This is a genomic window from Acinetobacter sp. 22301, from assembly GCF_052045285.1.
Classification (GTDB): Bacteria; Pseudomonadota; Gammaproteobacteria; order Pseudomonadales; family Moraxellaceae; genus Acinetobacter; species Acinetobacter pittii.
Window position 1 is genome coordinate 1 of record NZ_JBQEOR010000002.1, and the last position, 56,301, is coordinate 56,301.

Below are 56,301 nucleotides of genomic sequence, written 5' to 3' on the forward strand. Positions count from 1 at the left end.
ATCACTTAAAGCAACCAACTCAATTCCAAGTAACTGTTTTTCAACAAGTTTCTATCTGCATCACCGCCGATGGATGTGCATTATAGACCATTAACTTACCTTTGCAACCCCTTTTTTAATATTAGTGCAACAACAGTTCGCTTTTTAATCAAAAATGATAAAAATAGTCATTTTTTATATAAACATGGTTGTAAAAGCATCAATTTATCTAAAATTTTCTCGTCTTGATTCTTTTCTTGCCATCTAAGTGGACGACAATCAATATATTCACAGTATCCACCCTCTCCTTGCAAACACTGTTCATTCCAGCTTAATTGATATTGAAAGCTTCCCACATATCCAGCCGCCAAACCAAACTTATAGTCACCACGGCTTTGTGCATAAAGCTCAAAAATTATTTTCCCATTTTTCTCACATTGCCAAGAAAACTCCCTTGGCAAGTACATCTCTTTACCATTCGGTGTTTTAACCTTTGGATAAACTCGGTGGATATGTAAATTTACGTCTTCTGTAAAACTTTCAACAGGCTTCCCAAATTCTTGAATATCTAATCTTGAACATAGGATGATATTCCACTGATTTCTTATTTGTAAGAATGTAAGCTGCGTCGTTTCATTTAAGTTAATAATTTGGCATGTATAGAAACATAAAGATAAGAACGGCAAGTGCAAAGCCCGTGCGTGTTTAAATCGTCCCAACCCTTCAATTTCATATTTCTGTCCTTTATAAAAAATTTCACCTTCACATACACATAGTGTTGACCAATAGTCAGAAACACCCCACTGCAAAGCAGAGGCATTAGATATATTTTCTGGAATCTGAATCGTAAGATCACAGCCCATTTCTGGGTCTAATCGCTGAAGGCGAATCATGGGAATTTGCCATTGAATCAGGTCGGTTTTATCAAATTGATATAGCGCCGAATCAAACTGGCATTGGCGTCGAATAGAATATGTTTTTAAATGTCCCACACTATGTTGGCTATTACTTACAAGCACTGTTGCAGTGTCGATAGCTGAAGTTGTAATGCTGTGGGTGTTATAACATAGAGGAATACGTGGCTGTCCCACTAAACTAATATAATTAAAATAACGAAGTGGGGTTGGTAAATTAGGAAGGATCAAGCCTTGATAAACAATTTTAAAAAAGCCACGAGAAGGTTGATAAACAACCCCCTCTTTAACATTAGGGCCCAGCTGCTGTAATTGATTAATTTCACTTATCAACTTAGGCATACTGAACCTCTTCTATTTTATGTTTTTAGTGTTTCATTACTCTTGCGTGCAAATAAAGTCGTAACAAAACCAGATAGAGCATAGATAATTGAAACTGTCAAAATGCCCATTGGAATATTATAAGTGATTGCCGCAAAAATCAGTACTACTGGCAACATAACTACAAAAGGAACGCGTTTACGATCCATCTGTTTGAAAGAATAATATTTAATATTGGAAATCATGAGTAATCCCACAATTACCATAAGAACAGCATTAATAGTTTGAATCGCAATATCACGTAAATCAAAAATGAAAGGATAATCGCGAGCAACCCAAACGAGTGAAATAATGATAATAGCAGCGAGTGGACTTGCAATGCCGATAAAATAACGCTTATCAACAACGCCAATTTGCACATTAAAACGCGCTAGTCGGAAGGCTGCGCAGGCTGTATAAACAAAACAACAAGCTAAACCAATACGGCCTAAATCATGCAAACTCCAGCTATACATCAGCATTGCTGGAGCCACACCAAAAGCTAACAAGTCCGAGAGAGAATCATATTGTTCGCCAAAAGCGCTTTGTGCGCCAATTGCTCGAGCAACTCGACCATCTAAGCCATCTAATAGTGCTGCAATAAAAATGGCATAGATCGCTTGATTAAAATCCCCATTCATACTTGCAATGATGGAATAGAAACCGGACAACAGAGCAGCGGTTGTAATTAAGTTAGGCCAAAGATAAATACCTCGGCGCTTCACTTTTTGTCCTTCCGGATTATCTTCTTCTTCAACCACTTCAAATGTAATCCCATCAAATGAATGTTCATTATGAGTTAAATCTTGCTCTGGTTTAGGCGCATTTGTCATTATTTTCTATTCCAAACATGTGCATTGATTTAAGTTAACTGTTACTCACCTACCAACCAGCGAACAGCAGCATGACCACCAGTTTCTTGCATGCGAAGATGCGGGAATAACCACTGTAGTGCTTGGTCTGCTTGTTCAGAGAACTGCCAAGGTGGGTTAATCACCAATAGACCACAACCATTTAGACCTACAGGCGTGTCATCTGGCCACACACAAATTTCACAAACTAACTGACGGCGAATACCCGTTTTAAACATTTTCTTTTCAAAACGCTCAATCATCGCTCGATCTTTGATTGGATACCAAACTGCAAAAACGCCTGTTGGCCATTTTTTATGAGCTTGTTGTAAAAGTTCAACTAATTGCGGAAAGTCTTTACGTTCTAATTCGTAAGGAGGGTCGATCATAACCAGACCGCGCTTTTCTTTTGGCGGAATTACGCCAAGCAAGCCTTCATATGCATCGCGCTCATGTAAACCTGCACGTTTATCACGAATGTTATGACGTAATTGCTGAAATACGTCGCGCTGCATTTCAAATATAGTCGCCTTGTCGATTTCACGCATGCCTTGCAGAGCGAACCAAGGAGAACCTGGATAGCTTCCCTTACCTTCTTCAGAACGCAATTGTTCGACTAACTTCAAATATTGTTGGATTGCTTCAGGTGCCTGACGCTTTTCCATTTCAGATAGTTGAACTAGACGATGAATGCCTGTGAGAAATTCTCCAGACTTTTGTGCAGGTGCCAGAGATAAATCATATTTGCCGGCCCCTCCATGCGTATCGATATAACGATAAGGTTTATCTTTAGCATTTAAACGGTTGAGAAGCTGTAGCAAAAGCACATGCTTCATAACATCTGCAAAGTTGCCCGCATGGAAATGGTGACGGTAATTCATGTTGACTTTAATTCCTCAATTCAACAAATAGTTTAACATGAAAAAAATATTCTTTCGTAAGGTTGTGATCATCTAAAATAGAGCTGCTTGATATTTTTACGATCTACTCGAGGTTATATGCACTCTCATTCACTTCCTGATTCATGGAATTTGGATCAAATTTTAGATGATTTAAATGCGCATGGCTTTGCCATTATAAATCAAGCATATCCAGATCAATATCGCGCACAGGTTTCTCAAGAATGCAGCCATCATATGGATGAGTTTAGAGAAGCAGGCATTCAAAACGGCGTTGTAAGTAATATTCGTAGTGACCATATTCTCTGGATTAACGATCAACTTCCTATTGCTCAGCAACATATTGAAACCTTAACTTTATTCTCACAAAGTCTAAATCAAGCATTCTATTTAGGGATTAAAGAGGTTGAAGCTCATTTTGCTCGTTATAATTTGGGTGAATTTTATGCTTTACATCGAGACAATCCTCAACAAAAAAATGATCGTATTATCTCAACTGTCTATTATCTACATCCAGAATGGCAAGAAGATTGGGGTGGACAACTACGACTGCAAGATAAAAATGAGAAATGGCATATTGTTAATCCCGAACCCAATCGACTGGTAATATTCCAAAGCGATTTACTACATGAAGTATTAATTTCAAAACAACAAAGACTTTCTATTACAGCTTGGCTTCGTAGTGGAAATTCTATTTGGGTTTAAAGGTTACTCTTTAAATTTGGTAAATGAACCCGATATAAAAGCTATTGATTAAAAAAGGTGATGGCGTATGTCTATTGAAAGTAAAACAATTGTGAACCGAATTGGTGAAACAGACCAACTTTATTTGACTGAAAATACGCCTGAGCTTGCTTTAGAGCGTGCTGAGTTACGCATGCAACTTGTAATATTAAGTCGTGTTCGCCAAGAACAACTTCATTTTTTACAAGAAGCTATTGTTCTGCTTGAACAAGCTCGCATGGAATATGAAGAAATGCCATTGAGCTTATACCTTAATTTGTCTTTACACTTAGCCAAAGCGTATATGCTTTATTTTGAACTAAACAAAGAAAAACGTTTTGCGCTGATTACTCAACAAATTTTGAAGCCATTAGCACATCATGAACATGCTGATATCTATTTCTTCTTGGCATATGCGTCAGCAGCACGACAAGAGTCAGCATTAACACGACATTGGTTAACTAAATATTTATCAACGTCTACATGTGATCTTGAATTGCTTCATGGCCAACCTGTATTTGACCTTGTACGTCATGAGCCATGGTATAAAGATAAATTAAAAGTAAAAACACATTAAACTCTTCATGTAATAAAGCCTGTTTTACATATTACTTGTAAAATAGGCTTTATTTTTTTGAAATTATTTTTTCACACTGTCTTCATGTAGTTGTTCATTAAGTTCATCAATAACCACAATCCACTCATCATCTTTTTCCCAATGACTCTTCAAAAAATCGCTTTGACCTTTTGACCAAAAAGATGCTTCATGTAATTTTTGCTCGGCTGGCAATTGATGTGTTTTGATAAAGTTTTCAATACTTGCTTCATCAGAATCTAAACCCAACTGATCAAATAAAAGCTCTAAAGTCGGTTGCTGTTCAAACATTGTTATTCTCCTATAACTTCTTTTAAATCATCTATTAACTAATCTAACAATAAAACGTTTTTACTTGCATGATAGTGTCTATATTTTCTTGTTGCTTTTTGTGTTTGCTTTTTCAGGATTCAATAAAAAAGCACTCTAAAGAGTGCTTTTTTTAACTCATCAAGCTGATGAATTATTTTACCATGTCAGCAATTGCTGCACGTTCTTCTTCAAGCTCGTTTAGAGTGAAGTTGATACGCTCACGGCTGAATTCATCGATTTCTAAACCTTGAACGATTTTGTATTCACCGTTTTCAGTTGTAACAGGGAAACCGAACATAACGCCTTCAGGAATACCATAAGAACCATCAGATGGAATACCCATAGTTACCCATTTGCCGTTTGTACCAAGCGCCCAGTCACGCATATGGTCAATTGCAGCGTTAGCAGCAGAAGCAGCAGAAGACAAACCACGCGCTTCGATGATCGCAGCACCACGTTTACCAACAGTTGGAAGGAATACGTCTTTGTTCCAAGCTGGATCGTTGATTTTGTCTTTTAAGCTTTCGCCATTTGCAGTTGCAAAACGGTAGTCAGCATACATTGTTGGAGAGTGGTTGCCCCAAACTGTTAAGTTTTCGATGTCAGCAACTGCAACACCAGCTTTTTGAGCAACTTGAGTCAACGCGCGGTTGTGGTCAAGACGCAACATAGCTGTGAAGTTTTTCGCTGGAAGATCTGGAGCAGATTTCATTGCGATGTAAGCGTTAGTGTTTGCAGGGTTACCTACAACTAATACTTTAACGTTACGGCTAGCAACTTCGTTTAATGCTTGACCTTGGCCGATGAAAATTTCACCGTTAACTTTTAACAAGTCAGCACGTTCCATACCAGGACCACGTGGACGAGAACCTACCAACAATGCGTAGTCAGCATCTTTAAATGCAACTTTCGGATCATCAGTCCCGATCATGCCAGCCAATAAAGGGAAAGCACAGTCATCAAGTTCCATCATTACGCCTTTAAGCGCTTGTTGTGCTTTTTCAACTGGAACTTCAAGCAATTGTAAAATAACAGGTTGATCTTTACCTAACATTTCACCGCTTGCGATACGGAATAATAAGCTGTAACCAATTTGACCTGCAGCGCCAGTCACGGCAACACGAACGGGTTGCTTCATGTAATTGTCTCCAATGAGTGTCCTTAATCGGGCTAAATAGGAATTCCATCTAACCAAATCATCATAAACGGCAAAGATTGTACTCTAAAGATTTGGCAGATGCATGTAAAAGCGACTCGTTTTCACCAAAAGTCTGATAGAAAATACAAATTAATCTTTACAAATAGATTCAATGTATGGTCAGCATTTCCTTACGAAATGTTCGTAAATTTTAATAACTACCTTTAATCATGATTTCACCAGGGCAATTCGATACCACATGATTTGCACACTGTTTATATTGGCCCTTTACCGTGTAACAAACTTTCACTTCCGTTAAGACCACATCCGAACGTGATAATTGACAACTAAAACGGATACCATTTTGAGGTAAGCTCGGATTAAGACGTACAAACTGCTGTCTTAACGCGGATTGCTGCATTTCAACATTTGTTGAACTTGTGAGACTAGCCGGAATTTTTAAACGTTCAGCAAAATTAATAACCGTACGGAAATATTGGCTTGCATTCATAGGAACGCATCCGCCTACACTTTTCCATAGCTGTACACGAGCATTATTATCAGGCATAACCCGAGCCACGACTTTGGCTTGCAATGGAGACAAGGTTGCAGAACTTTCTGTTGAGCAGTTACTTTGGTTTGTTTCCGGCATGAGGCCTGTAATTGTCAGTGAATATCCTTCAAGACATTTACGTTGTTTTTGTTTAGAGGGATCTAATGCACATGCGGCAGGTGTCATTTGCACATGCATAACATACCCTTGTAAATTAACAGGTTCGGCATGTAAAACGGAACTCATCAACCCTACTCCCGCACAGATGAGCCACCATGCAAGTTGCAAAATTGAACGAAGTTCCAAATATCTATATTTCATTTAATTAAAACTTGAATATGCCAATTAAAAGAAGATCCATCATCAACCACCTTAAAGTTAAGGCGACGTACGCATTGGAATGACTTTCATACGCTGCGATAACGACTGGGCGCCTTGACCCAATATTACGCCGTAATGTGTTGCATTCGTCATAACGTGCTTGACATAGTCTCTGGTTTCTAACAATGGAATTGTCTCAGTATATTGGTCAGCCGAAATTGATTGATAGTCCGGCTGCCAACGTCTAGCCCGATTAGGCCCTGCATTATAACCTGCTGTCGCCAAAACAGGGTTATTGCTTAATTGTCCCTGAATCATCGACAAATAAAATGTTCCATATCGAATATTGGTATTCATTTCATTTAATGCAGCCGGATTATAAGTTTCACCCATTTGACGTGCAATCAACTTCGCTGTATCAGGCATAATTTGCATAAGACCACCCGCCCCAACGTGAGAACGCGCAGAAGTTACAAACCGACTTTCTTGACGCATTAAACCATAAGCCCATGCAGGATCAATTCCTGCATTGTAACTATGACTTACGACATTAGTCTTATGAGGAGTCACGTAGCGATAAGTATCATTATGCTTATTTGTTGTACGATCTGCTGCATAAATTGCACGGTCATACCACCCCATGTCATGAGCACGCTTTGCCGCAGCTAAAAGTAAACCGTCATCATGCTGAAGATACGCTTGACGAACTGCCCAATTCCACTCTCGATTCGTATAAGTTGGATTTGCATTAATACGTCTTAAAGTAAAAGCACGATTAAAGTGAATGTTCTGATCTAAACGTCTTAAATCACTTGCCGTTGGCTGATCATCATAAGGTTGGTGGTTATAACGCTCACCTAAACGATCTTTTGCTAAAAGGTTATGATAGTCATCACCAGCCTGAGCTAGTTTTCTATAAATTTGTTGTGCTGTTGCTTTAGAAGCACTATCACCACGCTGTTCTGACGCACGAGCAAGCCAATATTGCCAACGGTCTTCTTGTTTTTGGGTTACCGTCATACTATCAATAGCGCGAATTAAACTTTCCCACGCCCCAAAACGAATCGCCTGACGCGCATAAATTTCGGCTTCTTCTGGACTTAATGGATAACCATAACTTGCATCAAAGTATTGAAGAACTTCACGATTAAAATTATTTTTCATTACCGTGGTGCCACCAATATAGGCTACCGTACGATATAAATATTTTTGTACATTTTGTGGCGTACCTTGGGCAACACGCTGCACATTTGAAAAAGCATTACTTAAGTCATTATTAGCTAAACGCCCTAACGCAAAAATCAAATACGCATAATCTGCATCATTTGTCTTAGGCGCACTCCATAAATAATTAAGCGGGTTGGCCTGAATTTGGTTAAGCTGAGCCAAAGACAAATTCAAACCCAGAGTCTGTGCTGTCGCGAGCGCCTGTCCCGACAAACCTGCACGGAATTGTACCCATAGACGCTGTTGTTTATCTTGTGCGCTCATTAAAGGGCTAGATAACATCATGCGCCCTAAACCTAAACAAGATTCTGGTTGTGACTCAGTTGCTAACCAAACATCTTTATATTCAGCAAAAACTAATGCATCACCGCTTTTCGCCCGCACCTGTGCCAAAGCACAATTTTCGGCTTGGTCAGGGTTGGTAACATAAGATAAGACGGGTTGAGCAGATGCAAAGTCAGCTTGTTTAACTTTTTCTTCAACATAATCGGCTGCTAATTTTTCAGCCATTGCTGATTGTGGATAGCGTTGAGCAAAGCTTACGATAGAGGCAGTAGGTTGAAAGCCAAGGTTTGTATTAAGTTTCCAATATTCTGGATAGTATCCCAACACATCATTTTGCATAGCAAGCTGATATTGGTCTAATAACGCGGTATTACCACTATTTGCAGCATTTAGTGCATCGTTAAACTGCTCTTCGGCAGCATAGGTAAATGAACAACCAAGTAAACACATAGCTCCTAACCAGCTACGATGCATATATTTATTTTTCATTACACGACTATGGATTGATGAGCTCTTTCTACTTGGTCTCATATATATGCTAAACCCTGACTATTCACCTTCAATGCATAGTTTAATTATTCTTCGTGCTTTCTTTTGTTGTGTTATGTAACTCTATGATTCAACATCATTAAAATTCACCTAATTTACTTCACAAAAACTGTGTCATGTTCTGAAAGTTTACTGTTATCGGTTCAGCTCAAATACTGCTATAATAGATGGTTTGACCCATTTTGGGCCAATTTATTCTTTTTTAGATCGATCTGTTAGGAGCCTGCATGACGGTTCAAACCTTCATTCCCAATGGTGCCAAAGCTGCCTCAGAAAACACTGTTACCCAGCCAACGCACACCACTGATGTTTCAATAAAAAAACTTTATATTGAAACTCAAGGGTGTCAGATGAATGAGTATGACAGTCACCGTATGGCAGACCTTTTAGGGGATTCTCACGGCTACGTTTTAACGACCAACCCTAATGAAGCAGACATTCTGCTCATGAATACGTGTTCTATTCGTGAAAAAGCGCAGGAAAAAGTATTTAGTGAGTTAGGTCGCTGGCGCAAACTAAAAGACAAAAACCCTGATCTTGTGATTGGTGTGGGTGGGTGTGTTGCGTCTCAAGAAGGTGACAACATTCAAAAACGTGCGCCTTATGTAGACATGATTTTTGGTCCACAAACATTACACCGTTTACCGCAAATGCTTGATCAACATAATGCTCAAGTAGAAAAACCTAAAAAAGATAAAATCAAACTGGTTGATATTTCTTTCCCAGATATTGAAAAATTCGACTTCTTGCCCGAACCACGTGTAGAAGGCTTTAAAGCATTCGTTTCTATTATGGAAGGCTGCTCTAAATACTGTTCTTTCTGTGTAGTTCCCTACACACGCGGTGAAGAAGTTTCTCGTCCATTAGATGATGTACTTGCAGAAATTGCAGGTCTTGCGGAAAAAGGTGTCCGTGAAATTTCACTTCTGGGTCAGAATGTAAATGGATATCGCGGAGAAACCTTTGAAGGTGGTATCTGTACCTTCCCTGAATTGTTACGACTCGTTGCAGAAATTCCGGGTATCGGCCGTTTACGTTATACAACATCGCATCCACTTGAGTTCTCTGACGAGCTAATTCAGTGTTACGAAGATTTGCCTCAAATGGTGTCACATTTACACTTGCCTGTTCAAAGTGGATCTAATGATGTTTTACAGGCAATGAAACGAAATCATACGATTGATGTTTATATCGACAAGATTACCAAATTAAGAAAAATACGTCCTGATATGCACTTATCGAGTGACTTTATTATTGGTTTTCCTGGTGAAACTGATGAAAACTTCGCCGAAACACTTCAATTTATCAAAGACTTAGATTTTGATCACTCATATAGTTTTGTGTATTCAAAACGTCCGGGTACACCTGCATCAGACTTACCTGATACTACGCCTGAGCACGTTAAGAAAGAGCGTTTAGCTCAAGTTCAAAAAGTGATTAAACAGTCTAGCATTGAAAAAACTGATGCAATGCTTGGCAAAATTGAACGTGTTCTTATTGAAAAAGTTTCGGACCAAGACCCTAATATTTTACTAGGTACAGCCGATAATACACGTCTAGTCACTTTTGTCGGTGATGCTTCTTGGGTAGGTCGTTTTGCAGAGATCGAGATTACTGAAATTAAAACTTTAAATTTAGTTTACGGTGAGCTCTTGAATCTTGAGCCTGACGTGGCGTAATGTAGAGGTATTCTAAAGTCTACTGAAAGGTTTTCTCTTGACTGCAGCGATTCGACGTACCGTAACATTTCCTGAAATTTCAATGGAACGTTTAAAGAGCATCTTGGGTGCCTATAATGGGCACCTTAAGCAAATTGAACAGCGTTTAGATGTCAAAATTACTCATCGTGGAGATGTTTTTCATATCGATGGTGAGATAGATGCTGTTGGGAGAGCCGAAGCATTATTGCAACGACTCTACGAAGAGTCTGAGGTATCCCAACAAATCAGTGCGGATTTGTTGCATCTGTTAATTCAATCTTCTCAAACTGAACGTAATTTCGAGTTAGTTGGAGAAGAAATGGATGAACATGATGCACCAATGGATGTCTATTTCCAGACTAGAAAAGGTCGTATTAACCCACGTGGTGCTAATCAAAAACGCTACGTACAGCGTATTTTGCAAAGCGATATTTCTTTTGGTGTTGGCCCTGCGGGTACAGGTAAAACCTATTTAGCAGTTGCCGCCGCAGTAGATATGCTCGAACGTAACGAAATTCAGCGTATTTTACTTGTACGTCCTGCTGTAGAAGCTGGAGAAAAGCTAGGTTTCTTACCGGGTGATTTAACTCAGAAAATCGACCCATACCTACGCCCTCTTTACGACGCTCTTTACGAAATGCTTGGCTTTGAAAAAGTTGCCAAGTTAATCGAGCGTCAAGTGATTGAAGTTGCACCTCTTGCCTATATGCGTGGCCGCACACTTAACCATTCATTTGTAATTTTGGATGAAGCTCAAAACACAACGCCTGAACAAATGAAAATGTTCTTGACCCGTTTAGGTTTTGGTTCTCGTGCAGTGATTACAGGTGATATTACCCAAGTAGATTTACCTCGAGGCCAACAATCTGGTTTGGCACATGCACTACGTGTACTCGAGAACATTAAAGAAATTCATATTACCCGTTTCCATTCCCGTGACGTTGTACGTCATCAACTTGTTCAAAAAATTGTTGAAGCGTATGAAGGTTGGGATGGTGAACAACAGCGTCTTAATGCTGAAGCACGTGCTGAACGCAAAGCACGTCAAGAAGCATTAGTTGCTGAAAACGATACAGCAGCAGACTTGCAACACCAGGATGCTTAAGGATTCATTTTGAAAATCAGTTTAAGTTTACAACAAGACTTTCAATCACCTGAGTTAGAGCTCAAACGAGCTCAACTCAAAAAAATTATTGAGACCACTTTACGCCACATTGGTTATAAGGAAGATTGTGAAATTGGGGTTGCTTGCGTTGATCTGGACGAAAGTCAGCAACTCAATTTGCAATACCGAGAAAAAGATAAACCAACTAATGTTTTATCTTTTCCAAGTGATATTCCCGAAGAAGTTCTACCAATGCTAGATGCCTTACCATTGGGTGATTTAGTTATTTGTATTCCAGTAGTATTACAAGAAGCATTAGAACAGAAAAAAACTGCCCAAAATCATTTTGCACATCTGTTAGTACATGGTGTTTTACATTTGCTTGGTTATGACCATGAAACCAGTGATGAAGATGCAGAAGAAATGGAAGGCTTAGAAATTGAAATTTTAGCAAAACTCAATATTTCAAATCCTTATCAGGAATAATGCGATGATTCTTAAAATGTGGATATCCTAAAAGTTATCCACATTTTTTTAATTAGTGAACCTCAAATTCAGCTTCCGCTGGATCAAAACGCCAAGTACGTACAATACGCAACTCTGAAATATCTTTCATATTCGCATCAAAATGCCCGAATGGTGCGCCGCGACGTACTGAAGACTTAGCTGCTTCATCTAGTATTGAATGCCCTGAGCTTTCAAGCAGTCGGATTGCACGAATTCCGCCTTGAGCATTCAAAATAACCATTAAACGCACTTCACCTCTTAGCTGTTGCTGTTTGGCTTCTTCAGGGTAATAGCGGTTGCCATAAAGCTCTACTTTTTCACGAAATTTATCTAAATAAATAGCTGAAGCATCTTTCTTCGCTTGAATTCCATCGATTGTTTTGATTTTTTGCTGACGGCTGAAATCTTGTTGGCGTTGCAAATATTGTGCTTCAAGGCTTGCAACCATCGCAGCTTTTGCTTGAAATTGACTTTGTAGTTGTTCTAATTCTTTTTTTCTTTGACTTGCATCCGCTTGTTTCTGCCAACTCAAAACCGTCATTAAAACTTTTTCTTCAAATTTAAGCTCTCTTTGCTGCTGAATCTTTTGCAAACTTTCTAACTCTGCATTTCCAGTTGAAGCATCATTAGGCATCGGATTTGGAGTATCACTAGAAGTCCGATGAGCTTCACGAAATGCGCCCGAGCCTTGCTGATCTGCTTGCGCTAAAAAATCTGCTTGGTGAACTGGTTCATTGCTTGGCCGAATTGAAATTGCAATTTCTTTAGTAGATTGCTCTGATGGGCTAGGCATGGCAAAGTGAATGAGCAATACAAAAATATGTAGTAAGATTGCCAATATTGTTGCAGCAATAAAGACTCGGTCTTGCCACCAATAATGAAAAGGCTCTATGGATAAACTTTTTTTGTTCAACATAATCTTAAAAGCATATAAATGCCTTTTCCCCACGGTTTAATACCGAATAAAATACAAACTGATATTCAAATATGGATAAAAGTGTGATTCACTTCAAATATAGGGTTTTATCCATTTTCATTTTGTCAAAATGTATCAATTAAATTTGTTACACTGCAATATCAAAACCCGTTTTTTATCATAATAAAGATTGTGTGGACTCTTTAGTAAATTATCTTTTGGAAGTTCTTTTATGCAAACGCTATTTTCCTCATTAGTCAAACGCCTTCAAAAAGTCTATAAAAAAGCAGAAGCATTCATTGAGGAAGAAAGAGATTTTACATTATCGCAAACCTTTCTGAATGCCACTTTGCAACGTTATGTCACCAATAATGTTGAGTTTTTAGATGACTTACATGCAGATCTTTATCATGACTGGTTAAGGTTATATGCAACCATGCATGTAAAAGGTTTAGAAACCACACTATCGGTTGATTTAAAACTGATCCAGATGGAATTTAATAAAGAACAACAACTTTTAGTTTTTGAACAAATTAGCAATACACAAATTATTGAAGCGAAATATAAAAACTTTTGGCAAAAAATCGCCGTAAAAGCCGCAGTTTTTTATTACCATAAAATTTTGAAAAAAGACCCTTTGGGGATGATTCTTGAACGTTTTAATGTAGCAGAAGAACGCGATGAACTTATATTTCTTGATCTCAACCGTTGGTTTGGCAAAAAAGCCAGCATCATCGAAACATTAGGCAAAGTACATATAAATTACGCACGAGTTCGTGAAGCTGAGTTAGTTGTATTTGGAAATGTGAATTTAGCAGCCTTACTTTCTCGTGATCAGGACGACGATTTTGAAGAGGAATTCGCAGATTCTGAAATAACGCCAATTCAGCAAAAAGATGAATAAACGGTTTATAAATGAAGATGAATTAACTGCCAAAAAACACAAATAGATTACACATTTAGCATAAATCCTGATTTTTTCTCCATGATCAACAGGCATAATATGTTTAAGTTACAGATGCATCAGCACTGACTTTTTAGTCTGTACAAGGATATTTACTTATGGCAACAAAATTTCTGAAATCGTTTGGCATCGCAACAGGTATTTCAACAACTTTGCTTTTTGCAGGCTTCTCAAGCCATGCACTTGCCATGAGCCCATTTCAGGCAAATTATCAGTTTACTTACAATAATAAAGGCATGGGGTCGGCTACACGTGCCTTAAGCCAACAAGGTAATAACTGGACTTATAAATTCACTGCAAAAGCAGGCGGAATTGCGTCCGCAAGTGAAACAAGTAAATTTAGTTTCACCAATGGTAAAATTGGATCTCAAAGTTTTAGCCGTACCAGCAAAATTTTGATTCATAACAACACCATGAGTATTAACTTTAATCCAAATAGCAAAACTATCTCTACCAAGAAAGATGATAAAGCTCGTTCATTTGCTTGGCAGGCAGGCGTTCTTGATGAGTTAAACGCAGAGTTACAACTGCGTGAAGACTTAAAAAATGGTTCACTGAAGTCCTCTTATCCACTTGCAGATGCAAAAGAAGTTGAAAATCGTCGATTTGTAAAACAAGGTAATGAGAAAATTAAAACCTCTTATGGAACATTCGATACCATTAAAGTGGTTTTACAACACAACAAACCTGAACGCAGTACAATCTTTTGGTTAGCGCCGAAATTAGATTATTTACCAGTTAAAGTAAGTCATATTGATGGTAAAACTTCTTATGGATTGTTATTAACAAGTTATACAGGTAAGACGAATTAAAGCTTGCATTTTTTTGGATGCTTTTTAAAATACGCATTTGCTTTAAAAAGCATCCGTCTAGAGGATTCTCCCGTGCACGCACTAGAACAGAAAATCTTAACAGAAGGTATCGTTCTATCTGATCAAGTCTTGAAAGTCGACGCTTTCTTAAACCACCAAATTGATCCTGTATTAATGCAGCAGATTGGTAAAGAATTTGCCGCTCGCTTTAAAGATGCAGGGATTACCAAGATTATTACCATTGAAGCATCAGGTATTGCACCTGCAATCATGGCAGGTTTAGAACTTGGTGTACCTGTAATTTTTGCTCGCAAATATCAGTCATTGACTTTAAAAGATGACTTATATCGCTCTAAAGTATTTAGTTTTACTAAACAAACTGAAAGCACGATTGCGATTTCAAATAAACATCTTCATTCAACTGATAAAGCATTAGTTATTGATGACTTCTTGGCAAATGGTCAAGCAGCATTAGGCCTGATTGATTTAATTCACCAAGCAAATGCAGAAGTTGTAGGTGTGGGTATTGTGATTGAAAAATCATTCCAGCCAGGTCGTGATTTATTGCTTGAAAAAGGCTACCGCGTTGAATCATTAGCACGTGTTCACTCTCTTACAGATGGCAAAGTTACTTTTGTAAAAGAATAAAATGTATATCTAAAAAAAGAGCGGATATCCGCTCTTTTTATTTGCTCAAAATTAATCTAAAAGCTTTTTAGCAATCTCTCCTAAACGTTTGCCTTGAGCTTCACACAAAATCTTTTCGTCCTGACTTAAGTTCTGGTCATGACGCGCTCCACTTACATGGCTTGCGCCATAAGGTGTTCCACCTGTTTTAGTATTAGATAACGCTGGAATTGCATTAGGTAATCCCAAAATCATCATGCCATGATGAAATAACGGCGGCAGCATAGTCAGTAAAGTACTTTCCTGCCCACCATGCATTGAACCAGAAGAAGTAAAAACGCAAGCAGGTTTATTATGTAATGCCCCGTTGAGCCAAAGACTGGTTGTTTGATCCCAAAAATATTTCATTTCACTTGCCATATTGCCAAAGCGAGTTGGAGAACCTAACGCTAAACCTGAACAATTCGCTAGATCATCTAACGTACAATAGATATCACCTTCTTCCGGAATGCTTGGCTCGGCTATTGTGACAGCTGGAGCAATATTTGGTACTGTCCGAATTTTCACTGACATACCCGCAGACTCAACACCGTTGGCGATTAAATGAGCCATTTCTTTAGTAGAACCATATTTGCTGTAATAGAGTACAAGAATGTAAGGTTGCATCGGTTTCATAAATTTTGTTAAAAAGACACTATACGGGATTTTTTATTTTTTTGGCGCAACCAATTTTATGAAATTCTAGAGGTGATTGATGAGGTAGCACAAAAGATAATGCGAGCAAATTTCTCGGACTCATCGAGTAAAAAGTTTATCTACTTTTGGTAAACCCTTGCTTAGACAACAGAAAGCCTACTTTGTTGAAAAAAGTTTATGGCTACAATTCTTTCTATAGCACATAGTAAACTTACAGAACGACTTTAATTCTATAAGTTATTATTTTGCTTTAATCTACGATTTGAGTACTTAAGCTCATACTTTGATAAGCTATCAATCGCCCAACATGATGATTAAAAAAATCGGGATAGACGACGCATGTTACAACGTTTTTTAAGTAAGCTTCCTTTTTATAATAAAACCTGGTTTCAGTTCGTTTTATATGTATTTAAGCGTTTTGAAGCTGATCGGTGCCGTGAACAAGCTGGCTCTCTCACCTATACAACGCTATTCGCAGTTGTGCCGATGTTAACAGTTTTTTTAGTAATTATTTCTTCAATCAAGGCATTAGAACCCGCAAGACAACAGCTGCAACATTTAATTTATAGTAATTTTTTACCGAAGAGCACGATCGCATTTGATAAAGCGCTAAATGCTTTTACAGAAAAATCTAGCAACTTAACCGTTATTGGTGTGCTGTTTTTATTCGTGACCACTGTCTTAATGCTGACCTCAATTGAAACCGTCTTTAACCGTATTTGGCGTGTAAAAGAAACTCGTAGTGGCATTATGGGCTTTATGCGCTATTGGACAATCATCTCTTTAGGTCCCATTATTTTAGGAAGCGCATTTGTTATTTCATCAACAGTTGCATCGATGAACTTATTAAGCAATAACTTCACAGGTTATCAACTTGATGGCGCATTTCTACTCTGGCTAATTTCTTTTGCCCTCACTATTTTGGGTTTCTTCATTTTATATTGGACCATTCCCAATCGCACAGTCCCAGTTTATGCAGCAGGAATTGCTGCTTGTCTAAGCGCAGTACTGTTTGAAATACTTAAAAATTTCTTTAGCTTTGTGATGTCAAATTTCACTAGTTATGAAATTATTTATGGTGCATTTGCAGCAGTGCCAATTTTCCTTCTATGGATCTTCCTGTCATGGAACATTATTTTACTTGGCGTAGAAGTAAGTTTTGCTCTAACTGCTTTTCACTCGGGTAAAGAGCAGAAACGTCATCCTGTTTTAATGCTATTAGATATTCTCGAGCTGTTTTATAAAAAACAGAAACTCGGTGAAAGTGTAAGTGACAAAGAAGCTTTAGAAATTTTAGGTCGCGGAGAAATTGGCCGCTGGCCAGCTTATGTACTTTTGCTTGAAGAGCAAAATTTGGTTAAACGTACCGATAAAGATGAATATGTGCTTGCGCGCAATTTATCCCAAGTTGATTTTTGGAGTTTTTTCACTGCTCTCCCATACCCTCTCCCATTACGTGAAGATGTTTTGAATGTACATGATGACGATGAATGGATGGAAAAAATAGGACCCGCCTTGGTCGAATCTAATGATTATTTAGCAGCAAAACTTTCTATTCCACTCTCAACAATTTTTGAAGAGAAATAAGAAAGTAGAACTCTTCAATAGTATAGGTACTCTTTCTTACCCAATAAAAAACCCTATTATTAAAAAATAATAGGGTTTTTTATTGGCAATTTTAGGAATGGGTTATGCTTTTACAAAAGTTTCCCATGCAAAATCTTGCGTTGCACCTTTTAATGTCATTTTCAACTGATCGCCTGCATGTAATGGTCCAACCCCAGCAGGTGAACCTGTCATAATCACATCACCTGGTTCTAGTGTAAAAACCTGATTAATATCAGTTAAAAGTTCGCCAATAGTAAACATTAACAGTGCAGTATTACCATCTTGACGCAATTCATCATTAATATGGAAAGTGAATTTGGTCTCTTGCCAATTGGTAATTTCTTTTGTATCAACCCAGTCTGCCAAAACACAAGCACCATCAAAAGCTTTAGCTCGCTCCCATGGGTGGCCTTTACTTTTCAGATCATTCTGTAAGTCACGCATTGTTAAATCAAGACCTAAAGTTACTGCTCCAATCGCTTTTAAAGCTTTTTCAGGGTCAGTTTCACCTTTCAAAGGTTGATCAATACGTAACACTAACTCACACTCAAAATGGCAACTGCCCCACGCTGGATTCCAAGAAATACCGTCATTTAAACCAATCAAACTACTCGGTGGTTTAATAAATAATATAGGGCTGTCAGGCATAGCATTATTTAATTCTTTGACATGATCGGCGTAACTTCTGCCCACGCAAACGATTTTTGAAGGACGTGTATTCATGAGGCTTCCTTTGTTGTTGCGGCTAATAATTCCAATAATTTATTTCTTAAATGTATTTTCAAATATGGTTTGATCTGAAACCTGTGCAAATGCGCGCTTTGGTACAATAATTACAGTTTTATTCTTTAGCTCAAGCATGTAGGTCAATTTACCTTTAGCAAAAGTTTGCACATCCGTATATTGCATCACCTGCTTACGACCATTGGCATAAAGCTCAAAGTAATCTTGATATAAGTCGATTCCCTGCTCACTCTTTCCAAACTGGTAACGAACAAATTGACGCTTAAATAACATAGGTAAAAGCCAGTAACGCATCAAGCCTTGCATCACCAGAAAAAATACGCCTAACCCGACATAATATCGTCCAACCCCAGAGAGACCTAAATAAAATCCCCAAATAATAATTGCGATACTAATTGCAGGTGTAAGAAAACGGGTAAATTGCTTTTTCCCAAATGTCACTAATGAAAATCCATCTTGTGACTCTTCTAAATTCAAATAGTAACGTAAAGATAAAGCTGTTTTTTGCTCAGTCATTGCACTGCATCAATACTCAATAAATCGAAACTATTAGAGCATATTCATTTCAGCTTTAAAATGAATCAAAGGCTATTTTTTATTTTGTTTAAAAGTAGAGCTTATTATGAGATTCGAAGATCAACTACGTTGCATATATAGAACGTAGATTCATATTTTTTGAGCTTATTTCAGTTTTTAAAATTTCTACAATAAGAGCATTACCTTCTTAGTGGAATGTCTCATGTCTTTCTTTGCAAAATTATTTGGCTTAAATCAAAAAGCAACAGTCTCAAAAGATGTGGTTACTCAAGCCACTCAAGAGTCCCCTCTTTTCAATCAGCCAAGCTTTTTAGAATTAATTAAAAAACGTCGTTCTATTTATTCGATCGGGAAAAACTTACAACATACTCCTTCGGAGATTGAAGGGTTAATTCAAGAAGCGGTCAAACATAGCCCTTCAGCATTTAACTCTCAGTCATCTCGCATTGTAATTTTATTTAATGAGTCTCATCAAAATTTCTGGAATATTGTTTTAGATGTATTAAAAACGATTGTTCCTGCCGAAGCACTGGCTGGAACTGAACAAAAAATTCAAAGTTTTGCAGCGGGTGCTGGTACAGTTTTATTTTTTGAAGACCAAGATGTGATTAAAGGTCTACAAGAGCAATTTGAATTATATGCTGATAATTTCCCAGTTTGGTCTGAACACTCAACAGCAATTGCACAATTTGCAGTGTGGAATGTATTGGCTGAACAAGGTATTGGAGCTTCTTTACAACATTACAATCCAATTATCGATGAGAAAATTAATGCTGCTTTTGAAATTCCTGCTCAATGGAAACTAAGAGCCCAATTAGTATTTGGTTCAATTGAAGGCGAAGCAGGTGAAAAAGCTTTTATTGAAGACGAAAGCCGCTTTAAAACATTTGGCTAATTTTTTTCAACTACAAATCATTTAAGAGCTGGTTGCCATGAGCACTAGCTTTTAAATCGAACTAATAAAAAATAGGTACAAAAAAACCGCTATATATAGCGGTTAATTCTTCAAGTGGTGCGCTCAGAGAGATTCGAACTCCCGACCCCTTAGTTCGTAGCCAAGTGCTCTATCCAGCTGAGCTATGAGCGCGTACTTGATGTTGCGCATTATACGCATTTTTTAAGGCTTAGGAAGCCTTTTTTCATCTTTCTGTCATCAAACGTCTAGTTCTTAGCCATCACTCTAGTTTACACAGCTTTGTAGCTAAAATTATTGAAACTTTGCTCACCAAAGATGTATCTGAAATATTTTTTTTCAAATAAGTTTTATAGAGTTTTTGAAGCTTTTTGCCATCTATCTAGAAGATAAAGGCTACTGTTTTAGTCAACATTATATAAATAATATATTTCTGGTTGAACCTAACTATTATAAGACTGTTTGAAATTTAACTATGATAATGCTTCAAATAAGTGAAAATATGATTAAAAAAATAATTAGTTAAAATTATATAATATAAAAATTATTATTATTTTTATGTCTAAATTAAATAAATTATTATTTCTTTAAATATTATTTAATAACAAAAAATGTGACTAAAAATACACATTGACAGCTTTTGAGATCTAACCAATACTAAATCGCAATTATTGAGATACACATCTCATTAATTATAAAGCGCAATAAATAATACTTACTTAAAAATACAAAATTATATAGGAAATAGACCAACATGTTCTTACTAACAAACCTCGTATCTTCGATATCAAAAATTACTCAAGATTTGGGTAATATTGTATCGGTGAACACTACTGTAACTGGTAGCTCTTCAATTGAAGGCCAGATATCAACTTCTGGTTTACTTTCAGATACTCTATCTACAGTAACAAATACCCTTACAACAACCACAACAGGCCTTGTTTCTGATGCCGTTGGTACTGTTACTGGCAGTATCGGTTCTACAAGTCCTGTAGACACAGTAACTAATATTATTGGCGGAGTAACTGGCGGTATTGATCTTGGAACCTCTCCAATTGCTCCAGTTATTGACGTTGTTCAAGGTGGTATCGACATTCTTCAGGGTGTTGAAAGCCTAAAAACTGAAATCATCAACACAGGTATCGACACTGTTGCTGATACTATCATTGGTGTTCTTCCTCAAACTGAACACCCTGTTTCTGAAATTGCTGATCTTGGCACTCTAACTTTCGAAACTTCTCGTGACACAGTAAATGGCACGCTTGAAGTCATTTCCGATCTAGTGGGTGGAGACATCCAAGGCGCAACTGAGTCTGCTACTGGTGTCGTTGAAACATTAATCACTAATGGTACAACTGCAACAGGTATTGTTACTGACGTTGTCGGAAGCATTACAGATGTCGTTGGTGGTGTAACTGGTGGCGTTGATGGCAACCCGCTTGAAGTAATTACTGACATCATCGGTGGCGTAACTGGTGGCGTTGACGGTAACCCGCTTGAAGTAATTACTGACATTATCGGTGGTGTAACTGGTGGTGTTGACAGTAATCCGCTTGAAGTAATTACTGATATTATCGGCGGCGTAACTGGCGGTATCGGTGATGGCACATCTCCAATCGCTCCAGTGATTGATGTCGTTCAAGGCGGTATTGATATTCTACAAGGTGTAGAGAGTCTAAAAACTGAGATCATCAATACTGGTATCGACACTGTTGCTGATACTATTATTGGTATTCTTCCACAAACTGAATATCCTGTTTCAGACCTAGCAGATCTTGGCACTTTAACTTTCGAAACTTCTCGTGACACAGTAAACGGTGCACTTGAAGTTGTTTCTGATTTAGTTGGTGGTGATATCCAAGGTGCTACTGAATCTGCTACCGGTATTCTCGATACGCTGATTACAAATGGCACAACTGCCACTGGAATTATTAATAACATTATCGGCGGCGCAACAAGTGGTGATAGCCCACTTGGCGTGGTAACCGACATTATTGGTGGTGTAACTGGCGGTGTTAGTGGTAATCCTCTTGAAATCGTAACTGACATTATCGGCGGTGTAACTGGTGGTGTTGACGGTAATCCACTTGAAGTAATTACTGACATTATCGGTGGCGTAACTGGTGGTGTTGATGGTAATCCACTTGAAGTAATTACTGACATTATTGGCGGTGTAACTGGTGGTATCGGTGATGGAACTTCCCCAATCTCTCCAGTGATTGATGTTGTTCAAGGCGGTATTGATATTCTTCAGGGCGTAGAAAGCTTAAAAACTGAAATTATCAACACTGGCATTGATACAGTTGCAGATACAATTATCAGCATTCTCCCACAAGCAGAACATCCTGTTTCTGAACTTGCAGACCTCGGCACATTAACTTTCGAAACTTCTCGTGACACAGTAAATGGCACGCTTGAAGTCATTTCTGATCTAGTGGGTGGAGACATTCAAGGTGCTACTGAATCTGCTACCGGTATTCTCGATACGCTAATTACAAATGGCACAACTGCTACTGGCTTAGTAACAGAAATCATTGGTGGATTGACAGGAACTATTGGTGGGGTTACTGGTGGAGATAGCTCACTAGGCTTAGTCACTGATTTACTTGGCGGTTTAACTGGTAGCGTAGATGGTGATAGTCCTCTTGGCTTAGTGACCGACCTTCTAGGCGGCTTAACTGGTGGCGTTACTGGCGGTACAGACAACCCTATCGGCATCGTAACAGATATCGTGGGTAGCTTAACGGGCGGTGTGACTGGTGAAGGCGGATTAGATGTTATTTCTAATTTACTAGGTGGATTAACTGGTGGTAGCTTACTCGGTGGTGTAACTTCGACAGTATCAAGCGTAACTAATACAACGCATACTATCGTACCTACATCATTACTTACCGATAACTTCTTAGAAAACTCTTTCAATACTGTTTAATATAAGTCATTAAAATAAAGCCACTTATTACAAGTGGCTTTATTTATTAATATATCTTTAAATATTAATTCACTTCTTCCCATCTATAATATTTCTTATGCGCCAGCTCTAACATTGCATAATCATTAGGTGTATCACCATAAGCATAAATTGTAGAATACTGAGTTAAATCATATTTGTTTTTTATTCTATTTACTTTTTCTAAATAACCACAATCACCATTAATAAAATCACCTGTCAAAATACCATCACGTATTTCAAGTTGATTACATATAACGTCTAAATCTAAAGATTGGCACCAGCTTTCTAAATAAACACCTAATGATGCAGATACAACAACAATCTGATCACCTTGTTGTTTATGCCAGAGAATACGTTCCAAAGCATTTTGACGCACACAGGTAGGAAGGATATTTTTAGCAAACTCTTGTCCCATATATTTTAGGGAAGCCGCATCATAGCCCACGTATCCCACCTGACAGAGTTTAGTTCGAATAGTTTTATCGGTTACCCATCCAAGCTTATAACCCGCTATATAAGGTGTAAGTCGAATACCACCTAGTATTTGAGTTTTTTTATTTAAAGAAAATTTAAGGAATAGACTGAATGTATCGTTATGAGTGATCGTGCCATCAAAGTCAAATAAAGCTAAGTTCATTTATGATTATCTCTAATATAATTAAAAAGTTATAAATTTAGATTTTTTTAAAGTACTAAAAAACAGGCACAAAAAAACCGCTATAAAAGCGGTTAATTCTTCAAGTTGGTGCGCTCAGAGAGATTCGAACTCCCGACCCCTTAGTTCGTAGCCAAGTGCTCTATCCAGCTGAGCTATGAGCGCGTAACTTGTGTGCCTTTCAGCGATTCGTTCTATTTTACTTGGTGCGCTCAGAGAGATTCGAACTCCCGACCCCTTAGTTCGTAGCCAAGTGCTCTATCCAGCTGAGCTATGAGCGCATTAAGTAAATGGCGGTGAGAGAGGGATTCGAACCCTCGATACCAGTAATAGGTATGCTTCCTTAGCAGGGAAGTGATTTCAGCCACTCATCCACCTCACCGGAACGAGCCGCCATAATACAAACTAAAACCCTATTGTTCAAGTCATCATAGTGAAATTTTCTTATTTTTTAGTTCAATGAATTATTTTTTAAGCAATTTTCTCATTATTTTCGTCTTTTTCGATCAAACGCTTGTTAAGATAGATATTATTTCTTCATCAAAATACTGTAGTGCATAACACATTATTGCAAACCTAAACGTGCAGTTCGGGTCTGCATGACTTATGCTAAACTTATCTGCCAAGCGTGAAACCAAACGACATGACAAAAAACTGGGCTGACCCCGAAGCGAAAGCTGAAGCTGAACGTTATGACAATCCTATTCCAAGCCGTACTCTTATTTTAGATACATTGGAACAATTGCAGACACCGCAATCTCATGCAGAACTTGTCGATCATTTTAATATTCATGACCAAAAAAGTATTGAAGCACTCAGTCATCGCTTAAGTGCTATGGTTCGTGATGGTCAAATCATGAAAGACGGGTTTAAATTTCAGTTGGTGGCAGATCAACCGACCTATGAAGCAACTGTTTATATCAATAGTAAAGGTTTAGGCACAGCGCATATTGATGGTCAAAGTGACCTTTTACTTCCTGAACGTGAATTACGTTTAGTCTTTAACGGTGACCGAGTTAGAGTGCGACAGACTTCAGTTGATCGTAAAGGCAAACCTTGGGGATTTATCACAGAAGTTTTACAACATCGTGTTAAACAATTAATTGGTAAATTGTCGGTTCACGATGGCGAATATTTTATTCAGCCCAACAATCCAAATCAGCACCAACCTATTCCTTTAGAAAAAGAACTGGTAACACATGCTGAAGCAAATGTTGGCGATATGCTACGTGTCGTAATAGATAGTTATCCGACTCGTGAAGAATTTGCGACGGCGCATATTATTCAGTCTATGGCCGACAAAGCTGATACAGAAATTATTATTCCGCAGACTATTCTTGAGTTTGGCTTACCTTACGAATTCCCAGATGAAGTTATAAAAGAAGCTGAAAGCTTTAAAGAACCATCTGCTCAAGACCGTGAAGGCCGCATTGATTTACGAGATTTAGCATTAGTTACGATCGATGGTGAAGATGCTCGAGATTTTGATGATGCGGTTTATGCAGAAAAACGTCCAGGTGGCGGTTATCGTGTAGTTGTCGCAATTGCTGATGTTAGCCATTATGTACGCTTAGACTCAGCCCTCAATGAAGAAGCTGAGGAACGTGGTACTTCGGTATACTTCCCGCATTTCGTATTACCGATGCTACCAGAGGCATTGTCAAATGGCTTATGCTCTCTAAACCCTCATGTAGACCGTTTATGTATGGTCTGTGACTTGAAACTCTCTCGTACAGGTCGTGTAACTGGTTACGATTTTTATCCATCAGTGATGCATTCAAAAGCGCGTTTGACCTATACACAGGTGGCACAATATTTTGACGGCGCAACAGATGCGATTCCAAAAGATCGTGATATTCATAAATCGTTAAATACGCTTTTCCAGCTTTATCAGATTTTGAAAAATTTACGTGCTGATCGTCATGCAATGGAATTTGAAACCATTGAAACTTACATGACTTTTGATGAGCTAGGCGGGATTAAAGAAATTTTACCACGTACACGTAATGAAGCACATAAGCTCATTGAAGAGTGCATGTTACTTGCTAACGTTGCTGCGGCTGAATATGCATTAGAACATGATGTTCCAATGTTATACCGCGTGCATGAAGCTCCAGAGTTCTCACGTATTCAGAAAGTAAAAGACTTTGTTAAATTACTGGGTCTACCTTTCCCTGACCAACCAACTCAAGCAGACTATCAAAGAGTAATTGAAGCAACCAAAGATCGCATTGATGCACCAAGTATTCATGCCGTCTTATTACGCTCAATGATGCAAGCTTATTATGGCGCAAAAAATGCAGGGCACTATGGTTTGGCCTATGAAGCTTATACGCATTTCACCTCGCCAATTCGTCGTTACCCAGACCTATTGTTACACCGTGCCATTAAAGCTCACTTGAAACAAAAGCCTTATCCACTCTCTGGTGCTGCACTAGATGATGCAGGTGAACATTTCTCTCAAACAGAGCGCCGCGCTGATGAAGCATCTCGCAGCGTAACAACTTGGTTGAAATGTCACTACATGCAACAGCACCTAGGTGATGAATTTATTGGTATTGTAAGTGCGGTGACCGAATTTGGTTTATTCGTGACACTGAAAGATTTATATGTCGATGGCATGATTCATATTAGCCAACTCGGCGATGACTTCTTTATTTATGACCAAGCCAGTCAAAATCTAGTAGGTCAAAATCGTGGTCAAGTCTTTGGTTTGGGCGATGAAGTTAAAATTCAGGTCGCTGGTGTCAATCTGGAAGAACGTAAAATTGACTTCCAGCTCATTAAGCAAGTTACCCATGCAGGCCGAGTAGTTCGTAGCCGTGCGCCGCGTACGACTAAAACTACTACGCAGGCGACTGAAGAAGTTTTCAGTAAACCAACTGTCAGTAGTGATGGTGAGCGACCTGTTCACAAAAAGAAAGAAAAAAGTAAGCCAAGTTCTTACACCAAAAAATCTGGTAAAAAAACCTCAGCAAAAGCCGAGACTAAATCAGAAAAGGTGAAGAAAAAATCTAAGCCTAAAAAGAAAAAGTCGAATGCAAAATCAAAGGCTGAATAGTGAGTAAATAATTATCACGTTTCAAAAATAAGTCTCCAATAGGAGGCTTATTTCTTTTTAAAAGGGGTTATTTTACACATTAAGCTTGATTTCCGACTTGATAGGACCTACATCTAATACCATGTTTAAAAAATAATGTGGCTATTAGCAATGACTTTACAGCAATCGACTTTACCAACTCCGCGTTTTGACCAAATTGAATTAGAAAATTTAAAACAAGACATTCAACAAGCGATCCAAGCAGGTCAAGAATTTTTAAATACTCTTACGGCTGCACCTACAGATGCAGCTCAGCAACTTGCCGTACTTGAGCAAGTCGATACGCTTGAAAATAATCTAAGTGAATCATGGGGCGTTTTATCGCATTTAAACGCTGTAATGAGCAATGCAGAAACGAGAGAAGTCTATCAATCTTTATTACCAGCATTAAGTGAATATTACACTCAGCTTGGTCAACACACGGCGCTTTATCAAACCTATCAACACATCCATGATGGTCAAGGTTATAGCTCTCTTAGCCCTGCACAGCAAAGTGCTATTCGTCTAGCTTTGCGTGACTTTAAACTTTCTGGCGTCGCTTTAGAAGGCGAAGAGAAAAAACGTTATGCAGAGATTTCTGCGCGTCTTTCACAGCTTTCTTCTGATTTTTCAAACCACGTTCTTGATGCAACACAAGCTTACTTTAAGCCACTTACCGAAGATCAGCTAAAAGGCCTTCCAGAAAGTAATATTGAGTTATTAAAACAGTACGGCAAACAACGTGAACTTGACCAAGCTGTCGCAACCCTAGATTTCCCAGCATATTTTGCAATCATGACTTATGCCGATGACCGTGCATTGCGAGAAGAGCTTTATAGAGCTTATGTGACTCGGGCATCTGATCAGTCTGAACAAACTGAGTTTGATAACAGCAAAATTATGGAAGAAATTTTGAGTCTTCGTCAGGAAATGGCGAAACTACTTGGTTTCAATAACTATGCTGAATATTCTCTGGCAAGCAAAATGGCGCCAGACGTAAAAACAGTACATGAGTTTTTGGTTGACCTCGCAGAGCATGCGCGTGCTCCTGCGCTTCAAGAAGTTGCCGAACTTCAAGATATTGCTAAACAAGATGGTGTAGATGAGCTTAAACCTTGGGATACAACTTACTATTCTGAAAAACTAAAACAGCAACAATTTAATTTATCTCAAGAAGCATTAAAACCATACTTCCCTGCACCTAAAGTTATTCAGGGATTATTCCAGATTGTGCAGCGCCTATATGGCATTAACATTATTGAAAGACAAGCACCTGTCTGGCATCCAGATGCACGTTATTTTGAATTAGAAGACCAAGGCCAAGTGATTGGTGGCTTCTTCTTTGACATCTATGCACGTACAGGTAAACGTGGTGGCGCATGGATGAACGGCTTCCGCTCGCGCATGCAGACTCTTCATGGTTTACAAAAACCAATTTGCTATATGGTGTGTAATTTCACTCCTCCGGTAGGTGACCAACCTGCTTTATTGACTCATGATGAAGTGATTACTTTGTTCCATGAGTTTGGACATGGTTTACATCACATGTTGACCGAAGTAGATAATATCTCGGTTGCGGGAACTCATGGTGTTGCTTGGGATGCGGTAGAACTACCAAGCCAGTTTATGGAGTTCTGGTCATGGGATAAAGAAAGCCTAGATGTATTAAGTGAACACATCGATAGTAAACAGACTTTGCCACAAGAATTACTAGATGCTTTATTAAATGCTCGATTCTTCCAATCTGGTATGCAAACTTTACGTCAGCTTGAATTTGCATTGTTTGACTTGACCATTCACACCAAAACGCCTGCTCTGAATAGTGAGCAAATTCAGCAAACCTTAAACGATATTCGTAAACAATATGCGGTCGTTCCTACTGTCGACTACAACCGTTTCCAACATAGTTTTAGTCATATTTTTGCTGGCGGTTATGCCGCAGGTTATTACTCTTACAAATGGGCAGAAGTCTTAGCGAGCGATGCATTTGATCGTTTTGAAAATGAAGGCATTTTTAACACTCAAACGGGTAAAGAATTCCGTCAGGCAATTCTAGCTGTGGGTGGAAAAGACACTGCGCTTGAGGCATTTGTTAATTTCCGTGGACGCGAGCCTAAAATTGACGCATTGTTACGTCATCAAGGTTGGACGAATGACAACAAAACCGCTTAAACTATGGGCCTAAATTGATCGTGTGGTTAGGGTGATAAAGATGAAAAAACGTTTCATTGCTGGGGCAAAATGTCCAAAATGTGAAGCCATGGATCGGATTATCATGCTAACCACCGCAGAAGACGAATGGATTGAATGTATCGAATGCGGTTATAGCGAAAATCGTCCGACTCATGTTGATGAGCCTGAAACACCTGCTGAACCGGATGAAATTGGGGTAATACAGTTCAAGCCACGTCGTCCCGACTAAAGGTCTTAAACATGCCACTACAAAGAAAACAAAACTCAAAATTATTATGGATTTTAATTGGGGGCTTAAGCATTCTCGTAGTGCTTTTTTTTGCAGCGCAATGGTTTTTTAAAAAAACCGAGTCGTCAGCACCACTGGTTGATCCACAACCTGTCTCGACTCCTGCTCCTGCTAAACCGAAACCAGCTGAGCCATTACCAAATTCTGAACCCTTAGCTGAAAATGCAAGCTCTCAGCAACTTGTCAGTGAAAATGTGCTTAAAGAGCCTGTCCCAGCACAAGAGTCTTTAGCAAAAGAAGAAGTATCTAAACTTGAAGATATTCATCGCCAGCTAAAAGATCAGGAAGCCACCTTAAAAGCTCAGCATGCAGATGCGGATCAACTAAGTAAACTCAAAGAAGAACAAGTTAAATTGCTTGAAGCTCAGCTTAAACAGCAATAGTTTTTCAATGAACTCTTAAAAAAAGCTAAAGCTGTATATCTTTAGCTTTTTTGGCCGGATTTAAATAATCCTAATCATCTTGTTCTAAATTCACTTAATCCATTTATTAAAAAAGCCCTCCATTTAGGAAGGCTTTTTTGTATAACCAATACTTTGATTAAGTTATTTATACCAATCGAATAACTTAAATACGTATGGCACATAAGTCACTAATACCAATGATGAGAACAAGACAATAATTGGGAGCAACCAGCGCTCATAACGGAAGTAGAAGCTTGTATATTTCTCTTTCGCTTCAGCATCAGCAGCGTTCACTTCATCATCCCCCACGGACAACCGCGTAAGTAGATGGTTCAAGGCAACTGGTGGTGTTACGTAGCCAAATTCGAATGCAACCAACACAATCATCCAGAAATGAATTGGATGAATACCATTTTCGTATGCCACAGGCGCAATAGTTGCAGCAACTAAAATTACAGCACCAAATGGATCTGTACACATACCAATAATGGCAAGCAATAGCGCAATACATGCGAGTGATATATAAATACTGCCCAAATGAGTCGGTAATAATTCAACCACTTCAGAGCGTTCAATTAAACCGCCTACACTTGCGGACAATGCCATCAAGATAATTAAAGCACCGATATGGCCTACAGTTTCTGAGGTCGCAAATCGAAGTGCTCCACCAAAACCAAGACGGTATTGAGAGCTATGCGGATCATGTGCACGAAGAAATGGTGATTTTTGTTCGTGTTCACGAACAATCGCTTCATGAATATTGATTGCGGGCGCTTCTTTGGTCGCAACCAATTTGTCATACAGGATCATTGCGATCAGAACTAATGGCAAAATTACTGGTGCAGTAAATTCATTCATTCCTGTATCTAGTGCATATTTATAGATCGCAAGAACAACAGCAGTGATCAGAATGTATGGAATTACAGGTACAAAGGCACGCATCATGCCCGGAATCGCAACTTTTGGTGAATTCACACGGAATTTTTCTTCAGCCAGAAGTAGTGAAACACCCAAGAAAATAAATGCAGTTAACCAAAATACATAAATACCATGCCCAAATAGCTCATCCGACGTAACATGACGGCTATCAAGCATTGCAATTAAAACAACCAGTAGACATGGACGTACAACTACCCCTAAAGAGCCTGACATTGCAGACACAGCCAAAGCATATTGACGGCGAGCACCCGCATTCCAGACTTCTTTATAAATAATTGCACCGGCCGCGATAACGAAAATACCTGATGCACCTGTATAAGCTGTTGGTACAGCAGCAGCAATTAGAATTAACCAAGTTAGGGTTTCTGGTGCCAAGTTCCATGGACGAAGCACATTAAGGAACAAGTCCATAACGCGTGTTTGAGTTAAAAGCATACCTGCCCAAATGAACAAGGCAAGGTTTAAGAAGATACCCGAGAACTCAACCAATAAACCAAGGTAAATACCTTGCCCCATTGGGTAATCCATAAAGAATGTAAATACGATGCCCGTAATTAGGGCCATGTAAGCGTATAAAGGCACCGACAATAAGGCTAAGCCTATATTCCCGCCTTCACGCTTTGGTGGAGGTGAAACAAATAATTGATACAAACTAATTAAAGTCAGAACAACAAATAGAATCATCCATATCCAGTAAATCGTTACTGTTTCATAGGTAGGTGTTACCCCAGAATTTATGACTGAACGATACTGACTAATGACGGAACAGCTAAGTAGTGCATTACCAATCAACATAAACAGGGAATACACTTTGTAATCTATTTTTGTTGCCGGATTACGCAAGCCAATATGGTGATATTTCAACGATGCAGTAATCGCAGAAATCAGAACCATAAAGACTAGTAAAATGGCACGGTTCTCTGTACCAAATTTAAAAATACCAAAGAAACCTGTCTCGATAGCACGGTAAGTACGTACCCCTGGGTTAGCTTCGATATATTTAATAGTTTTATCATACGCCTGATATTTTTCGTCACATTGTTGCTGCGCTGCGAGTAGTGATGCACGGACATCACTTTCCGATGCTGCACCAAAGAAACTCGCGAAATCATCAGACGCATTTGCTTTCATTTGTTCTTTTACTTGAGCCTCGATATTTGGATGTCGATCACAAGTTGGCTTTTCAGGCTCAGCACGCAAAAAAGAATATTGCATACCTGTAGCAGGGTCGCCATAAAGACGTTCCCCGATACGTAATAATTGTCCGTGGATCATTTCCCCGGTACCAATAATTAGCGTCATTAATAGCAGAATGAGGATGACGAATGTTGAGATCCATTCGTTCCAGATATAACCCAGCAGACCTAATCCAGATCTTTTTTCTTGATGTTCTTGCATAAATATTCCAATTTTGTTCTCTCAAGTCCCTAAAAATTAAAGAATTGAGTCATGCAATTTTTCTTGGTCAGGGGTTAAATCCATCCCCCTTCTACCAATCCCTTTATTCAACGATCAAATTTGCATCAAACTTTGTTAATAAAGAATGACTAAAATCTCTTTTTTAACAGTTTGTATTGTCAATGTTTCTTTTTTAATCTCTGGAAAACCCAATAGCATCCTCCAAAGATTGCGCCACCAATTGCTCCATATAGGTGAGCTTCAGTTAAAACTGGACTCCCTATTAACTGAGCGGTTCCTGTTTGCCCAAAAGTGTTTTCCCATATAAGTTTGGCAATAATTAACCCTAAAACCAGCAAAGCAAAATTTCGCTCTTTACGATATTGCAGATAGACTAAAGCAACCGCTGTATATAGCCCATGTAAGACACCAGACAAGCCTGCATAAGCTTCGATATAAGGTAAATAAAAGTAGAACACCAAACTAATAAAGAGTGGCAATAGTAAAAGTAGACTTAGAAGATGCCATGCTTTTGTATGTGGAAAGATAAAGGGTAAACAGGCGAATGCCATCATATTTAAAAGGAAATGAACCCATCCAACGTGTACCCAATGAGCAGTCCATAAACGCCAGAATTCGCCAAGTAAACTTTCGCGCCAATAAATAAAAGTATCAGGAAACACCTGTAGACAAGCAGATATGGAAATGCACACTGCGACCAAAAGCACTTTACTATTCAGTACATGATCCTTCATGGCACACTCCTTGAAATTAAACTTCTTACGATTATTGTAGAACTTAACAATAGACTCGCAAGAAGTTAGCCTTTCAAATATTCTTTACTGCGCTGCTGGTGGAGCAGATGAATCAGCAGGAACTTCAGAAGCGGCTCCCCCATCAAACAACTCATCTAGTTCTGCTGCACCTTCATTCTTATCATCCCAGAAATGAGACATGCCATCATCTCCGGTACGTACACCAGTATGCTCGGTCCAGTAACGGTCAGAGATACCACGTACAATAAGGCCAGCCATACTATCAATTAACTTAAAGTTAGGATTGACAGGTTTGTCATCAGCTTGAGACGCCGCATAAGATCTTAATGCATCACGGATTTTTGCATCATCACCGCTTGCTTGGGCAGCTACCGCATATAAGGCATGAGATAGGCGAACACCTTTTTTCTCACCAATCTGAATTGACTGTTTTAAAGTTTGGTATGGATCAGGTTTCCCTTCATCAGCACCTGGCAATAAAGTCCAGATAACAGCACGCGTTGCGTTAGGTGCGCCCCAGAATTTTTCATTATCTAGACAAACCATGCCACGCTCTACAATAGCAGCAATATCTTTAGGAACATTGACTGCGCCGCCTGAGTTAATATCGTTGGTCACAGCCTGAAGACCACTGATCATGCCAAGTAAATAAACGGTTTGATCAGTATCATTACGCATCGTTGGGCAAGAGTCACCTAAGTGATATTTATATTTAGATTCCCAACGATCAGCAAATAATTTATAGCCTGTATACTGACGTTCAGCTGCAATTGCTGCCCAACGCTTCTGTGCAATACGTGCATCTTGGGCTTCTGTCACTTGACCTGCTTTTGAAGCACGTAAATAACGCAGTTCTTGTTCTAAAGCTTGATTTTCCGCACATACACCTGATGCTGCATACATTAATACTGCAACACGTGTCGGATCTGCACCCATCCCTTTAGTAGACATGATTGCAGGTGTTAACGCACTACCGGTATTACATACCATTTCGGCATCTTGCATTGCCAAAATAGGTGGAACGACGTGCTTTTCCGTAAAACCTAGAGCAACATTTGCTCCGGTTTTCACGACGTATGAACAACCTGATAAAACTGAAGCTGCAAGAAAACTCACCGCCAAACCTTGGCTTATTTTTTGGACTTTAGACATCTTCCTGTCCTCTATGTAATTTGTTTTTTCCTTTTCAGATGTACATTAGCAGATGCATATCTTGAATAAAAGAGTAATTACTCTAATTGTAGCGCTTATACTTTGACACACTTCACAGCAGATAAAATTGACAGTTTTTCGAGGAAACACAAATTTTAGGCAAAAAAAAGTAGCATTGCGACGGTTCAGCACATGCTACTTATTAACTGGGATAAGCTTTTAACGGCTTATATTATTTTTGTTCTATATAATCCTTAAGTAAAGTTCCTGCTCTTCCTACTACTACAGCCATAACGACTGCAATTAACAGAAACATCCACATTGAAATCTCCATGAGAGACCTCCTTACTACAATCGCACCCAGTTATAAACTGGACACTTGATGAAATTAATCGATTAACCAATTTTAATAATTGACTGATCGACGACCTTGCATCCTCTGTCTCTTAACCTTGTTAAAACTAACTTTGTTAAGATGTTCCCTGAGTAAAGTTCCTGCTCTTCCTATCACCACTGCCAGAATTATGGCAATGACCAAGAACGACCATGTTGGCATCTCCATTTTGAGACCTCCGACACACTTTACGTTGGTGTTTGTACTTTAACCGATCAAATAGATACCCATAGGCGAAATTGTCAGACAATCATATTTCCTTGGCTTTTTTCTATATTTTAATTAGACAATCCGACGTTTAATGAAGAAAAAAATTATTAAGTTTTTGTTTTTTATAATTTTTAAATAAATATACAATTGTAGAATTGTCTAACAATTAATAGAGTTTTTCTAAAACTTTTAATCTTTTCCACTGCTGAATAGGAAGCTGATCGAACCAAACAATAGCTATGTTCGTAGGAGTTTCTTCAAGATAAATAACTACAAATAACTGATAATCAATTATTTTAGTAATTTCCGCGCGGTAAATTTCTTTTTTCGAAAAATATGCAACCGACCATAATTTTTGATCTAAATATTCAATTTGAGATATTTGTGCTTGCTTTAAAAAGAAAATAGAACCAATAAATAGAAGAACGACAGCACATAGCCACCATATCGGTGTTAATAACTGATAAAGCAGGATTGCTAAACCCAAACCAACAAAAAGCTGAAATATTACCGAGACACGGCTATATTTCAGCTCAAAATTTAATTCTTTTATCAAAACAGTTTAGCCATGTACATACTGTTTTAGTTTATAAATAAATTCACGTAACTCAGTACGTGGAGGCTCAGAAACTTCCATGAACCAATCTAATAAATCTGGATCTTCTTGATCAACTAGTTCTGCAAATAATGCTTTTTCTGCCGGATCAGCTTTTAAATAATAGTTTTTTACATACGGGTCAAAATAGACGTCAATTTCTTTTAAGCCGCGGCGTGCTCGATAAATTACTTTACGTTCTTCCAAGGTCATTTCGTCAGACATTTACGTCCCCATCTGTGTTGATAGTGCGCCTAGTTTACCTGATCACACCCTAAAGATCGCTAAAAATATCAAATTGACCAAATTTATCATCTTGTCCGCATAATTGAGCATTCATCACATTGTGGGGCATGAAATGCTTACGTATGTTTAGGGCATAACATCACACCTGAACCAAGGAAGAAATACAAATGCAATCTGGTGCCATCCGTCCTATTCCAAATATGTTACCGAGAAAATTATTCAATGAAGAACACGAAGCTTTCCGTGAGACAGTGCGTAAATTCTATGAAAAGGAAGTCGTTCCCAATATAGAAAAATATGAAAAACAGCAACATGTTGACCGAGATCTTTGGAATAAAGCTGGAGAACTAGGTCTTCTTTGCACCACGATGCCAGAGCAATATGGTGGCTCTGGGGTAGATCGCCTATACAGTATGATTCTTATTGAAGAACAGGCGTATGCGATGGACTCAAGTACTGGTTTTTCTCTACATTCCGATATTGTTGCTAATTACGTTAATAATTTTGGTAATGAAGAGCAAAAACAAAAATGGTTACCCAAAATGGCAACTGGAGAAGTTGTTACTGCTATTGCAATGACGGAACCAGGCACTGGTTCAGATTTACAAGCGGTAAGAACCACCGCCGTACTTGATGGTGATGAATATGTCATTAATGGCTCTAAAATTTTTATTACGAATGGCTACTTATGCGACATGGCAGTAGTCGTTTGTAAGACTGGCAATAGTGATAAAGGTTCGGCAAACTTATCCTTAATTATTGTAGAAGCAAATCGTGCTGGTTTTAGTAAAGGTAAACCTCTAAACAAAATTGGTATGAAAGGCCAAGATACCTGCGAATTATTCTTTGATAACGTTCGAGTTCCTAAAGAAAACCTTTTAGGCATGGAAGGTATGGGCTTTATCATGCTCATGAAAGAATTAGCATGGGAACGAATGTTAGTTGCTATTATTTGTCAGGCAGGTGCTGAAGCAGCATTTGCACATACTGTTCAATATACAAAAGATCGTAAGGCGTTTGGTAAACCTATTGGCGCATTTCAAAATACGCGTTTTAAACTTGCTGAACTTAGAACAGAAATCGATTTCTGCCGGACATATTTAGATCGTTGTATGGAATTACAACTTGAAGAAAAATTGAGTGTAGAAGCTGCAGCTGCTGCTAAATATAAAATTTCTGATATGTTCTCGAAGATTGTAGATGAATGCCTTCAATTGCATGGTGGTTATGGCTATATGCTTGAATATCCAATTGCACGCGCATACATTGATCATCGAGCAAATCGAATTTATGCAGGTACAAATGAAATCATGAAAGAATTAATTTCAAGAACACTTTAATAGTTTCATAAGAAAAGGGGCATTACGCCCCTTTTCTTATTTCATACGAATTAAGATACTAATTTTGGTTTACGCTCATTTGCTTCAGAACGCTTATGGAAATGAAGAATGCCATCTTCAAATTTTGCATTTTTCAAAGACTTTCTATCTTCTAAATAGTTATTAGTCACCTGCCATGGAGCACGCTTACCTTGTTTAGGAAGTTCATGTGATGCACGGTTAATATAACCTGAAGATAGTTTCCCCATTACGGTGTCTTCTTCCATCACAGCCTTATCGCCCGATGGAATCACTTCATCATAACTATTTTTGTCCATATAGTTTAATAAGCGACAAATATATTCGGCAGCTATATCTACTTTGAGTGTCCATGAGGCATTCACATAGCCAATAATCATAGCCATATTCGGCACATCACTTAGCATTATGCCGTTATAAAGCATATGTTCAGATGAGTTGATTGGTTTCCCATCAAGAGTCGCCTGAACTCCACCCATAATCTGAACTTGTAGTCCTGTCGCAGAAACAACGATATCAGCATCAAGATGTTTGCCAGATTTAAGTAAAATACCTTTTTCAGTAAATTTCTCGATCTGATCAGTTTCTACACTTGCTTTGCCTTCACGTAAAATTTTAAATAAGTCACCATCTGGCACTACACATAAACGCTGATCCCAAGGGTTGTATGAAGGCGTAAAATGCTTCATATCAACCTTACCTTTAAGCTGCACTTCAATTGCTTTTAAAAGTAAACGACGTACAGTTTTAGGATGTTTCTGAGACAACGCATAAATAGCGCGCTGCATACCAATGTTACGTGCGCGGGTAAATTTATAAGCTGCCTCTTCAGACATAAATTTACGCGTTTTTTCATAGATGAAATCGATAGAAGGAACGCTAGCAATATAGGTTGGTGAACGTTGCAACATGGTCACATGACCTGCCCCACCTTTAGCCATTGCTGGTACTAAAGTAATCGCTGTTGCACCACTACCGATAATAACTACCTTCTTACCTGTGTAATCTAAGTTTTCAGGCCAATGCTGTGGATGAATGAGTTGCCCTTTAAATGCTTCTTGATTTGGGAAAGAAGGCGCATAACCCTGATCATAATTATAGTAACCTGTACAACCTACAACAAAGTTGGCAATCCAAGTCTGCTGTTTTTTATTGCTATCTTCGACTACAACCTGCCATTTTTTTGAAGCCGAATCATAATTAGCAGAAAGTACACGATGACCAAAATGAATTTTTTCTTTTAATTTATATTCATCAATTACTTCGCCTAAATATCCTTTAATAGAAGCACCATCAGCTAATACATTCGCTTTACACCATGGTTTAAAGTTAAAACCAAAGGTAGACATATCTGAATCTGAACGGATACCAGGATAACGGAAAAGATCCCATGTTCCACCAAAAGACTCACGACGCTCTAAAATCTCGAATTGTCGTTGTGGTGAATTTTTTGACAAATGGGCAGCGATTCCGATTCCTGAAATACCTGCGCCAATGATTAAAATATCAACTTGCTTTTCCATTTTATTTTTATACCCATTGTTGAGAATATAAGTTTATTAAAACACAATTTTGACAATACACAATGTCAAGTTTGACCGTTTATCTACTTTTTTATGTCACTTGAGGACATTTTTATAATTTATTTTGTGACTAGAAATAAAAAAGACCGGTATAAAACCGGTCTTTTTTGAATAAAATCAATTATTCAGCTGAAGTGTTTACTTCACGATCTACAAGCTCAACGTAAGCCATCGGTGCTGCATCACCAGCACGGAAGCCCGCTTTAAGAACACGTAGATAACCGCCGTTACGTTCTTTGTAACGAGGGCCGAGTACGGTAAATAATTTACCAACAGTTGCAGCATTACGAGTACGAGCAAATGCTAAACGACGATTTGCTACAGTATCGTTTTTTGCTAGAGTGATTAAAGGCTCAGCAACACGACGTAATTCTTTAGCTTTAGGCACAGTTGTTTTGATCAACTCGTGTTCAAATAAAGAATTAGCCAAGTTTTGGAACATCGCTTTACGATGGCTGCTTGTACGGCCTAATTTCACACCACTATTACGATGACGCATGGTGATAGTCCTACTTAATTAACGGCTACGATAGGCAAAACGGTCGTCCATACGAAGACTAGCTGGTGGCCAGTTTTCAAGACGCATACCGAGTTGTAAGCCTTTCGATGCCAAAACATCTTTGATCTCTGTTAACGATTTTTTACCAAGGTTAGGAGTTTTTAATAACTCAACTTCAGTACGTTGAACAAGATCACCAATGTAGTAAATATTTTCTGCTTTCAAACAGTTAGCAGAACGAACAGTAAGCTCTAGATCATCTACTGGGCGAAGCAAGATTGGGTCAACTTCTTCACGAGGCTCTTGAGCAACTGGAGTTTGGTCTTTCTGAAGATCAACAAAAATTGCAATTTGTTGTTGCAAGATTGTTGCCGCTTTACGGATCGCTTCTTCAGGATCAACCGTTCCATTTGTTTCGAGGTCGATTACCAGTTTATCTAAATCGGTACGTTGTTCTACACGCGCATTTTCAACGGTGTAAGAAACACGCTTAATCGGGCTATAAGAAGCATCTAATTGCAAACGACCAACAGGACGTGTTTCACCTTCAGGGAAACGAGAATCAGATGTTTCATAACCACGACCTTGAGCAACTTTCAAACGCATTTTTAATGAGCCTGAAGCACTTAAAGTACCGATTAAATGTTCTGGGTTAACCACTTCAACATTATGAGGTAAACGAAGGTCAGCAGCAGTAATATCGCCAGGACCTTGTTTTTCTAATGTTAAATATGCTTCATTTTGATCGAACAGCTTAATAGACAATCCTTTTAGGTTCAGCAAGAGCTCGACGATGTCCTGCTGCAAGCCTTCTAAAGTACTGTACTCGTGCTCGACACCTTCTATTTCTACTTCAACCACAGCAGCGCCAGGTAAAGAAGACAATAGAATGCGACGTAAAGCATTACCTAGAGTGTGGCCAAAACCACGCTCTAAAGGTTCTAGAATCACTTTTGCCGAGGTCCCGCTTACCGCTTCGACCTTGATCGCTTGCGGAGTTAGAAACTCGTTTGCAGTACGCGTCATTATTGCTACCTCAAGGATTATTTAGAATACAATTCTACAATCAAGCTTTCGTTGATTTCAGCAGGTAAATCAGAACGATCTGGTGCAGCTTTAAACGTACCTTCAAGCTTAGAATGATCAACTTCGATCCAAGCTGGAATACCACGTTGTGCAGCTAACTCAATCGCGTTTTTAATACGCAATTGTTGTTTAGCACCTTCGTGAACCGCAATTACATCACCAGCTTTAACTTGAATAGATGCGATGTTTACACGACGACCATTCAAAGTAATGCTACGGTGACTTACTAACTGACGAGCTTCTGCACGTGTAGAACCAAAACCCATGCGATAAACAACGTTATCAAGACGGCTTTCAAGCAATTTCAACAAGTTCTCACCTGTTGCGCCTTTAACACGAGCTGCTTCTTTATAGTAGTTACTAAATTGACGTTCTAACACACCGTAAATACGACGGACTTTTTGTTTTTCACGTAATTGTAGCGAATACTCAGATTGCTTACCACCGCGTGCCTGACCATGTTGACCAGGTGCTTTGTTAGCTTTTTTAGTTTTGACGTCAAATGGTTTAACGCCAGATTTAAGTTGCAGGTCTGTCCCTTCGCGGCGAGAGAGTTTGCATTTTGGACCAATATAACGAGCCATGAATGTTTCTCCTTACACGCGACGTTTTTTAGGTGGACGGCAACCGTTGTGAGGAATTGGAGTCACATCGGTAATGCTGTTAATCTTATAACCCACTGCGCCTAATGCACGAACCGCAGACTCACGACCTGGGCCAGGACCTTTTACAAGGACGTCCAGATTTTTCAAACCGTAATCTAAAGCTGCTTTACCAGCAACTTCAGCAGCTACCTGAGCAGCAAACGGAGTTGATTTACGTGAACCACGGAAGCCTTGTCCACCTGAGGTGGCCCAAGCCAATGCATTACCTTGACGATCAGTAATCGTAACAATGGTGTTATTAAAAGACGCGTGAATGTGTGCAACACCTTCAGAGACGGTACGAGTGACCTTCTTGCGTGTGCGAGTATCTTTAGCCATCTTTTAGCTTCCAGAAATCTTACTTTTTAATCGGTTTGCGCGGACCTTTACGGGTACGTGCGTTAGTTTTGGTGCGTTGACCACGGACAGGCAAGCTGCGACGATGGCGAAGGCCGCGGTAGCAACCCAAATCCATTAAACGTTTAATGTTCATGGAAATTTCGCGACGTAAGTCACCTTCGGTAGGAACCTTAGCAACTTCTGCACGAATCGCATCAAGCTGAGCATCGTCCAACTCACGGATCTTAGTAGTTTCAGTAATACCAACTGTAGCTAAGATATTCTTAGCTGTGTGGCGACCGATACCAAAGATGTAAGTGAGGGAGATAACAGCATGCTTGTTATCCGGAATGTTTACACCGGCAATACGAGCCATTCACTTTCTCCAAAAAGGCAGTAGAGATAATCAACCGCCCCACAAAAATCTTGAGGGGCGGATATTAACCCAATTCGCCTACTGAAATCAACAGGTCTTGATTAGATTAACCTTGACGCTGCTTATGACGAGGTTCTGCGCTACAAATTACGCGAATAACCCCATTACGACGGATAACTTTACAGCTACCACAAATTTTCTTTACAGAAGCTTGTACTTTCATGATGAAACCTCTAAGTGCGCTTATCCCTTAGGATGAGCAGTCGTTTTTCTCATTAATGTTTGATTATCATATTGATGAGATGTTAAATGCGCTTGTAGCTGAGCCATAAAGTCCATAACCACGACAACTACGATCAATAATGAGGTACCACCCAAATAGAATGGAATCCCAAAAGAACTTTGTAGAATCATTGGCATTAAACAAATGACCGTAATATAAATCGCACCAATAAACGTCAAACGATTAAGAATATGATCTAAGTAACGAGCAGTTTGCTCACCTGGGCGAATACCAGGCACATAAGCTCCGCTGCGTTTTAGATTTTCTGATACTTCCTTAGGGCTAAATACTAAAGCCGTATAAAAGTAACAGAAAAAGATAATTAACGCACCAAAGAGCACCAAATACAAAGGCTGTCCAGGCGACAATACTAAAGCTAAATCTTGTAAGCTGCTTTTAATAAAACCAGCATTTGGATCTGCACTTCCCACCCATTGACCAAGACTTGCTGGGAACAAGAGTAGAGAACTTGCAAAAATCGCAGGAATAACACCAGCCATATTAATTTTTAATGGCAAATGCGTCTGCTGTGCTGTAAATATACGACGCCCTTGTTGCTTTTGCGCATAGTTTACTGGAATGCGACGTTGTGCTTTTTCAATAAACACAATAGCTGCCAATACACCTAGAGACAAAAGACCAAAGATTACAAGACCAATCAAACTTGTCTGACCATTATCTACAGAAGAGATAGATTGCATAATTAAATTAGGCAAACCAGCAACAATACCTGCAAAAATAATCATTGAGATACCATTACCGATACCTCTTTCTGTGATCTGTTCACCTAGCCACATTAGGAACATTGTTCCCGCAACTAAAGAAGTAACCGCTGGTACGTAAAATGCAAGGCCATTTGTCAAAGTAATACCTTGACCAATTAAGCCAGCACACATACCAACAGCCTGAACCACAGCAAGTAGTAATGTACCCTGACGCGTATATTGATTAATTTTACGCTTACCTTGCTCACCTTCCTTTTTCAAGGCTTCAAGTGATGGAATTACAGTAGACATTAACTGCACAATAATTGATGCAGAAATGTAAGGCATAATTCCTAAAGCAAGAATAGACATTCGCTCTAAAGCACCGCCAGAAAACATATTGAATAGCCCAAGAATAGTTCCTTGGTTCGCATGAAATAAATTTTCTAACGCAGCATTATTAATGCCTGGTACTGGAATATGCGCTCCTAGTCGAAAGACCAGCAATGCACCGATTAGAAAACTCATCCGGCGAATAATTTCACGGTATTTCACATGAAATGGCTGACCTTTCATCATGTTGACATGACCTGAAGAACTAGGAGACATAGACACTCGAGATTACTCCTCGACTTTACCGCCAGCTGCTTCAATCGCAGCTTTAGCGCCTTTAGTCAATGCAACACCTTGAACAGTGAATGCACGAGTGATTTCACCAGAAAGTACGATACGAGCACGAATTTGGTCACGACGAACAACATTCGCAGCTTTCAAAGTTTCTAGGCTAACGATGTCGCCTTCAACTTTGCTTAACTCAGATAAACGTACTTCAGCAGTTTTTAAAGCGATTTGGCTAGTGAAACCGAATTTAGGTAAACGACGATAAATCGCTGTTTGACCGCCTTCAAAGCCTGGACGAACGCCACCACTTTTACGTGATTTTTGACCTTTGACACCACGGCCACCAGTCTTACCAACGCCAGAACCGATACCACGGCCTAAACGACGGTGTTCACGTTTTGCACCTTCTGCAGGCGCAAGTTCATTTAAACGCAGAGTCATGGCTTATTCCTCTACACTAACCATATAGTAGACTTTGTTGATCATACCGCGGTTAGAAGGCGTATCTTGCACTTCTACAGTATGACCAATACGACGCAGACCTAAACCTTGTAAGCAAAGCTTGTGATTTTTCAAGCGATGTGAAGAAGATTTAGTCTGGGTAACTTTAATCGTTTTCATGATTGATTACCCTTGAATTTCTTCTACTGATTTACCACGTTTCGCAGCGACTTTCTCAGGAGAAGTCATATCACGCAAACCTTTGAAAGTTGCGTTTACTACGTTTGCAGCATTAGTAGAACCATAACATTTAGCAAGTACGTTATGTACACCTGCAGCTTCTAGAACGGCACGCATAGCGCCACCAGCGATTACGCCAGTACCTTCAGAAGCAGGTTGCATATATACACGGCTTGCACCATGACGAGCATTCACAGGGTGTTGTAAAGTAGTACCTGCAAGGTCTACAGTAATCATGTTGCGACGTGCAGCTTCAAGTGCTTTAGAAATAGCAGCTGGAACTTCACGAGCTTTACCACGACCAAAACCAACACGACCATTACCATCACCCACAACAGTTAATGCTGTGAAAGAGAAGATACGACCACCCTTAACAACTTTGGCTACACGATCAACGGCAACCAGCTTTTCAACAAGACCTTCGTTTTGTTCAACTTTAGCCATGATTAGAACTCCAAGCCGTTTTCACGAGCAGCATCAGCCAAGGCTTTGATACGACCATGATATTTAAAACCAGAACGGTCAAATGCAACTTTAGTTACACCAGCTGCTTTCGCACGCTCTGCGATTAAAGCGCCTACTTTAGTAGCCGCATCTACATTACCTGTAGTACCGCTACGTAAAGATGCATCCAAAGTTGAAGCTTGTGCTAAAACTTTGCCACCATCTGCTGAAATAACTTGAGCATAGATGTGACGCGGAGTGCGGTTTACACACAAACGAGTCGCACCCAATGCACGAATGTGCAAGCGTGTGCTTTTCGCACGACGCAAACGGGATTGTTTCTTTTCGTTCATAAGAACCTCGCGCCTTATTTCTTCTTAGCTTCTTTACGAAGAATGACTTCATCCGAATAACGAACACCTTTACCTTTATATGGTTCAGGAGAACGATATGCACGGATTTCTGCCGCTACTTGACCTAACAACTGCTTGTTTGCTGATTTCAAAATGATTTCAGTAGCAGTTGGAGTTTCCGCTGTTACACCTTCAGGTAAAGCGTAGTCAATTGGGTGTGAAAAACCAAGGTTAAGGTTTACAACAGTACCTTTAACCGCAGCTTTATAACCAACACCAACTAGCTGCAACTTACGTTCGAAGCCTTCACTAACCCCTTTAACAAGGTTATTCAATACAGCGCGAGCAGTACCAGCTTGCATCCAAGCATCTTTCGATTCTTTAACTGGAGCAAGTTGAAGTTTACCTTCTTCCTGTTTTAGCTCGACCAGCGCATGCAGGTTGAAAGACAATGTACCTTTGCTGCCTTTCACTTCGACCTGCCGGCCGTTCTGAGTAACTGCTACACCATTAGGTACAGTTACTGGGGCTTTAGCCACACGAGACATGAGGAATCACCTATTAAGAAACAAAAGCAATAACTTCACCACCAACGCCCGCAGCACGTGCAGCGCGATCAGTCATGATGCCTTTGCTTGTAGAAACAATTGCAATACCTAAACCTTGCTTAACGCTTGGAAGTTTATCTTTACCACGGTATTGGCGAAGACCTGGACGGCTTACGCGTTTAACCATTTCGATAACTGGTTTGCCTTCGAAATATTTTAAAGTAATTGTCAAAGTAGATTTTGTCTCTTCTTGAGCAACTTCTACATTTGAAATATAACCTTCTTGTTGAAGTACGTTTGCAATTGCAACTTTCAACTTAGAAGAAGGCATAGAAACAGTTTGTTTCTTAGCCATTTGTGCGTTACGAACACGTGTTAGCATGTCGGCAACGGTATCTTGCATACTCATTTAGTCGCTCCTTACCAGCTTGCCTTAACAACGCCTGGTACATCACCCTGCATTACTGTGTCACGTAATTTGTTACGGCTTAAACCGAACTTACGGAAGTAACCATGAGGACGACCAGTTAAACCACAACGGTTACGAAGACGTACCGGAGATGCATTACGTGGCAATGCTTGTAACTTTAACATCGCTTCGAAACGCTCTTCTTCACTTGCATTTACGTTTGCAATCGTAGCTTTTAATTCAGCACGTTTTGCAGCGTATTTAGCAACTGTTTTTTCGCGTTTCAATTCGCGATTAATCATACCTTTCTTAGCCATATCGACCTCTTATTTGAACGGGAAGCCGAATGCACGCATAAGCGCACGGCCTTCGTCATCGGTGCGAGCAGTCGTAGTAATAGTAATATCCATACCACGAATACGATCAATCTTATCGAAATCGATTTCAGGGAAAACGATTTGCTCTTTCAAACCCATTGAGTAGTTACCACGACCATCAAATGATTTCGAAGAGAAACCACGGAAGTCACGGATACGAGGGATTGCGATTGAGATCAAACGGTCCAAGAATTCGTACATTTGGTCGCCACGTAAAGTAACTTTACAACCAATCGGCCAACCATCACGGATTTTGAAACCAGCGATAGATTTACGAGCAAGTGTAATTACTGGTTTTTGACCAGCAATTAATTGCATGTCGACTACAGCGCCATCTAATAATTTCTTATCAGTTGCAGCTGCGCCTACACCCATGTTTAGGGTAATTTTTGTGATGCGTGGAATTTCCATCACGTTCTTAATGCTAAGTTCTTCTTGTAACTTCGCTTTAAGTTCTTCGTTGTAACGTGCTTTAAGTCTGGCCATTGCCTTTTCAACCTATTACTTCGCTACCGCCACTGATTCACCATTTGATTTATAAACGCGAGTTTTCACGCCATCAATCACTTGGTAACCAACACGGTCAGCCTTCTGGGTTGTAGCATTTAAAATTGCCACGTTTGAAATATGAAGCGAAGCTTCTTGAGTAACGATACCGCCTTCAGCGCCAGTTACACGATTCGGCTTTTGATGCTTCTTCACTAAGTTAAGGCCTTCAACCTTAACGCGGTCTTCAGAAACAGACAATACAGTACCCTGTTTGCCTTTTTCTTTACCTGCGATCACGATAACTTGATCGCCTTTTTTAATCTTAGCCATGATTGCCTCTTATAGAACTTCAGGAGCCAATGAAATGATTTTCATGAACTGTTCAGTACGAAGTTCACGAGTCACTGGTCCGAAGATACGAGTAGCAATCGGAGCTTTGTTGTTGTTCAAGATAACTGCAGCATTATCATCAAAACGGATCACAGAACCATCTGGACGACGAATGCCGAATTTAGTACGAACTACAACCGCATTCATCACGTCACCTTTTTTAACACGTGCGCGTGGGATTGCTTCTTTTACAGTAACTTTAATAATGTCGCCAACAGAAGCATAACGACGATGTGAACCACCAAGTACTTTAATACATTGTACGCGGCGAGCACCACTGTTGTCTGCTACGTCGAGCATAGTTTCGGTTTGAATCATTGCCCTACTCCAAAACCGAGCATCACCGGTCACAATTTCGAAAGGCTCAAAGAGTACTCGAAATTGACCGATGATGCAACAAGAACGTCGAATTACTCAGCAGCTGCTTCAACTACTTCCACTAAAGTCCAAGCTTTAGTTTTAGAAATTGGGCGGCTTTCTTTAATGGTCACAACATCGCCAAGTTTAGCAACATTGTTCTCATCATGAGCGTGTAACTTAGTTGAACGGCGAATTGATTTGCCATACAACGGGTGTTGAACGCGGCGTTCGATAAGAACAACAATAGACTTGTCCATTTTGTCGCTTACTACTTTGCCGGTTAACGTGCGGACTGTTTTTTCACTCATTGTCCGTTCCCCTGTTTTTCGGTAAGGAGTGTCTTAATACGAGCAATTGTCTTACGAGCAACTTGCACTTCATGCGATTTACCCAACTGACCAGTTGCTTTCGCCATACGAAGACGGAATTGATTAAGCTGTTGCTCATCAAGCAAAGCTTTCAACTCTTCTACCGATTTTTCACGTAGATCTTTAGTTTTCATTACATTACCGTCCGAGTCACGATAGTGGTTTTAAACGGAAGTTTAGCAGCAGCTAAAGCAAATGCTTCACGCGCTAATTCTTCGTTCACACCTTCAATTTCGTACAGGATCTTACCTGGTTGGATCTGGCAAACCCAGTACTCCACGCTACCCTTACCTTTACCCATACGCACTTCAAGAGGCTTTTGAGTAATTGGTTTATCCGGGAATACGCGAATAAAGATTTTACCACCACGCTTAATACGGCGGCTAATAGTACGACGTGCAGCTTCAATCTGACGAGCAGTCATACGACCACGTTCAGTTGCTTTGATTGCAATCGAACCAAATGATACTGTACTACCACGATGCGCTAGACCAGTATTACGGCCTTTGTGCACCTTACGGAATTTGGTACGTTTAGGTTGCAACATGGATTATTCTCCCTTGTCAGCAGCACGGTCACCGCGACGACCACGACGCTCTTGACCTTCACCACGACCACGACCACGTTTAGCTGGACGATCTTCAGCAGGAGCAGGGTTCATGACTTGTTTCATGCCACCTAAAATCTCGCCACGGAAAATCCAAACTTTAACACCAATCGTACCGTAAGTTGTTTCTGCACGCATAGTTGCATAGTCAATGTCTGCACGTAGCGTATGTAAAGGTACACGACCTTCACGATACCATTCTGTACGAGCAATCTCTGCACCACCTAAACGGCCAGACACTTCAACTTTGATACCTTTAGCACCAGCACGCATAGTGTTTTGAACCGCACGCTTCATAGCACGACGGAACATTACACGCTTTTCTAATTGAGAAGCGATTGCTTCAGCAACTAAACGCGCATCTAAGTCTGGGCGATCAATTTCGTTGATACTTACTTGCGCTGGAACACCCATAATGCTGGTAAGTTCGCGCTGTAATTTCTCAATATCTTCGCCTTTTTTACCGATTACGATACCAGGACGAGCTGTGCTAATAGTTACTTTAGCAGCGCCTGATGGACGTTCGATAAGAATGTTGCTTACCATCGCATTCTTAAGTTTTTTAGTTAAAAACTCACGAACTTGAAGATCTTTAAGCAAGTATTCAGCGTATTGTTTCGGATTCGCATACCAGTTAGCGTTATGACGTTTCACAACACCTAGGCGGATACCGATTGGATGAACCTTCTGACCCATATCAAACCCCTACCTTAACGGTGATGTGACAAGTACGCTTAGTAATACGATCTGCACGGCCTTTAGCACGTGGCATAATACGTTTAAGGCTCATGCCTTCGTCAACGTAAATCGTAGATACTTTAAGATCGTCAACATCTAAACTGTTATTGTGTTCAGCGTTTGCAATCGCAGATTCCAATGCTTTTTTTACTAAAACAGCAGCTTTTTTATTGCTGAAGTTTAAGATATTTAAAGCATGCGCAACAGATTTGCCGCGAATAAGATCTGCAACCAAACGTGCTTTCTGTGCCGAGATAGCGGCACCGCGTAATTTAGCAGTTACTTCCATCATGACACCTATTAACGTTTAGATTTCTTGTCAACACCGTGACCACGATAGGTACGAGTTGGCGCGAATTCACCGAGTTTATGACCAACCATATGCTCAGTAACAATTACTGGAACGTGGTTACGACCATTATGAACAGAAATTGTTAAACCAACAAAATCTGGAAGGATCATCGAACGACGAGACCAAGTTTTAATCGGCTTGCGAGAGTTACTAGCAACAGCCGCTTCAACCTTAGCGAACAAGTGCGCATCGACGAATGGGCCTTTTTTCAGAGAACGAGGCATTAGTCAGATTCCTTTACTTGACGCGACGGTCGCGAATAATCATCTTAGTCGTACGCTTATTGGTACGTGTCTTGTACCCTTTAGCTTTTTGACCCCATGGGCTTACAGGTTGAATACCTTTGTTACGCCCTTCACCACCACCGTGCGGGTGATCAATCGGGTTCATCGCCATACCACGTACGGTAGGACGAACACCACGCCAGCGCGAAGCACCAGCTTTACCCAATGAACGAAGGTTGTTTTCTTGGTTAGAAACTTCACCAATTACAGCGCGGCATTCAACATGTACTTTACGCATTTCGCCTGAACGAAGACGAATAATTGCGTAAGAACCATCACGACCCAACAACTGAACAGAAGCACCAGCAGAACGCGCTAATTGCGCACCCTTACCAATTTTAAGTTCAACGTTATGAAGTGTAGAACCGATCGGCATATTACGAAGTGGCAAGCAGTTACCTGGACGAATTGGAGCATCGTTACCAGATTGTACTTTATCGCCAGCACGTAAGCCTTTAGGTGCGATGATATAACGACGCTCACCATCAGCATATTTCAACAAAGCAATATGTGCTGTACGGTTTGGATCGTATTCAATACGCTCTACAACAGCTGGAATGCTGTCTTTGTTACGTTTGAAGTCAACGATACGGTAGTGTTGTTTATGACCACCACCAACGTGACGAGTAGTAATGTGACCGTTGTTATTACGACCACCAGTACGTTTTTTAGCTTCAACCAACGGTGCGTAAGGAGCGCCTTTGTGAAGATGGTCATGAACCACTTTCTCTACAAAGCGACGTCCTGGAGACGTTGGCTTACATTTTTGAATCGGCATAATTTTCGTCCTTATTCCGCTGCGCTTTCAGCGGTATCGCCCAAGTCAGCCATTTCAACATCTTGGCCAGCTTTCAGGGTGACGTATGCTTTTTTAACATCAGAACGGCGTCCCAATGTACGACCAAAGCGCTTAGTCTTACCTTTAGTAATAGTTGTGTTAACTTTAACAACTTCTACACCAAAAAGTTTTTCAACTGCTTTTTTGATTTCAAGTTTAGTAGCATTAATGTCTACTTTAAATACTTGAACACCAACAGTATCACCTAATACTTGTGCCTTTTCTGAGAAGACTGGTCCTTTTAGGACTTGATAGATACGTTCGTTGTTCATCCGAGTTCTACCTCAATTTTCTTAGCAGCAGCTACAGACATCACAACTTTATCAAACGCGATCAAGCTTACAGGATCGATTGCAGTTGCATCTACCACATCTACATGTGGAAGGTTGCGTGCTGCAAGATATAAGTTCTCATCTACAGCGTCAGTAACGATTAATGCACGAGCAGCATTTAAGTCGTTAAGCTTTGCAAGCAATTCTTTAGTTTTTGGAGCTGCAACAGCAAACTCTTCAACCAATACAAGACGATCTTGGCGAACAAGTTCAGCTAAGATACATTGCATTGCACCGCGGTACATCTTACGGTTTACTTTTTGAGACCAATCTTGTGGACGAGCAGCAAAAGTTTTACCACCGCCAACCCAGATAGGGCTACGAATAGAACCCGCACGAGCACGACCAGTACCTTTTTGACGGAATGGCTTTTTACCACCGCCAGAAACGTCTGCACGTGATTTCTGAGCACGAGTACCTTGACGACCACCTGCTAAGTAAGCAGTAACAACTTGGTGTACAAGAGCTTCGTTAAATTCACGTCCGAAAGCAACTTCAGACAATTCAACAGCAGAGCCGGAAACAGTTTTCAAATTCACGGTATTTCCCCTCAGGCCTTGATGGTAGGACGTACAATCACGTCACCGCCAGTTGCACCAGGAATTGCACCTTTAACAACTAAAACAGAACGTTCAGCGTCAATAGATACGATTTCAAGACCTTGTACTGTTACGCGTTCGTCACCTAAGTGACCAGCCATTTTCTTGCCTTTGAACACGCGTCCAGGAGTCTGGTTTTGACCTGTAGAACCTAATACACGGTGAGAAACTGAGTTACCGTGAGTAGCGTCTTGGGTACGGAAGTTCCAACGTTTAACACCACCTTGGAAACCTTTACCTTTTGATTGACCAGTTACGTCAACTACTTGACCAACTGTGAACAAATCAACGCCAATAGTACCGCCAACTTCACGGCCTTCAAGCTCAGCTTCTGTAACACGGAACTCTTTAACTAAACGACCAGCAGCAACACCAGCTTTCGCGAAGTGACCTTTCTGAGCGTTAGTTACGCGAGATTCGCGACGTTCACCAGTAGTTACTTGAACAGCTTGATAACCATCAGTTTCAAGTGTTTTGATTTGCGTAATGCGGTTTGGATCGACTTCGATGACTGTAACAGGTACAGAAACACCTGCATCTGTAAAGATGCGAGTCATACCACATTTGCGACCGACTAAACCAATAGCCATGTGCATAAACCTCTAAAAAAGCGGCCTAATTAACTTAGAAGTTAATCAACCGAAAGCCTTAACCCAAAGCGATCTGAACATCAACACCAGCCGCAAGATCTAATTTCATCAATGCATCAACAGTTTTATCTGTAGGTTGAACGATATCGATCAAACGTTTATAGGTGCGGATTTCGTACTGGTCACGCGCATCTTTGTTAACGTGCGGTGAAGTAAGAACGTTGAAGCGTTCGATGCGAGTAGGCATCGGAATTGGACCACAAACTTGTGCGCCAGTACGCTTAGCGGTTTCTACGATCTCTTGAGCAGATTGATCAATCAGACGATGATCAAAAGACTTCAAACGGATACGAATTCTCTGGTTAGACATACCAGTAAACTCCAAGCCAAACATATAAAGAATCACCCTTGACGCATCTCACCCATTGGTAAGTGTCAAAGGCAGTGAAAATCACTAAGGTCATGATCGATGCCACGACTGTAATGCACATTTACTACTTTCTTCGCAGTAAATGCCCTCCTTTTGAGGGTCGCCCATTATAACGATTGTTTAAGTCTTATGCAATTCTCTTTTTCTATTTTTTGTTCAAAACGCACTTTAACCTAGTATTCTCAACTCACTCTAGGCATTTATGACAAATTCAATCGCTTTATTTAAGAGTTGATTACCTTGTTCAAATTTTTGTGCTTCTGAATATTGCAGTTCACTCACAGGCTGAACATATTCCCCATTAAAAATAGATAGCTCTTCTTCATTTTCAAGCAACAGTTCTAACGTTGCTGGTGTCATTTCTGGATGAAATTGAAAACCAAGCACATTTTTTCCAATTTGATACATCTGATTACGACAAGCTATATTCTCGGCTAAGTGTATAGCACCTTTGGGTATTTCAAATGTCTCGCTATGCCACTGCATCACCTTTATCTTTTCAGGCAATGGAAAGCTGTCTTGAGGTAAATTTGCTACCCTTTGAACTGTCGACCAGCCAAGTTCCTGATAGCGGTTTCGACTGACTGCGGCGCCTAGTGCATTAGCAATTAGCTGCCCACCCAAACAGAGACCTATAGCAGGCTTTCCTGCTGCTAAGTAACGACGCAACCATCTTTTCTCTATCTTAAGCCATGGATAATTCGCTTCATCATTTACACTCATGGTGCCACCCATGACTAATAATAAGTCAACCTCATCAATTTGTGGTAAAGCTTCTATTTCAAGTGACCGATCAACCGGAAGTGCAAAAAACTCCGTAGAACTAATAGTCGCGTGGTGGGCTTTTAAAAATGAATAACAACTCCCAAAACCCTCACCCGCGATATGTTGAAAATAATGAACTCTTAAATGCGACTTCATGCGCTTAAACCTATTGTTGTTAGAATGTTGTAGTGGTCTTTGCAAAAATAAAGCCAAGTTTTTGTTTTATAGCTCTACTGTAACGAAACGTCTTACAAAACTTTATAAATCTAGCGAAGAATTTAAATTTCTCTTAATCTAACTTTATCATTTAAAACATAACGCACTATGAAAAAGCATAACGATTTCCAGACTCGTCTCATTCATGCCCCAAGAAAGGCTCCGCAATTCATTGAAACAGTGCAACCTCCCTTATTTCGCGCATCAACTATTATTTTCAAATCAACTTCGCACCTTTTTGATCGTCACTGGACGGATAAGTATGACTATAGCTATGGAACACATGGCACCCCTACTACATTCACCTTAGGCGACAATATTGCGCAAATTGAAGGTGGTTTGCATTGTTTGCTTGCACCGAGTGGCCTATCCGCAATTAATATTGTGAACTCAGCATTTTTAAGCACTAATGATGAAGTATGGGTTCCAGACAATATTTACGGGCCAAATCTAGAACATTTAACTTATCTACAAAGTCAATATAGCATTATTGTTAAAGTATATAACCCCATTGACGCTGCAAGTTTTCAACCCACCGAAAGAAGTAAACTATTATGGTTAGAAGCTGCAGGTTCAGTTACTTTAGAATTCCCTGATCTTAAAAATCTAGTCACAAAAGCTAAGAAACATGGTGTATTGACAGCTCTAGATAATACTTGGGGAGCTGGGCTTGCGTTTAATGCTTTTAATTTTTCTGATGAACATCTATCAGTCGATTTAACCGTTCACGCACTAACAAAATATCCAAGTGGTGGTGGTGACATCTTAATGGGCAGCATTGTAACTCGTGATGAGAAACTTCATCACCGCCTATTCCGCACACATGCCATTTTAGGCATCGCAATCTCTGGAGATGATGCGGCTCAAGTTCAACGCAGCCTTGCTCATATGTCTTTACGCTATAAACAACAGTCAGCCAATGCTCACGCTCTACTTAAATGGCTAAAGAACCAGCCTCAATTTGCACAAGTTCTACACCCAAGTGATGAATCCTCACCAGGCCATCAATATTGGCAAGAAATCTGCATAGACGGTCAAAGTGCCGGCTTAGTGAGTGTTATTTTTAAACCTGAATATGACATTACAGCAGTACGTCGTTTCTGCGATGCATTAGAGTTATTTAAGCTCGGCTTTAGCTGGGGTGGACCCGTTAGCCTGATTATGCTTTATGATTTAAAAATGATGAGAAAACTTGAGAATACACATTTACAACAAGGATTATTGGTTCGATTCTGTATAGGACTAGAAGATCCGCAAGATTTGATACAAGATATCGAAAATGCACTGAAACAACTGTAAAACGACAACATTATAGTGACTCAAACCATAGGATAAAAATATATGGGTACACCGATTGTTATTGCTAAAAATATTAAGGACACATCAAAAGAAATTGTTTTACTTCCCCAGTTTGCTAACCGTCATGGACTTATTGCAGGCGCCACAGGTACAGGTAAAACAGTTACGTTAAAAGTTCTAGCAGAGAGTTTCTCTCGAATCGGTGTGCCAGTATTTCTTGCCGATGCTAAAGGCGATGTTTCGAGTCTTGCAAAAGCTGGTGAAGCTTCCGATAAATTTAATGAACGCTTAAAACTTTTACAAATTGATAGTGTTCCATTCGCAGCGAACCCAGTTGTTTTTTGGGATTTATTTGGTCAGCAAGGCCATCCTATCCGAACCACTATTTCTGAAATTGGGCCAATTTTATTGGCTCGCATGCTCAATTTAAATGATACCCAAGAAGGTGTGTTATCTGCTGTATTCCGCATTGCAGATGACCAAGGGTTACTATTAGTCGATTTTAAAGATTTAAAAGCCATGATCACTTTTGTGAGTGAACATGCAGCTGAGTTTAAAGCCGAGTATGGTAATTTATCTCCAGCCAGCCTAGGTGCCATTCAGCGCAACTTACTCGCTCTTGCCGACCAAGGTGGAGAACAGTTCTTTGGGGAACCAGCTTTAAATATTCTGGATTTTATCCAAACCGATGCAAACGGACACGGTTATATCAATATTCTTGCTGCTGACAAGCTCATGAATACACCTAAGTTATATGCCACTTTCCTCTTATGGATGCTTTCAGAGTTATTTGAACAGCTACCAGAAGTGGGTGATATGGATAAGCCTAAACTCGTGTTTTTCTTTGATGAAGCTCACTTGTTATTTGATAATGCCAGCCAAGCTCTACAAGACAAAATTGAACAAGTGGTACGTTTAATCCGCTCCAAAGGGGTGGGTATCTACTTTATTACTCAAAACCCACTCGATTTACCCGAAAGCGTTCTTGGTCAACTTGGTAATCGCGTTCAACATGCATTACGTGCATTCACCCCTAAAGATCAAAAAGCTGTAAAAACCGCAGCAGACACTTTCCGTGCTAATCCCGAGTTTAAAGTTGATGAAGCTATTACCCAACTTGGTGTTGGTGAGGCACTCATTAGCTGTCTAGATGAGCAAGGTACACCACAGATTGTAGAACGTGGTTGGGTTATGCCTCCGTACTCTGCATTTACACCGATCACTCCAGAAGAGCGTCAGACTTTAATCTCGCAAAGTATTATTGCTGGGGTTTATGAACAAGCTGTAGATCGTGATAGTGCCTATGAAATGCTACAGAATAAAGTTGCTGAACGCGAACAACAGCAGCAAGACGCCGAACTTGCAAAACAACAAGCTAAAGAACAAGAAACTTTAGCAAAACAGCAAGCTAAAGAGCAGGAACGTTTGGCACGTGAGCAATTAAAAGAGGAAGAAAGAGCAGCCCGTGAACGAGCTAAACTCACACAAGACATTGTGGGAACTTTTGCCAAGAGTGCTGCACGCAGCTTAGGAGGAAGTACGGGACAAAAACTCGTAAGAGGCTTGCTCGGCTCTTTATTTGGTAAATAAAAATATTAAAAAAATTGCGTTAATTTTAGGGGATTTCATATCCCCTAATTTTTTTATGGTTTTTAGGAAAAAGTTATTGCCATTAATTTTTTAAAGATGTATTTTAAATACATCTTATATAGCCAGATAAATAAGGTCTAGCCATGACTCCACAACAAATTGAACTTGTTAAATCTACTGTACCGGTTTTACGTGAACACGGCGTTACGCTGACTACATACTTTTATAAGCGCATGCTTAATAACAATCCCGAGTTAAAAAATGTTTTTAATTTAGATGACCAAACCAGCTTACGTCAGCCACGTGCTCTTGCAGCTGCTGTGCTTGCTTATGCAGAAAATATTGAGAACCCTACCGTGCTCGCTAAAGCGGTAGAACGCATCACCACTAAACACGTGAGCTTAGATATTCAACCAGCCCAATATGCAATTGTTGGAGACAACTTGCTTCATTCAATTAGTGAAGTACTCAACGTGCCATTCGAATCAGAGCTTATTGAAGCGTGGAAACAAGCATACTTACAGTTGGCTGATATCTTAATTGGTGTTGAAAAACAAAAATATGAACAACTTGAAAGCTTAAAAGGTGGATGGGCTGGCTGGCGTTCATTTGAAATTACTCAAATTGATCCTTT

Annotated in this window: 65 protein-coding genes, 4 tRNA genes and 3 pseudogenes (1 of these 72 only partly in view); 20 read left to right on the plus strand and 52 right to left on the minus strand. The window is 39.7% G+C overall.

Annotation, left to right across the window (positions count from 1 at the left end):
- Positions 1 to 148: 148 nt before the first annotated feature.
- The 3 genes and pseudogenes from ACTJJH_RS04135 to ACTJJH_RS04145 form a co-directional block, all read right to left on the minus strand.
- Positions 149 to 1,235 (minus strand): annotated as a pseudogene (locus tag ACTJJH_RS04135) (DUF6670 family protein).
- A gap of 17 nt (positions 1,236 to 1,252) precedes the next feature.
- Entirely contained in the window at positions 1,253 to 2,086 is an 834-nt protein-coding gene (gene pssA / locus ACTJJH_RS04140) for a CDP-diacylglycerol--serine O-phosphatidyltransferase (RefSeq protein ID WP_002119541.1), read from the minus strand.
- A gap of 41 nt (positions 2,087 to 2,127) precedes the next feature.
- Positions 2,128 to 2,985 (minus strand): 23S rRNA (adenine(2030)-N(6))-methyltransferase RlmJ, encoded by an 858-nt coding sequence (locus ACTJJH_RS04145; RefSeq protein WP_069036678.1) that lies wholly within the window; start codon positions 2,983 to 2,985, stop codon positions 2,128 to 2,130.
- A gap of 117 nt (positions 2,986 to 3,102) precedes the next feature.
- On the opposite strand from ACTJJH_RS04145, the gene ACTJJH_RS04150 reads away from it, so the two are divergent.
- Together ACTJJH_RS04150 and ACTJJH_RS04155 are read left to right on the plus strand one after the other, a co-directional pair.
- Positions 3,103 to 3,708, plus strand: a complete 606-nt coding sequence (locus ACTJJH_RS04150; protein ID WP_017386964.1) for a 2OG-Fe(II) oxygenase — start codon at positions 3,103 to 3,105, stop codon at positions 3,706 to 3,708.
- Positions 3,709 to 3,775: 67 nt separating this feature from the next.
- Complete coding sequence (locus tag ACTJJH_RS04155) at positions 3,776 to 4,303, plus strand: hypothetical protein (protein ID WP_032038733.1); 528 nt, start codon at positions 3,776 to 3,778, stop codon at positions 4,301 to 4,303.
- A 63-nt stretch (positions 4,304 to 4,366) separates the two neighbouring features.
- On the opposite strand, the gene ACTJJH_RS04160 is transcribed toward ACTJJH_RS04155, so the two are convergent.
- The 4 genes from ACTJJH_RS04160 to ACTJJH_RS04175 form a co-directional block, all read right to left on the minus strand.
- Positions 4,367 to 4,612 carry a DUF2789 family protein gene (locus tag ACTJJH_RS04160; RefSeq protein WP_002119522.1) on the minus strand — a complete coding sequence of 82 codons (246 nt, stop codon included), beginning with the start codon at positions 4,610 to 4,612 and terminating at the stop codon, positions 4,367 to 4,369.
- A 172-nt stretch (positions 4,613 to 4,784) separates the two neighbouring features.
- Positions 4,785 to 5,771, minus strand: coding sequence for a malate dehydrogenase (locus ACTJJH_RS04165; protein WP_002119517.1), 987 nt, complete (start codon positions 5,769 to 5,771; stop codon positions 4,785 to 4,787).
- A 211-nt stretch (positions 5,772 to 5,982) separates the two neighbouring features.
- Positions 5,983 to 6,645, minus strand: coding sequence for a ribonuclease T2 family protein (locus tag ACTJJH_RS04170; protein WP_336017248.1), 663 nt, complete (start codon positions 6,643 to 6,645; stop codon positions 5,983 to 5,985).
- 57 nt (positions 6,646 to 6,702) lie between these two features.
- A complete protein-coding gene (locus tag ACTJJH_RS04175) occupies positions 6,703 to 8,646 on the minus strand; it encodes a transglycosylase SLT domain-containing protein (protein ID WP_440600787.1) in 1,944 nt (647 codons plus the stop codon).
- Positions 8,647 to 8,933: 287 nt separating this feature from the next.
- Here ACTJJH_RS04175 and miaB point away from each other — a divergent pair, with 287 nt between their 5' ends.
- The 3 genes from miaB to ybeY are packed head-to-tail and all read left to right on the plus strand — an operon-like array spanning position 8,934 to position 11,997.
- Complete coding sequence (miaB, locus tag ACTJJH_RS04180; protein ID WP_304594715.1) at positions 8,934 to 10,385, plus strand: tRNA (N6-isopentenyl adenosine(37)-C2)-methylthiotransferase MiaB; 1,452 nt, start codon at positions 8,934 to 8,936, stop codon at positions 10,383 to 10,385.
- Positions 10,386 to 10,422: 37 nt separating this feature from the next.
- Positions 10,423 to 11,511: a PhoH family protein gene (locus ACTJJH_RS04185; RefSeq protein WP_002119513.1), complete on the plus strand. Its 1,089-nt coding sequence runs from the start codon at positions 10,423 to 10,425 to the stop codon at positions 11,509 to 11,511.
- 9 nt (positions 11,512 to 11,520) lie between these two features.
- Positions 11,521 to 11,997 carry an rRNA maturation RNase YbeY gene (gene ybeY, locus ACTJJH_RS04190; protein ID WP_017386968.1) on the plus strand — a complete coding sequence of 159 codons (477 nt, stop codon included), beginning with the start codon at positions 11,521 to 11,523 and terminating at the stop codon, positions 11,995 to 11,997.
- Positions 11,998 to 12,049: 52 nt separating this feature from the next.
- On the opposite strand, the gene ACTJJH_RS04195 is transcribed toward ybeY, so the two are convergent.
- Positions 12,050 to 12,934, minus strand: a complete 885-nt coding sequence (locus tag ACTJJH_RS04195) for an energy transducer TonB (protein ID WP_440600788.1) — start codon at positions 12,932 to 12,934, stop codon at positions 12,050 to 12,052.
- A gap of 232 nt (positions 12,935 to 13,166) precedes the next feature.
- Between ACTJJH_RS04195 and ACTJJH_RS04200 the strand changes: the two genes are divergently transcribed.
- From ACTJJH_RS04200 to ACTJJH_RS04210, 3 genes are all read left to right on the plus strand, one after another.
- Positions 13,167 to 13,838: a hypothetical protein gene (locus ACTJJH_RS04200; protein ID WP_064785259.1), complete on the plus strand. Its 672-nt coding sequence runs from the start codon at positions 13,167 to 13,169 to the stop codon at positions 13,836 to 13,838.
- Between the two features lie 158 nt (positions 13,839 to 13,996).
- Positions 13,997 to 14,710 carry a DUF3108 domain-containing protein gene (locus ACTJJH_RS04205; protein ID WP_002119525.1) on the plus strand — a complete coding sequence of 238 codons (714 nt, stop codon included), beginning with the start codon at positions 13,997 to 13,999 and terminating at the stop codon, positions 14,708 to 14,710.
- A gap of 72 nt (positions 14,711 to 14,782) precedes the next feature.
- A complete protein-coding gene (locus tag ACTJJH_RS04210; protein WP_002119547.1) occupies positions 14,783 to 15,358 on the plus strand; it encodes a xanthine phosphoribosyltransferase in 576 nt (191 codons plus the stop codon).
- A gap of 51 nt (positions 15,359 to 15,409) precedes the next feature.
- On the opposite strand, the gene wrbA is transcribed toward ACTJJH_RS04210, so the two are convergent.
- Entirely contained in the window at positions 15,410 to 16,012 is a 603-nt protein-coding gene (wrbA, locus tag ACTJJH_RS04215) for an NAD(P)H:quinone oxidoreductase (RefSeq protein WP_440600789.1), read from the minus strand.
- Between the two features lie 360 nt (positions 16,013 to 16,372).
- Between wrbA and ACTJJH_RS04220 the strand changes: the two genes are divergently transcribed.
- The gene (locus tag ACTJJH_RS04220; protein ID WP_440600790.1) at positions 16,373 to 17,620 is read left to right on the plus strand and encodes a YihY family inner membrane protein; all 1,248 of its coding nucleotides are present in this window, start codon (positions 16,373 to 16,375) and stop codon (positions 17,618 to 17,620) included.
- A gap of 102 nt (positions 17,621 to 17,722) precedes the next feature.
- Here the strand turns inward: ACTJJH_RS04220 and ACTJJH_RS04225 are convergent, their stop codons facing one another.
- Together ACTJJH_RS04225 and ACTJJH_RS04230 are read right to left on the minus strand one after the other, a co-directional pair.
- Positions 17,723 to 18,364: a fumarylacetoacetate hydrolase family protein gene (locus tag ACTJJH_RS04225; protein ID WP_069121968.1), complete on the minus strand. Its 642-nt coding sequence runs from the start codon at positions 18,362 to 18,364 to the stop codon at positions 17,723 to 17,725.
- Positions 18,365 to 18,403: 39 nt separating this feature from the next.
- A complete protein-coding gene (locus ACTJJH_RS04230; RefSeq protein WP_005804627.1) occupies positions 18,404 to 18,901 on the minus strand; it encodes a YcxB family protein in 498 nt (165 codons plus the stop codon).
- Positions 18,902 to 19,124: 223 nt separating this feature from the next.
- On the opposite strand from ACTJJH_RS04230, the gene ACTJJH_RS04235 reads away from it, so the two are divergent.
- Entirely contained in the window at positions 19,125 to 19,817 is a 693-nt protein-coding gene (locus tag ACTJJH_RS04235) for a nitroreductase family protein (protein ID WP_440600791.1), read from the plus strand.
- A gap of 115 nt (positions 19,818 to 19,932) precedes the next feature.
- On the opposite strand, the gene ACTJJH_RS04240 is transcribed toward ACTJJH_RS04235, so the two are convergent.
- A tRNA-Arg gene (locus ACTJJH_RS04240) sits at positions 19,933 to 20,009 on the minus strand.
- An 88-nt stretch (positions 20,010 to 20,097) separates the two neighbouring features.
- Positions 20,098 to 20,217, minus strand: coding sequence for a hypothetical protein (locus tag ACTJJH_RS04245; RefSeq protein ID WP_228130857.1), 120 nt, complete (start codon positions 20,215 to 20,217; stop codon positions 20,098 to 20,100).
- 372 nt (positions 20,218 to 20,589) lie between these two features.
- Here ACTJJH_RS04245 and ACTJJH_RS04250 point away from each other — a divergent pair, with 372 nt between their 5' ends.
- Positions 20,590 to 22,764, plus strand: coding sequence for a beta strand repeat-containing protein (locus ACTJJH_RS04250; RefSeq protein WP_440600792.1), 2,175 nt, complete (start codon positions 20,590 to 20,592; stop codon positions 22,762 to 22,764).
- Positions 22,765 to 22,828: 64 nt separating this feature from the next.
- Here the strand turns inward: ACTJJH_RS04250 and ACTJJH_RS04255 are convergent, their stop codons facing one another.
- From ACTJJH_RS04255 to ACTJJH_RS04270, 4 genes are all read right to left on the minus strand, one after another.
- Complete coding sequence (locus ACTJJH_RS04255) at positions 22,829 to 23,422, minus strand: HAD-IB family hydrolase (RefSeq protein WP_320539706.1); 594 nt, start codon at positions 23,420 to 23,422, stop codon at positions 22,829 to 22,831.
- A 106-nt stretch (positions 23,423 to 23,528) separates the two neighbouring features.
- A tRNA-Arg gene (locus tag ACTJJH_RS04260) sits at positions 23,529 to 23,605 on the minus strand.
- Positions 23,606 to 23,644: 39 nt separating this feature from the next.
- A tRNA-Arg gene (locus ACTJJH_RS04265) sits at positions 23,645 to 23,721 on the minus strand.
- Positions 23,722 to 23,731: 10 nt separating this feature from the next.
- A tRNA-Ser gene (locus tag ACTJJH_RS04270) sits at positions 23,732 to 23,822 on the minus strand.
- A 261-nt stretch (positions 23,823 to 24,083) separates the two neighbouring features.
- Here ACTJJH_RS04270 and rnr point away from each other — a divergent pair.
- The 4 genes from rnr (at position 24,084) to ACTJJH_RS04290 (ending at position 29,384) form a co-directional block, all read left to right on the plus strand.
- Positions 24,084 to 26,501: a ribonuclease R gene (rnr, locus tag ACTJJH_RS04275; RefSeq protein WP_440600793.1), complete on the plus strand. Its 2,418-nt coding sequence runs from the start codon at positions 24,084 to 24,086 to the stop codon at positions 26,499 to 26,501.
- Between the two features lie 135 nt (positions 26,502 to 26,636).
- Positions 26,637 to 28,691, plus strand: a complete 2,055-nt coding sequence (locus tag ACTJJH_RS04280; RefSeq protein WP_032036739.1) for a M3 family metallopeptidase — start codon at positions 26,637 to 26,639, stop codon at positions 28,689 to 28,691.
- 40 nt (positions 28,692 to 28,731) lie between these two features.
- Positions 28,732 to 28,941 (plus strand): YheV family putative zinc ribbon protein, encoded by a 210-nt coding sequence (locus ACTJJH_RS04285; RefSeq protein WP_002117042.1) that lies wholly within the window; start codon positions 28,732 to 28,734, stop codon positions 28,939 to 28,941.
- Between the two features lie 11 nt (positions 28,942 to 28,952).
- Positions 28,953 to 29,384, plus strand: a complete 432-nt coding sequence (locus ACTJJH_RS04290) for a hypothetical protein (RefSeq protein ID WP_440600794.1) — start codon at positions 28,953 to 28,955, stop codon at positions 29,382 to 29,384.
- A gap of 162 nt (positions 29,385 to 29,546) precedes the next feature.
- Here ACTJJH_RS04290 and ACTJJH_RS04295 read toward each other — a convergent pair whose 3' ends face one another.
- From ACTJJH_RS04295 to ACTJJH_RS04315, 5 genes are all read right to left on the minus strand, one after another.
- The gene (locus ACTJJH_RS04295) at positions 29,547 to 31,742 is read right to left on the minus strand and encodes a TRAP transporter large permease subunit (protein WP_063097833.1); all 2,196 of its coding nucleotides are present in this window, start codon (positions 31,740 to 31,742) and stop codon (positions 29,547 to 29,549) included.
- Positions 31,743 to 31,921: 179 nt separating this feature from the next.
- Entirely contained in the window at positions 31,922 to 32,497 is a 576-nt protein-coding gene (rrtA, locus tag ACTJJH_RS04300) for a rhombosortase (protein ID WP_139310002.1), read from the minus strand.
- Positions 32,498 to 32,581: 84 nt separating this feature from the next.
- Positions 32,582 to 33,670, minus strand: coding sequence for a hypothetical protein (locus tag ACTJJH_RS04305; protein ID WP_014207738.1), 1,089 nt, complete (start codon positions 33,668 to 33,670; stop codon positions 32,582 to 32,584).
- A 770-nt stretch (positions 33,671 to 34,440) separates the two neighbouring features.
- The gene (locus ACTJJH_RS04310; RefSeq protein WP_032036731.1) at positions 34,441 to 34,830 is read right to left on the minus strand and encodes a hypothetical protein; all 390 of its coding nucleotides are present in this window, start codon (positions 34,828 to 34,830) and stop codon (positions 34,441 to 34,443) included.
- Positions 34,831 to 34,836: 6 nt separating this feature from the next.
- On the minus strand, positions 34,837 to 35,094 hold the full coding sequence (locus ACTJJH_RS04315) for an FAD assembly factor SdhE (protein ID WP_002117064.1): 258 nt from the start codon (positions 35,092 to 35,094) through the stop codon (positions 34,837 to 34,839).
- A 188-nt stretch (positions 35,095 to 35,282) separates the two neighbouring features.
- Here ACTJJH_RS04315 and ACTJJH_RS04320 point away from each other — a divergent pair, with 188 nt between their 5' ends.
- Positions 35,283 to 36,455 (plus strand): acyl-CoA dehydrogenase family protein, encoded by a 1,173-nt coding sequence (locus tag ACTJJH_RS04320; RefSeq protein ID WP_014207741.1) that lies wholly within the window; start codon positions 35,283 to 35,285, stop codon positions 36,453 to 36,455.
- 50 nt (positions 36,456 to 36,505) lie between these two features.
- Here ACTJJH_RS04320 and ACTJJH_RS04325 read toward each other — a convergent pair whose 3' ends face one another.
- From ACTJJH_RS04325 to ACTJJH_RS04470, 30 genes and pseudogenes are all read right to left on the minus strand, one after another.
- A complete protein-coding gene (locus tag ACTJJH_RS04325) occupies positions 36,506 to 37,996 on the minus strand; it encodes a flavin-containing monooxygenase (protein WP_440600795.1) in 1,491 nt (496 codons plus the stop codon).
- 181 nt (positions 37,997 to 38,177) lie between these two features.
- Positions 38,178 to 38,555: a 50S ribosomal protein L17 gene (rplQ, locus tag ACTJJH_RS04330; RefSeq protein ID WP_002049717.1), complete on the minus strand. Its 378-nt coding sequence runs from the start codon at positions 38,553 to 38,555 to the stop codon at positions 38,178 to 38,180.
- An 18-nt stretch (positions 38,556 to 38,573) separates the two neighbouring features.
- A complete protein-coding gene (locus ACTJJH_RS04335; protein ID WP_002116730.1) occupies positions 38,574 to 39,581 on the minus strand; it encodes a DNA-directed RNA polymerase subunit alpha in 1,008 nt (335 codons plus the stop codon).
- A gap of 17 nt (positions 39,582 to 39,598) precedes the next feature.
- A complete protein-coding gene (rpsD, locus tag ACTJJH_RS04340; protein ID WP_000135204.1) occupies positions 39,599 to 40,225 on the minus strand; it encodes a 30S ribosomal protein S4 in 627 nt (208 codons plus the stop codon).
- Positions 40,226 to 40,237: 12 nt separating this feature from the next.
- A complete protein-coding gene (gene rpsK / locus ACTJJH_RS04345) occupies positions 40,238 to 40,624 on the minus strand; it encodes a 30S ribosomal protein S11 (RefSeq protein WP_001040166.1) in 387 nt (128 codons plus the stop codon).
- Between the two features lie 19 nt (positions 40,625 to 40,643).
- Positions 40,644 to 41,000, minus strand: a complete 357-nt coding sequence (gene rpsM, locus ACTJJH_RS04350) for a 30S ribosomal protein S13 (protein WP_000090816.1) — start codon at positions 40,998 to 41,000, stop codon at positions 40,644 to 40,646.
- Positions 41,001 to 41,106: 106 nt separating this feature from the next.
- Positions 41,107 to 41,223, minus strand: coding sequence for a 50S ribosomal protein L36 (gene rpmJ / locus ACTJJH_RS04355; protein ID WP_000867907.1), 117 nt, complete (start codon positions 41,221 to 41,223; stop codon positions 41,107 to 41,109).
- Between the two features lie 20 nt (positions 41,224 to 41,243).
- Positions 41,244 to 42,563, minus strand: coding sequence for a preprotein translocase subunit SecY (gene secY, locus ACTJJH_RS04360; RefSeq protein WP_170249219.1), 1,320 nt, complete (start codon positions 42,561 to 42,563; stop codon positions 41,244 to 41,246).
- 45 nt (positions 42,564 to 42,608) lie between these two features.
- On the minus strand, positions 42,609 to 43,049 hold the full coding sequence (gene rplO / locus ACTJJH_RS04365) for a 50S ribosomal protein L15 (protein WP_002116985.1): 441 nt from the start codon (positions 43,047 to 43,049) through the stop codon (positions 42,609 to 42,611).
- 3 nt (positions 43,050 to 43,052) lie between these two features.
- Entirely contained in the window at positions 43,053 to 43,229 is a 177-nt protein-coding gene (rpmD, locus tag ACTJJH_RS04370) for a 50S ribosomal protein L30 (RefSeq protein WP_000849088.1), read from the minus strand.
- Positions 43,230 to 43,235: 6 nt separating this feature from the next.
- Positions 43,236 to 43,733 (minus strand): 30S ribosomal protein S5, encoded by a 498-nt coding sequence (gene rpsE, locus ACTJJH_RS04375; protein WP_001141025.1) that lies wholly within the window; start codon positions 43,731 to 43,733, stop codon positions 43,236 to 43,238.
- Positions 43,734 to 43,735: 2 nt separating this feature from the next.
- Positions 43,736 to 44,086, minus strand: a complete 351-nt coding sequence (rplR, locus tag ACTJJH_RS04380) for a 50S ribosomal protein L18 (RefSeq protein WP_002049741.1) — start codon at positions 44,084 to 44,086, stop codon at positions 43,736 to 43,738.
- Between the two features lie 14 nt (positions 44,087 to 44,100).
- A complete protein-coding gene (gene rplF, locus ACTJJH_RS04385) occupies positions 44,101 to 44,634 on the minus strand; it encodes a 50S ribosomal protein L6 (protein ID WP_002116801.1) in 534 nt (177 codons plus the stop codon).
- A 13-nt stretch (positions 44,635 to 44,647) separates the two neighbouring features.
- A complete protein-coding gene (gene rpsH, locus ACTJJH_RS04390) occupies positions 44,648 to 45,043 on the minus strand; it encodes a 30S ribosomal protein S8 (protein WP_002049732.1) in 396 nt (131 codons plus the stop codon).
- 11 nt (positions 45,044 to 45,054) lie between these two features.
- A complete protein-coding gene (gene rpsN, locus ACTJJH_RS04395; RefSeq protein WP_002049689.1) occupies positions 45,055 to 45,360 on the minus strand; it encodes a 30S ribosomal protein S14 in 306 nt (101 codons plus the stop codon).
- A 9-nt stretch (positions 45,361 to 45,369) separates the two neighbouring features.
- Complete coding sequence (rplE, locus tag ACTJJH_RS04400; protein WP_002116961.1) at positions 45,370 to 45,906, minus strand: 50S ribosomal protein L5; 537 nt, start codon at positions 45,904 to 45,906, stop codon at positions 45,370 to 45,372.
- 15 nt (positions 45,907 to 45,921) lie between these two features.
- Complete coding sequence (rplX, locus tag ACTJJH_RS04405) at positions 45,922 to 46,239, minus strand: 50S ribosomal protein L24 (RefSeq protein WP_002116820.1); 318 nt, start codon at positions 46,237 to 46,239, stop codon at positions 45,922 to 45,924.
- Between the two features lie 9 nt (positions 46,240 to 46,248).
- Entirely contained in the window at positions 46,249 to 46,617 is a 369-nt protein-coding gene (rplN, locus tag ACTJJH_RS04410) for a 50S ribosomal protein L14 (protein WP_001982634.1), read from the minus strand.
- Between the two features lie 92 nt (positions 46,618 to 46,709).
- The gene (gene rpsQ, locus ACTJJH_RS04415) at positions 46,710 to 46,967 is read right to left on the minus strand and encodes a 30S ribosomal protein S17 (protein WP_002116661.1); all 258 of its coding nucleotides are present in this window, start codon (positions 46,965 to 46,967) and stop codon (positions 46,710 to 46,712) included.
- Positions 46,964 to 47,161: a 50S ribosomal protein L29 gene (gene rpmC, locus ACTJJH_RS04420; protein ID WP_000849928.1), complete on the minus strand. Its 198-nt coding sequence runs from the start codon at positions 47,159 to 47,161 to the stop codon at positions 46,964 to 46,966. Before rpmC ends, rpsQ begins: the two co-directional genes overlap by 4 nt.
- A complete protein-coding gene (gene rplP, locus ACTJJH_RS04425; protein ID WP_002049688.1) occupies positions 47,161 to 47,574 on the minus strand; it encodes a 50S ribosomal protein L16 in 414 nt (137 codons plus the stop codon). Before rplP ends, rpmC begins: the two co-directional genes overlap by 1 nt.
- A pseudogene (rpsC, locus tag ACTJJH_RS04430) lies at positions 47,514 to 48,330 on the minus strand (30S ribosomal protein S3). Before rpsC ends, rplP begins: the two are co-directional and overlap by 61 nt.
- 1 nt (position 48,331) lies before the next feature.
- The gene (gene rplV, locus ACTJJH_RS04435; protein ID WP_001982638.1) at positions 48,332 to 48,661 is read right to left on the minus strand and encodes a 50S ribosomal protein L22; all 330 of its coding nucleotides are present in this window, start codon (positions 48,659 to 48,661) and stop codon (positions 48,332 to 48,334) included.
- Between the two features lie 11 nt (positions 48,662 to 48,672).
- A complete protein-coding gene (gene rpsS, locus ACTJJH_RS04440) occupies positions 48,673 to 48,948 on the minus strand; it encodes a 30S ribosomal protein S19 (RefSeq protein WP_001138119.1) in 276 nt (91 codons plus the stop codon).
- A gap of 13 nt (positions 48,949 to 48,961) precedes the next feature.
- Entirely contained in the window at positions 48,962 to 49,786 is an 825-nt protein-coding gene (rplB, locus tag ACTJJH_RS04445) for a 50S ribosomal protein L2 (protein WP_002049686.1), read from the minus strand.
- An 11-nt stretch (positions 49,787 to 49,797) separates the two neighbouring features.
- On the minus strand, positions 49,798 to 50,118 hold the full coding sequence (gene rplW / locus ACTJJH_RS04450; RefSeq protein WP_002049693.1) for a 50S ribosomal protein L23: 321 nt from the start codon (positions 50,116 to 50,118) through the stop codon (positions 49,798 to 49,800).
- The gene (gene rplD / locus ACTJJH_RS04455) at positions 50,115 to 50,717 is read right to left on the minus strand and encodes a 50S ribosomal protein L4 (protein WP_002049755.1); all 603 of its coding nucleotides are present in this window, start codon (positions 50,715 to 50,717) and stop codon (positions 50,115 to 50,117) included. The genes rplW and rplD overlap by 4 nt, the downstream gene beginning before the upstream one ends.
- Positions 50,718 to 50,728: 11 nt before the next feature.
- Positions 50,729 to 51,367 (minus strand): 50S ribosomal protein L3, encoded by a 639-nt coding sequence (gene rplC / locus ACTJJH_RS04460; RefSeq protein WP_002117051.1) that lies wholly within the window; start codon positions 51,365 to 51,367, stop codon positions 50,729 to 50,731.
- A gap of 58 nt (positions 51,368 to 51,425) precedes the next feature.
- The gene (gene rpsJ / locus ACTJJH_RS04465) at positions 51,426 to 51,737 is read right to left on the minus strand and encodes a 30S ribosomal protein S10 (protein WP_000070912.1); all 312 of its coding nucleotides are present in this window, start codon (positions 51,735 to 51,737) and stop codon (positions 51,426 to 51,428) included.
- A gap of 252 nt (positions 51,738 to 51,989) precedes the next feature.
- Positions 51,990 to 52,718 (minus strand): type 1 glutamine amidotransferase, encoded by a 729-nt coding sequence (locus ACTJJH_RS04470; RefSeq protein ID WP_002116949.1) that lies wholly within the window; start codon positions 52,716 to 52,718, stop codon positions 51,990 to 51,992.
- Positions 52,719 to 52,886: 168 nt separating this feature from the next.
- Here ACTJJH_RS04470 and ACTJJH_RS04475 point away from each other — a divergent pair, with 168 nt between their 5' ends.
- The 4 genes and pseudogenes from ACTJJH_RS04475 to ACTJJH_RS04490 all read left to right on the plus strand — a co-directional run.
- On the plus strand, positions 52,887 to 54,077 hold the full coding sequence (locus ACTJJH_RS04475; protein ID WP_440600796.1) for a PLP-dependent transferase: 1,191 nt from the start codon (positions 52,887 to 52,889) through the stop codon (positions 54,075 to 54,077).
- Between the two features lie 42 nt (positions 54,078 to 54,119).
- A complete protein-coding gene (locus tag ACTJJH_RS04480) occupies positions 54,120 to 55,667 on the plus strand; it encodes a helicase HerA-like domain-containing protein (protein ID WP_017386985.1) in 1,548 nt (515 codons plus the stop codon).
- Positions 55,657 to 55,808: pseudogene (locus ACTJJH_RS04485) on the plus strand (hypothetical protein). The gene ACTJJH_RS04480 and the pseudogene ACTJJH_RS04485 overlap by 11 nt, the downstream one beginning before the upstream one ends.
- 2 nt (positions 55,809 to 55,810) lie before the next feature.
- Positions 55,811 to 56,301, plus strand: the 5' portion of a protein-coding gene (locus tag ACTJJH_RS04490) for a globin domain-containing protein (protein WP_440600797.1). 274 nt of this gene lie beyond the right edge of the window; the window shows 491 of its 765 coding nt (coding positions 1–491); its start codon is at positions 55,811 to 55,813; its stop codon lies off the right edge, out of view.

Coding starts and splice junctions, on each gene's coding strand:
- pssA (WP_002119541.1), bottom strand. CDS start 2,086: ATGACAAATGCGCCTAAACCAGAGCAAGATTTAACTCATAATGAACAT.
- ACTJJH_RS04145 (WP_069036678.1), bottom strand. CDS start 2,985: ATGAATTACCGTCACCATTTCCATGCGGGCAACTTTGCAGATGTTATG.
- ACTJJH_RS04150 (WP_017386964.1), top strand. CDS start 3,103: ATGCACTCTCATTCACTTCCTGATTCATGGAATTTGGATCAAATTTTA.
- ACTJJH_RS04155 (WP_032038733.1), top strand. CDS start 3,776: ATGTCTATTGAAAGTAAAACAATTGTGAACCGAATTGGTGAAACAGAC.
- ACTJJH_RS04160 (WP_002119522.1), bottom strand. CDS start 4,612: ATGTTTGAACAGCAACCGACTTTAGAGCTTTTATTTGATCAGTTGGGT.
- ACTJJH_RS04165 (WP_002119517.1), bottom strand. CDS start 5,771: ATGAAGCAACCCGTTCGTGTTGCCGTGACTGGCGCTGCAGGTCAAATT.
- ACTJJH_RS04170 (WP_336017248.1), bottom strand. CDS start 6,645: ATGAAATATAGATATTTGGAACTTCGTTCAATTTTGCAACTTGCATGG.
- ACTJJH_RS04175 (WP_440600787.1), bottom strand. CDS start 8,646: ATGAAAAATAAATATATGCATCGTAGCTGGTTAGGAGCTATGTGTTTA.
- miaB (WP_304594715.1), top strand. CDS start 8,934: ATGACGGTTCAAACCTTCATTCCCAATGGTGCCAAAGCTGCCTCAGAA.
- ACTJJH_RS04195 (WP_440600788.1), bottom strand. CDS start 12,934: ATGTTGAACAAAAAAAGTTTATCCATAGAGCCTTTTCATTATTGGTGG.
- ACTJJH_RS04200 (WP_064785259.1), top strand. CDS start 13,167: ATGCAAACGCTATTTTCCTCATTAGTCAAACGCCTTCAAAAAGTCTAT.
- ACTJJH_RS04205 (WP_002119525.1), top strand. CDS start 13,997: ATGGCAACAAAATTTCTGAAATCGTTTGGCATCGCAACAGGTATTTCA.
- wrbA (WP_440600789.1), bottom strand. CDS start 16,012: ATGAAACCGATGCAACCTTACATTCTTGTACTCTATTACAGCAAATAT.
- ACTJJH_RS04220 (WP_440600790.1), top strand. CDS start 16,373: ATGTTACAACGTTTTTTAAGTAAGCTTCCTTTTTATAATAAAACCTGG.
- ACTJJH_RS04225 (WP_069121968.1), bottom strand. CDS start 18,364: ATGAATACACGTCCTTCAAAAATCGTTTGCGTGGGCAGAAGTTACGCC.
- ACTJJH_RS04230 (WP_005804627.1), bottom strand. CDS start 18,901: ATGACTGAGCAAAAAACAGCTTTATCTTTACGTTACTATTTGAATTTA.
- ACTJJH_RS04235 (WP_440600791.1), top strand. CDS start 19,125: ATGTCTTTCTTTGCAAAATTATTTGGCTTAAATCAAAAAGCAACAGTC.
- ACTJJH_RS04250 (WP_440600792.1), top strand. CDS start 20,590: ATGTTCTTACTAACAAACCTCGTATCTTCGATATCAAAAATTACTCAA.
- ACTJJH_RS04255 (WP_320539706.1), bottom strand. CDS start 23,422: ATGAACTTAGCTTTATTTGACTTTGATGGCACGATCACTCATAACGAT.
- rnr (WP_440600793.1), top strand. CDS start 24,084: ATGACAAAAAACTGGGCTGACCCCGAAGCGAAAGCTGAAGCTGAACGT.
- ACTJJH_RS04280 (WP_032036739.1), top strand. CDS start 26,637: ATGTGGCTATTAGCAATGACTTTACAGCAATCGACTTTACCAACTCCG.
- ACTJJH_RS04285 (WP_002117042.1), top strand. CDS start 28,732: ATGAAAAAACGTTTCATTGCTGGGGCAAAATGTCCAAAATGTGAAGCC.
- ACTJJH_RS04290 (WP_440600794.1), top strand. CDS start 28,953: ATGCCACTACAAAGAAAACAAAACTCAAAATTATTATGGATTTTAATT.
- ACTJJH_RS04295 (WP_063097833.1), bottom strand. CDS start 31,742: ATGCAAGAACATCAAGAAAAAAGATCTGGATTAGGTCTGCTGGGTTAT.
- rrtA (WP_139310002.1), bottom strand. CDS start 32,497: ATGAAGGATCATGTACTGAATAGTAAAGTGCTTTTGGTCGCAGTGTGC.
- ACTJJH_RS04305 (WP_014207738.1), bottom strand. CDS start 33,670: ATGTCTAAAGTCCAAAAAATAAGCCAAGGTTTGGCGGTGAGTTTTCTT.
- ACTJJH_RS04315 (WP_002117064.1), bottom strand. CDS start 35,094: ATGTCTGACGAAATGACCTTGGAAGAACGTAAAGTAATTTATCGAGCA.
- ACTJJH_RS04320 (WP_014207741.1), top strand. CDS start 35,283: ATGCAATCTGGTGCCATCCGTCCTATTCCAAATATGTTACCGAGAAAA.
- ACTJJH_RS04325 (WP_440600795.1), bottom strand. CDS start 37,996: ATGGAAAAGCAAGTTGATATTTTAATCATTGGCGCAGGTATTTCAGGA.
- rplQ (WP_002049717.1), bottom strand. CDS start 38,555: ATGCGTCATCGTAATAGTGGTGTGAAATTAGGCCGTACAAGCAGCCAT.
- ACTJJH_RS04335 (WP_002116730.1), bottom strand. CDS start 39,581: ATGACGCGTACTGCAAACGAGTTTCTAACTCCGCAAGCGATCAAGGTC.
- rpsD (WP_000135204.1), bottom strand. CDS start 40,225: ATGGCTCGTTATATTGGTCCAAAATGCAAACTCTCTCGCCGCGAAGGG.
- rpsK (WP_001040166.1), bottom strand. CDS start 40,624: ATGGCTAAAGATACTCGCACACGCAAGAAGGTCACTCGTACCGTCTCT.
- rpsM (WP_000090816.1), bottom strand. CDS start 41,000: ATGGCTCGTATTGCCGGTGTAAACATTCCGGATAACAAGCATGCTGTT.
- rpmJ (WP_000867907.1), bottom strand. CDS start 41,223: ATGAAAGTACAAGCTTCTGTAAAGAAAATTTGTGGTAGCTGTAAAGTT.
- secY (WP_170249219.1), bottom strand. CDS start 42,563: ATGAAAGGTCAGCCATTTCATGTGAAATACCGTGAAATTATTCGCCGG.
- rplO (WP_002116985.1), bottom strand. CDS start 43,049: ATGACTCTGCGTTTAAATGAACTTGCGCCTGCAGAAGGTGCAAAACGT.
- rpmD (WP_000849088.1), bottom strand. CDS start 43,229: ATGAAAACGATTAAAGTTACCCAGACTAAATCTTCTTCACATCGCTTG.
- rpsE (WP_001141025.1), bottom strand. CDS start 43,733: ATGGCTAAAGTTGAACAAAACGAAGGTCTTGTTGAAAAGCTGGTTGCC.
- rplR (WP_002049741.1), bottom strand. CDS start 44,086: ATGAACGAAAAGAAACAATCCCGTTTGCGTCGTGCGAAAAGCACACGC.
- rplF (WP_002116801.1), bottom strand. CDS start 44,634: ATGTCTCGTGTGGCTAAAGCCCCAGTAACTGTACCTAATGGTGTAGCA.
- rpsH (WP_002049732.1), bottom strand. CDS start 45,043: ATGAGTATGCAAGATACCGTTGCCGACATGCTAACACGTGTTCGTAAC.
- rpsN (WP_002049689.1), bottom strand. CDS start 45,360: ATGGCTAAGAAAGGTATGATTAATCGCGAATTGAAACGCGAAAAAACA.
- rplE (WP_002116961.1), bottom strand. CDS start 45,906: ATGGCCAGACTTAAAGCACGTTACAACGAAGAACTTAAAGCGAAGTTA.
- rplX (WP_002116820.1), bottom strand. CDS start 46,239: ATGGCTAAGATTAAAAAAGGCGATCAAGTTATCGTGATCGCAGGTAAA.
- rplN (WP_001982634.1), bottom strand. CDS start 46,617: ATGATTCAAACCGAAACTATGCTCGACGTAGCAGACAACAGTGGTGCT.
- rpsQ (WP_002116661.1), bottom strand. CDS start 46,967: ATGAGTGAAAAAACAGTCCGCACGTTAACCGGCAAAGTAGTAAGCGAC.
- rpmC (WP_000849928.1), bottom strand. CDS start 47,161: ATGAAAACTAAAGATCTACGTGAAAAATCGGTAGAAGAGTTGAAAGCT.
- rplP (WP_002049688.1), bottom strand. CDS start 47,574: ATGTTGCAACCTAAACGTACCAAATTCCGTAAGGTGCACAAAGGCCGT.
- rplV (WP_001982638.1), bottom strand. CDS start 48,661: ATGGAAGTAACTGCTAAATTACGCGGTGCCGCTATCTCGGCACAGAAA.
- rpsS (WP_001138119.1), bottom strand. CDS start 48,948: ATGCCTCGTTCTCTGAAAAAAGGCCCATTCGTCGATGCGCACTTGTTC.
- rplB (WP_002049686.1), bottom strand. CDS start 49,786: ATGCCGATTCAAAAATGTAAGCCAACGTCTCCAGGACGTCGCTTTGTA.
- rplW (WP_002049693.1), bottom strand. CDS start 50,118: ATGAACAACGAACGTATCTATCAAGTCCTAAAAGGACCAGTCTTCTCA.
- rplC (WP_002117051.1), bottom strand. CDS start 51,367: ATGGCTATTGGTTTAGTCGGTCGCAAATGTGGTATGACTCGCATCTTT.
- rpsJ (WP_000070912.1), bottom strand. CDS start 51,737: ATGTCTAACCAGAGAATTCGTATCCGTTTGAAGTCTTTTGATCATCGT.
- ACTJJH_RS04470 (WP_002116949.1), bottom strand. CDS start 52,718: ATGAAGTCGCATTTAAGAGTTCATTATTTTCAACATATCGCGGGTGAG.
- ACTJJH_RS04475 (WP_440600796.1), top strand. CDS start 52,887: ATGAAAAAGCATAACGATTTCCAGACTCGTCTCATTCATGCCCCAAGA.
- ACTJJH_RS04480 (WP_017386985.1), top strand. CDS start 54,120: ATGGGTACACCGATTGTTATTGCTAAAAATATTAAGGACACATCAAAA.